Genomic DNA, 57,671 nt, shown 5'->3' with positions numbered 1-57,671 from the left:
AGTTTGCAGAGTTGGGCGGTCAGATAACGACAGACGCTACTCACTTGGCATTAGCCAAGTCCGCCAGTGCGCTTCAGGAGGCCAATCAAATTTTACAAAATACGCTTCCCAAGCTGAGCAGTTTAGATCCACAAAAGCTGTCTCCCAAACATCATCAAGAAATGCAACGGCTCGCTTCGGAACTCAAGGAAAACATTCGTAAAATCTATGCCAATACCGAGCAGAAACTGCTGATTCAAGAACGCCAGCAACAACTTAGGCAACAGCTCTATTGGACACAAATCGATTTTGTCGATGAAGTCATTCCGCTTACGGAAGAAAGCCAGTTCAACCTCGGACTGTTAATGGACAAGCTCGAAAAGAGTCAGGTGTTGTCTAAATCGGAATTTGCCTCTCTTCAATTTGAGAGCAACAGTCAGAGCCAGCTTTTAAAGCTAGAAGCCGATGTAAACCTGGTGCTGGATCTGCTCCAGCGTGTCTCTCTATTTTCAAGCCAAACCGACATTTTGGCAGCGCAAAGCATGATCGATGAAACCATGGTCACCATTTATCAGCAAATCAGCGCACTCAAGCCACTTCCTAGTACGGTTACCATTCGTCAAATTGCGTCGCAGCTCAACGACCATGTTACTGGGAGTAATACCCCTATTCAGCGAGCACTCAGAGTATTATCTCTCGATGAAGGGAACCAAGAATTGCTTGCTCAAAACAGAGCACTCATTCAAAGCATTCGCCAGTTCATTTCAGAAGCCGTGCGCGAAGCCGAAGCACAGGCAACCAATACCGCAAGCAGTATTACCGAGATAGTGAACACCAGCCGAACTCAACTCAACGTCACCATTGGCACTATTGCCATACTGACGATATTTGTTGCTTTGTACCTTAAAAACCAGCTCCTCAGCCGATTAGCCACCGTACTTCGAAGCATGCGACATTTGGCGCAAGGCGAGTTGCAAACACCGTTAAAAATAGCGGGGCAAGATGAAGTGGCCTCGTTGGCGCACGCCACCAATGTATTTAACCAAACCGCAAGGCAATTGAGGCAACGTACCAGTGCTCTAGAAGAAAAAAACCACCAGCTTTTAGATGAAATAGAGCAGCGCCAGCAAGCAGAAAACAATTTAAAAGAAACCCAAGAAGAATTGGTTCAAGCCGCCAAACTGGCCGTGCTCGGGCAACTAACCTCAGGCATCGTGCATGAATTTAGCCAACCATTAGCCGCCATTCGTTCGAACAGCTATCTCGCCTCTCAGTACTTAAGTAAACAGCAACCAGAGCAAGCGCAAGAAAAATTGGACCGAATAGATCGCATCACCGACAGAGCGACAAAACTCTGTCAACACCTTAAATCCTTTGCTCGCAAAACAGACGACGTAACCCAAAGAACCTACGTATCCAAAGCGGTGGTCAACGCCATAGATTTATTCACAGAAAGCTTGCCAGAGGATTGGGTCACCATCGATATTCCAGCCGATTTATGCGTTCGTGCCAACGAAATACGGCTAGAGCAGGTTTTGGTCAACGCCATCAGCAATAGCTTAGATGCCATTCAGCAGAGACTAGGAGACGATGAATTTCATCCCTCTATTTCCATTTCAGCCCATCAATCGACCGACTGGATCAACCTGTGCATCACCGATAATGGGTGTGGTATGACTCAAGAACAAATCGACCAAATCTTTGAACCTTTCTTCACCACAAAAGAGGTGGGCAGCGGCTTAGGGCTCGGGATGTCGATAACACATAACATAATTCAAGATTTCGGCGGCACGATCTTTGTGCAGTCTGAAATGAACAAGGGAACGGAGGTCATGGTATGTCTCAAACCCATGTAGTACTGGTGGAAGACGATAAAGAACTCAGAGAAAGCCTGAACGAGATCCTAGAACTGAATGACATGATCGTCACGGCATTTGCCTCTGCCGACAAGGCACTTCCTTGCATTCAATATAACGCCAATAGCATTGTCATTTCAGACATCAGAATGCCCAACATGGATGGCATGACGTTCTTACAACACCTACAGCAACTCGACGCGGAGCTGCCCGTGATTCTGATTTCAGGTCATGCGGACATCGAAACCGCGTTGCAATGTATTAAACAAGGTGCCTTTGATTTTGTCGAAAAACCGCTCAGACCAGAGCACCTTATCGGGCTCGCAACCAAAGCCATTCAGCATCGCGCCCTCACGCTCGAGAACCGAAGGCTGAAACAAAGGAATCCTCGTAACATCACATTGGATGAACTGCTCATTGGCGAATCCGATTCCATGCAGAAACTCAAAAGCCGGTTAATGACCCTCGCTAATGCCGACGTCAACATTGTGATCAACGGAGAAACGGGCACAGGCAAAGAGAAAATCGCCCGTACCTTACACAGCCAGTCTGAACGCAGCGATAAGCCATTTGTCGCCATTAATTGCGGCGCTATGCCAGAAAATCTGATTGAATCGGAGCTGTTTGGTCATGAAGCAGGCAGCTTTACCGGAGCCAGTAAAAAACGGATCGGCAAAATAGAGTACGCTTCTGGCGGAACCTTATTTCTCGATGAAATAGAAAGCATGCCGTTGTCCGCTCAAATCCGTTTACTGCGAGTCATTCAAGAAGGTGAGCTAGAACGAGTGGGCAGTAATCAAGTCGTTAAGGTTGATTTGAAAGTTCTTTCCGCTTCAAAAGACGACTTATTCGACCTATCACAACGAGGCGTTTTCAGACAAGATTTGTACTACCGCCTAAACGTCGCCAACCTAGACATCCCACCACTGCGAGACCGTAAGTCCGATATCCCGATGCTATTAGGGTATTTCATTCACGGCGCCGAAAAACGCCTTGGGCAGAAAGCCCCCACCCTAACGCCGATGCATTTCCAGCATCTCATGTCTCACGACTGGCCAGGGAATGTGCGCGAACTGATGAACGAAGCAGATCGGATCGTTTTGGGCATATCGGATCTTATCTTCACCAGTAACCAGCAAGAATGTCACAGTTTGGCGCATCAGATGACACAATTTGAGTTTTCTGTCCTTCACCATACCTTGATTCAATTTGATGGCCATATTGGCGCAACAGCAGAACATTTAGATATCCCACGTAAGAATCTGTACTTAAGAATGAAAAAGTATGGCTTGAAAAAAGAAGATTACGTTTTGCCAGAAGAGTAGGTCATCGGTGACCTACTCATAGATCACATTCGTCGTCATTTGACACACTGCAAGAAGTCGAAAAACCATAAACCACTAAAATTAAAGGAATTAATTTAAATTTAACATTGGCATAACATTTGAACTATTAACGATAGGTTATCGCGCAAATCGCTGGTAACCCGCACATGGATAACCCTACGTTGATAAAAATGGAGTGCACAATGAAACATGGAATCAAACTGCTGACACTAACCAGCGCAATGATGCTCGCAATGGGCAGCGCATCCGCTTGGGCAATGTCGGACAAAGACTTGGTGATCGTCACCTCGTTTTCCAATGACGTGACCGACGTTTATAAAAAAGCGTTTGAAAAAAAATACCCCAACGTAAAAGTCGAAATCTTAAAGAAAAAAACCACATCCGGTATCAAGTATCTGCAAGAAACGGCTTCTCGTAACAACTCCGATATTTTCTGGGCTTCAGCCCCCGATGCTTTTGAAGTGCTAAAAGACAACGACTTACTGGCACAGTACCAATCCTCAGTAACCGGTATTCCCGAGAAAGTAGGATCATTTCCTATTAATGACCCAGACGGTTACTACAAAGGGTTTGCGCTGTCGGGCTACGGCATGATGTGGAACGAACGCTACATGAAAGCCAAAAAGCTGCCTATTCCCAATGAATGGGAAGATTTGGCGGACCCCATTTACCACAAACACGTGGGAATGTCGGCACCTTCACGCTCAGGAACCACTCACCTAACGGTAGAAGCGATCCTTCAAGGTAAGAGCTGGGAAGATGGTTGGGCAACGCTAAAAGCCATTTCAGGTAACTTCCGTGTAGTCACCGAGCGAAGTTTTGGTGTGCCAGATGGCGTAAACAGTGGCTCATTTGGTGTGGGTATTGTGATTGACTTCTTTGGTCTGTCGTCGAAAGCAACAGGTTTTCCGGTCGACTTCCACTATCCGACAGTGACGGCACTTGTTCCCGCTAACGTTGGTAAAGTCAAAAATGCACCGAACCAAGAAGCGGCAGGCGCTTTTATCGATTTCCTACTCTCTGACGAAGGGCAAGAACTCCTTCTCGATGAAGGGATTCAGCGCTTACCCGTCAACCCAAATGTATACAGCAAAACACCTGAAGGTTTCCCAAACCCATTTACAGGTGAAAAACTTGGAACGGTGGATTTCGATCTCAACCTATCCAAATCTCGCTACAACGTCGTCAATAGCTTGTTTGACGTCATGATCACCTACCGTATGGGAGAGTTGCGCAGTGCAACGAAAGCCATTCAAGAGGCTGAATCCAAAGCGAAATCTCAAAACAATGCCAAAGCGCTAGAGCTGGTTGCTCAAGCTAAAGCATTAATCAATCAAATGCCTATCACGGCACAAGAAGCCAGTGACCCTGATTTTGCCGGTATCTTCACCAAAAAGCGTAAGAAGAAAACCGACAAAGTCGGCGCTCGTCAGGCTGAAATTGAGCAAGCTTGGGATAAAAAAGTCGTCGCTAACTACGACAAAGCGAAAGCGCTTGCCGAACAAGCTATGGATATGCTGTAAGCCTTTTCCGTTCTACAACATCTGATTCCCCCACTTGTAGGTCAGCACCACGTAATTGCGTGGTGCTGGGGGGAATTTTTATCTCAAGAACATGGAGTTTCTTATGAGTAGTGTCTCTCTTCCACAGTCAAAAGACGACACAGGACAAAAAGGCCGTGGTTTGCTGAAAAAAATTCGTGAAGATTGGGGATTATATTTATCCGCCATCATCATCGCCTTGTTCATCATCGTTTTTCTTTTTGTGCCCGTGTTAAAGGTCATTTTTGTTGCTTTCCAAGATCAAGAAGGCAGCTTTTCACTGGTTAACTTTCAAGATTTTTTTGGTTCTTCTTTGTTCCAAGAATCTTTCTTTAACTCTTTCTACGTTGCCTTCATGTCGGTGGTGGTGGCGTCTATTATTGCCATGCCTTTGGCGTATTTCACCAGCCGATTCCAGTTTAAAGGTACGGTGCTGATTCAAACCTTAGGTATTGTGCCTCTTATCATGCCGCCCTTTATTGGCGCCGTCGCGATGCAATTGCTGTTTGGTGAAAACGGAACAATGAATTTGCTTTTGGACGAATATTTCGGTTTCACAATCCCGGTTATGGAGGGGTTGAATGGCGTTATCTTTGTTCAAAGCGTTCACTATTTCCCATTCATCCTGATTAACTTATCTGCCGCATTACAAAACATTGATCGCTCAATGGAAGAATCGGCGCAATCACTGGGTTCTTCAGGCTTAAAATTGTTTAGAAGAATCGTGTTCCCACTTGCTATGCCTGGCTATGTTGCGGGGGCGTCGCTGGTGTTTGTGAAAGTGTTTGATGATTTAGGTACACCACTTTTACTCAACGTAAACAACATGCTGGCTCCACAAGCGTATTTGCGCATTTCATCGGTAGGTATTTCTGATCCGATGGGATACGTTATTTCGGTTATTCTCGTGGCGTTTTCTGTGTTTGCACTTTGGGTTTCTTTCCAAGCGTTAAAAGGAAAAGACTACTCCACCACGCAAAAAGGTGGTGGCGGTTTATCCAAGCGTGAGCTTCGTCCTATGGAAATGGTGGGTTGCTATGCGGTGATTGCCCTGATCCTCATGCTGGTTCTGGCTCCGCACTTTGCTTTGTTACTGCTTTCATTTGGTACGATCTGGAGCTTTAGCCCACTTCCAGACGGCTTCACGATAGATCACTACACCACTGCGATCACTCAAGCTTCTGACTTCATCACCAATACTCTGCTTTACGCTGGTTTAGCGGGCATTATCGATGTCATTTTGGGCACCGCGATCGCTTACCTTGTCTGGCGCACGAAAATGGTGGGACGAAAATGGCTAGATTTTGGTGCCATGGCTGCTCTCGCGGTACCGGGTGTTGTTCTCGGCATTGGCTATTTGCGCACCTTCTATGATGTTGAACTACCGATTGTTGGCACATCGATGGCAACGTGGTGGGGAATCATTGTGATTGCGTTGTCTGTGCGGCGCTTACCTTATGCGCTTCGCTCCTGCGTGGCCGCGTTACAGCAGGTTAGCCCTTCACTTGAAGAAGCATCTGAAAACCTAGGAGCAACCCGATCTCGAACCATCCGGCGCATTGTCGTGCCACTAATGGCCGCAGGTATTTTAGCAGGGTTTGTCACCGCATTTGCCACTGCCGCAGTTGAGCTTTCCGCCACCATTATGCTCGTTGCACAAGAATCGGATGCCCCATTGGCTTACGGCTTGTACATCTTCATGCAAAGCGCTGCTGGGCGTGGCCCCGGTGCCGCGCTGGGTGTGATTGCCGTAGTGATAGTTGGGTTAGCGACGTACTTGTCGCACACCATTGTTGAACGTACTCGCCAAGCTCACGGCGAAAAGAGTCATTAAGAAAAAAGGAATTTCCCATGAGTTTAGAAAACAGCCAACAAGTCGGCATTACCATTAAGGACCTCACGTTAGCATTTGGGGAAACCGAGGTGCTAAAAGGGGTGAATTTAGACATCCAGCCCGGAGAGTTTTTCGCCTTTCTTGGTCCTTCCGGTTCAGGTAAATCTACCCTGCTCCGCGCGATCGCAGGGTTTGGTCCCGTCCCTAATGGACAAATATTGTTGGGTGATGAAAACGTCATCGAACAGCCACCGTGGAAGCGCAACGTAGGCATGGTGTTCCAAAGCTACGCGTTATGGCCGCATATGACGGTGCGCCAGAATGTGGCGTATGGCTTAGAAGAACGCAAAGTGCCGAAACCGGAAATCAAAAAGCGGGTGGATGAAGCGCTCAGCCTCGTCGGGCTTTTTCATTTAGCCGAGCGCCGACCTTCGCAACTTTCTGGTGGTCAGCAACAAAGGGTCGCCATTGCACGAACGGTAGTCGTTGAACCACGCGTGTTGCTTCTGGATGAACCCTTATCGAATCTGGATGCGAATTTGCGTGAACAAATGCGACGTGATCTTCTTGATCTACAACGTCAATTAGGGTTAACCACGATCTTTGTTACTCACGATCAGGAAGAAGCCAACACCATTTCAGATCGCATTGCGGTTTTGGATCAAGGCGTGATTCAACAGATCGGAGAACCCATTGAACTCTACGATAACCCTGCCAATAAGTTTGTTGCCGATTTCTTAGGTACTGCGAACGTATTGAATGGGCAAATCACTGAATCTGGTGGAAGCAGTGTGTTCCAATCAGAATCAGGAATTCACTTCCCTTATCAAACCAAAGAGCGAGGCGATATTTCGTTGGTATTCAGACCTCAAAGCTTAGAAATTTGCCATTCTTCATCCAATTCAAATGCTATAAAACTGGAAGGAAGAGTGACACATAGAGAGTTTTTGGGTCACTTAGTGCGTTACGGCATTGATATTGGTGGTCAAATGTTAATGGTGGATGATCCTCACTTAAGAGGTTCAACCCATATAAGAAATGGATCGCCGATTTTACTGCAACTTAACCCTGATGAAATCGTTGCGTTAAGCTAAGTTACTGACACTAATATCAATTATTGAAGGACCGGTCTATCTTAGTCTGGTTCTTTCACATTTTCAGAAGAAAAATCAGAGAATAAGCGCATATTAGTTGTTGTATTCTGGAGACGGTGATAATAATTAAATTAACTGTCTGTTAAAGAGTGCTTAACGTCATGGACTCGACCTACACCATCCTCATCGCCGATGATCACCCACTGTTCCGTAATGCTTTATTTCAGTCGGTACATATGGCGATCAGTGGAGCCAATCTGCTTGAAGCCGATTCTTTAGAAGCTTTGCTTTCCCTTTTAGAGAAAGAGCAAGAACCCGATCTTCTGTTGTTAGACTTGAAGATGCCCGGCGCCAATGGAATGTCTGGTTTGATCCAACTACGCGCCGAATACCCAGATCTCCCAATTGTCGTTATTTCTGCAAGTGAAGAATCCAGCGTCGTCACTCAAGTTAAAAGCCATGGTGCGTTTGGCTTTATTCCAAAATCAAGCGACATGAGAGAACTGGTGGCGGCACTCAATCAGGTACTCAATGGAGAACCTTTCTTCCCTGAAGGGATGATCACCAATAATGCTGCATGCAATGAGCTAAGTGAAAAGATCGCCGCGTTAACCCCTCAACAATACCGTGTACTTGGTATGTTGTCTGACGGATTATTGAACAAGCAGATTGCTTACGAACTCAACGTTTCAGAAGCGACCATCAAAGCACACATGACCGCCATTTTTCGCAAGCTCGGTGTCAAAAACCGAACTCAAGCCGTCATTCTTCTTCAACAAATGGAGCCAGAGTCTTAGACCTTCGGCTAAGTTAACAACGTGTTAACATCTCACTTTTTGGAACACTTCTCTTTAAGCCCCCGTTTTTAGGGGGCTTTTTCATTTTATCGCCCAGACTAAAGTAGAAAAGAGTTCTTGATTTCATCTTGCTATTGTAAATCCTGATACAAATCGTTAACAACGAGCTGTTCATGTAATGAAGAGCATTCAATATCGTAAGGAGACGGCAATGGCGTTCGAGAACAAAGAACGGGCAAAGGCCTACTGGGACAAAAACGTAAGACTCATGATTTCCTTAATGGCAATCTGGTTTGTAGTGTCATTCGGTTGTGGCATTTTGTTTGTTGATGCACTAAATCAAATCCAACTTGGCGGATATAAGCTCGGTTTCTGGTTTGCGCAGCAAGGCTCAATTTACTGCTTCCTGGCAATCATTTTCTACTACGCGTGGAAGATGCGTCAGTTAGACCGCGAATTTGACGTGGACGAGTAAGGAGTCGTTAAGATGGATCTTAAAACAATTACATATTTAGTCGTCGGTGCCACCTTTGTACTTTACATCGGTATCGCCATTTGGGCCCGCGCTGGCTCGACTAAAGAATTCTATGTTGCGGGCGGTGGTGTAAACCCTATCGCAAACGGCATGGCAACAGCAGCAGACTGGATGTCGGCAGCATCGTTTATTTCGATGGCTGGCTTGATTGCCTTTATGGGTTACGGTGGTTCTGTATTCCTTATGGGTTGGACCGGCGGTTACGTATTACTTGCTCTGCTTCTTGCTCCTTACCTTCGTAAGTTTGGTAAGTTCACGGTGCCAGAATTCGTTGGTGAGCGCTTTTATTCCAACACTGCCCGCGTTGTAGCGGTAGCGTGTTTGATCATCGCATCGGTGACATACGTTATCGGCCAGATGAAAGGGGTGGGCGTTGCGTTTGGTCGTTTCCTTGAAGTGGACTACTCGACAGGTCTAATGATTGGTATGTGTATCGTATTCATTTACGCTGTAATGGGCGGAATGAAAGGCATTACTTACACACAGATCGCTCAGTATTGCGTACTCATTTTAGCTTACACTATTCCCGCAATCTTCATTTCACTTCAGCTTACAGGTAACCCTCTACCTCAAATTGGTTTAGGTGGGACCATGGTCGGAACCGATGTCTACTTGCTCGATCGGCTTGATCAAGTCGTCACAGAGCTCGGATTCACCGAATACACCACCGCCGTCCGGGGCGATACGCTGAACATGTTCGTTTACACTATGTCTCTGATGATTGGTACGGCGGGTTTGCCTCACGTAATCATCCGTTTCTTCACTGTACCAAAAGTACGTGATGCGCGAACGTCAGCAGGTTGGGCACTGTTCTTTATTGCGATCCTTTACACCACGGCTCCAGCTGTAGCAGCAATGGCTCGCCTGAACTTAATGGATACAGTAAACCCAGCTCAGAATGAATACTTGAAATACGACGAGCGTCCAGCTTGGTTCAAAAACTGGGAGAAAACAGGTCTTCTAGGATTTGACGATAAGAATGGCGACGGTGAAATTCAGTACACCTCTGACAAAGCAACAAACGAGTTAAAAGTGGACCGTGACATCATGGTTCTGGCAAACCCTGAAATTGCGAAGCTGCCTAACTGGGTCATCGCATTAGTAGCAGCGGGTGGCTTGGCGGCCGCACTCTCTACTGCTGCCGGCTTATTGCTCGCAATATCGTCGTCCATATCCCACGACTTAATAAAAGGGGTGATAAATCCGAACATATCCGAGAAGAAGGAGCTCCTCGCCAGTCGGATATCGATGGCGGTGGCAATTGCGGTGGCAGGCTATTTAGGCTTGAACCCACCCGGATTTGCCGCCGGTACAGTAGCCCTCGCCTTTGGCTTGGCCGCTTCGTCGATATTCCCCGCCTTGATGATGGGTATCTTCAGCAAGAACATCAACAAGGAAGGTGCAATCGCCGGTATGATCGCAGGTATCACGATTACTTTGTTCTACGTATTCCAACACAAAGGCATTTTGTTCATCGCCGATTGGAAATACCTAGAAAGCTGGGGCAACAACTGGTTCCTAGGCATTGAACCAAATGCATTTGGTGCTATCGGTGCAGCCTTCAACTTCGCAGTCGCATTTGCTGTTTCTAAAGTAACCGCAGATACACCACAAGAAGTGAAAGACTTGGTTGAGCACGTACGTGTTCCAGCCGGCGCAGGCGACGCTCAATCACACTAATTAAAACACACGCCACAAAAGCCCCGACAGGGGCTTTTTTTATCTCCTCATCTGAGGCATTTTAGATAAAAGTCAGCAGGAAGAAGCCCAAACATGTTTAAAAACAAACACTTTATTATTGCCATGCTCATCGCCCCTATTCTTGCCATTATTGCGTATTTCGGTACGGATGCAGCAATAAGCGAGACTCCGCATGCAGCCAAAGAAGGGGAATCTTATAAACTGGCAAGCAAATCCAATTGCCGCTACACCAGCGGATTATGCAATATGGAAAATGGAGATTTTAAAGTTCAGTTTCGCTCGGAAGGGATTAAAGATGGTCAATTAACGTTAACTTTAAAAGCGGATTTACCTTTAGAGGGCGCAAAGATCGCAATAGCAGACTCCCCTGACGATAAACGTATTCCATCAAAAATGCGTAAAATCGATGCGAAAAACTGGCACTTAACCGTTAATGCTCCTCAGAATGAAGAAAGCAAGTTGCTGATGGTGTTTCAATCTGGCGACACATTATATTACGGTGAAGCAAACACCCAATTCGTGGTTTACGAGACGCTGTTTACTGAAGACAAATAGCTTATTGAAGAGAAAAATTCACTCAAGAAACGACTTAATCTGAATTTTGCACGGTAGATCGATTAGCGAAATTCAGCCCTAAACAACATTAAAACTCCCCCAAAAACCGTCAATCTGACGGTTTTTCTATTTCAGCTCAATCAGGATAATCTCCTAGATATTATAAAATAGCCAACCATTAATAAATATTAACAATTTGTCCATTGATAACTATATGAATTAGAAATAATAATGCGCGCGAAAAAATAGATATATCAATCAGGAAATTATAAAAGTGAATAAAACAATTCTACTTAGCGCGCTATCTCTAGCTATCGCCCTTCCAGCACAAGCTCAAGAAGACAAAGCGCCAACGTCAGTAAAAACAGAAGGCTTTTACATTGGTTTGGATTTGGGGTTTTCCGGTAAATCGTCTGCTAAAGGCGACTCAGTCAGTAGTGATGACCTTCTAAACTCTGACCTAGATATTGCATCAGGTTTCAATCTTGGTTACGAATTCAATGCTAACGACAAAATTAATGTTGCTGCAGAACTAGAATATTACAATTGGGGTAACTACAAAACAGTTTCTAACTACGCAGCAGAAGCTTACTTCACAAGTACTGCGCTTAACTTCAAGCCAAAGTATTATGTTAGTGACAATATTTACATGGGCGCTACGCTTGGATACGGTTCATACACTCTAAACTTGGATCTAAACAGTAAGATTGCAGTTAAGTCTTCAAGCGAAAATGGGTTTGTTTATGGTATTGAAGGTGGCTACCAGCACCACAATGGTGTAACTGCTCGAGTAGGCTACAAGAGTACTAGCGCAGAATTTAACAATATAACGATAGACTTAAATTCCCTCTACGCAGGTATCGGCTACAAGTTCTAATTGTTAAAAGAGCGCCAAACGGCGCTCTTTTCAACTGACCCGATTCAACACCGCTCTTAACTTCAATGGCTTCACTGGTTTGGCGATAAAACTGAATCCATTGGATTGAATGGCGTCCAACATATCGTCGGTTCGATCGGCACTGATGATTACCCCTTCAAAGCTGTCACCCAATCTGAGTCGGCATTGCTGCAAAACTTCTAATCCCGTTCTGCCATGATCTAAGCGATAGTCGGAGAAAATCACTTCCGGTGCCCAATCGTTTTCGAGTGCTTTTAAGCTTTGCACCAGATCTTCTGCCACTTTCACGTCGCAGCCCCAACGCTCCAGTAGCTCTTGCATTCCGACTAAGATGTCCGCTTCGTTATCAACACAAAGAACCTTCATTCCAGCCACATCACTGGTATTGGCTGGCGCTGATATCACTGCTTGAGGTTCAATTTGAGCACTTCGGTTTAATGCCACTGAAAAAACGGTGCCTTGCCCATGCCAAGACCTTAGCGAGATCTCATGCCCAAGTACACGGGCGATGCCTTTTGCTATCGCAAGCCCTAGCCCCAAGCCTTGATCGCTGTGCCCCACCTCTACGCGCGTAAACTCTTCAAAAATAGCGGCTTGTTTATCTTCTGGAATACCTACGCCATTGTCCCAAACCTCTATTCGAACTTGCTTTCCCACTCGGCGAGCCCCCAGTAGTACCTTGCCTTTTGGGTTATAGCGGAAGGCGTTAGTGAGGAAGTTTTGCAGCACTCGGCGTAATAGCTTCGGGTCGGACTGCGCCAGCAAATTAGAAGGCACCATTTTAAAATCGATGCCTTGCTGTTTGGCTAACGCGCTGAACTCGGCATCCAAATTATCGAGCACGTCGTTTAAGGAAAATGCATGAACATTGGTTTCTAATTTCCCCGACTCCAATCGAGAAATATCCAACAAATCACCAATCAGCTCTTCCGCTGCGCCAAGTGCACTCTCGATGTGGTGAGAGAACTTTTTCGTATCGTCATCTTTGGCGGTTTCAGAAAGAGACGAAGCGAAGAGCCGCGCCGCATTCAACGGCTGCATCAAATCATGGCTGACCGCGGCTAAGAATCGGCTCTTGGAATGCGATTCAGACTCCGCGCTTTGAGTGGCGGAGACCAAGCGCTTATTCAACCGTTCTAGCTCAATGGTTCGCTCATGCACACGTGATTCCAGATTTTCGTTCGCTTCTTTCAACGCCTTTTCTGCTTCATGGAATACGGTGATATCCGTAAAACTCATCACAAAGCCACCGCCCGGCATTGGGTTACCTTGCACCTCTATAAAACGACCATCAGGCCGAATTCGAGAAGAAGTGTGCTTGGTTCCGCGTACGAGGTGCTCAACGCGTCGTTTTACGTGATCTTCAGGGTCGCCGGGGCCACATAGCCCTTGCTGAGCATTGTGACGAATCACATCGGCAATGGGGCGACCGACCTGAATAAGCCCCGTAGGAAAGTCGAATAGCTCTAAATACCGCTGATTCCACGCCACCAGCCTAAGCTGCTTATCCACCACGGTAATGCCTTGGCTAATATGTTCAATCGCACCTTGTAGTAACCCTCGGCTAAAGTCATACAGCTCAGAAGCTTCATCAACGATGGTCGCGACTTCTTCTAACTGCATATTTCTGCCTTGAAGCGCAGAAGTAAGGACTAACTTAGCGGAAGAAGCACCAAATACTCCAGCCAGAACCCGCTCAGTGTGGCGAATGAGGGCTGACGAAGCTTGCTGATTAGGTAACATGTCGCCACCTTGCTGATTCCAGAAATTTCGAAAGGCAGCACGGGCACGGCTTCGTCCAACGAATCGAGACGCCAGCATCTCTAATTCTGCCACGGTCACTCGGCTTTGATACAAGCTGACATTTTCACTTTCTGGTAACGGTGTTCCAACAAACGCTGCCGACTGTAAACGCTCACTTAGGCTAGAGCGGGTAAATAGAGATACTGCAATATAGAAGAAAGTGTTCAGCAACACACTCAGAAACATACCCCAGTCCGACATAGACAGCGATAGGTTCGACAGCACATCTGGTGGGGTAACGATCCACAGTAGAAAGTTACTGTCGGCACTGCCAGCCAGCATCTCCGTTTGACTCATTAGGGTGATAAGCCACACGGTAAAACCAGCAAATAACCCGACATATACCCCTTTCCGATTGCCTTCTCGCCAATACATGCCGCCTATCAATGACGGCGCAAATTGTGCGATAGCGGCAAACGAAAGCAACCCAATAACCGACAACGAACTGATGCTGCCAAGCACTTGGTAAAATGCCCATGCTCCTGCCAGCAGTAAGAGAATTAGCCCTCGGCGGATATTCAATAACATACCGGAGAAATGGGTATGAGTTCGCTCGGCAAGCTTCATTCTTCTTAGAATGAGCGGCAAAACCAAATCATTTGAGACCATGATGGCTAACGCGATCGTCGACACGATAACCATGCCCGATGCCGCAGAGGTGCCACCCAAGAAAGCCAGCAACGCTATGTTTTCTGCCCCCATAGAGAGAGGCAAGCTGATAACGTAAGAGTCAGGTGAAACGCCTGTCAATAAGCCCTGTCCTGCCCATGCAATTGGCAATACAAACAGCCCCATCAATACTAAGTAAACCGGAAACAGCCATCGCGCGGTGTAAAGATCTTTCGCTTTTTCGTTTTCTACTACCATGGTATGAAACTGTCGCGGCAAACAAATAATGGCAGCCATGGTTAATATGGTGTGAATCACGAGCGTTGGAACATTCGGTGATTCGTAGGTTTCGCTGGCAATCGCCATTAAGTCGAGCTCGGGCGTATGCAAAGCAACATAAGCAATAAAGCAGCCCACAGTTAGAAAAGCCACCAGCTTAACGATGGACTCAAATGCGACGGCCATCATCATGCCACGGTGGTGCTCGGTATTGTCTATGTGCCTTGTTCCAAAGAGCATGGTGAACATGGCCAACGCTAACACCACAAACCAAGAAATATTGGCGTCTTGATAGCCCAAGTCTTCGGTTAAATTGGGCGCAACCAGCTCAAGCCCCATGGTAATTCCACGGAGCTGAAGGGCGATATATGGCAGAATCCCCACCACAGCAATAATGGTGATCGTGACTGCCAAACCTTGCGATTTTCCGTATCGAGCAGCGATAAAATCGGCAATAGACGTAATGTGTTCGCGTTTAGCGATAAGAATCAACCGTGCGAGCAAGCGCCAGCCAACAGTGAAGACGAGAATCGGAGCGACATAGATGGGAATGAAAGACCAGGGGTTACTGCTTGCTTGCCCTACCGTTCCGTAGAAAGTCCATGAGGTACAGTACACCGCAATCGACAAACTGTAGATCCAAGGACGCCAGCGTGACAGCCATTTCACACGGCGATCGCCATACCAAGCAATAAAGAACAACAGACCGAGATAGGTCAATGAAACGGGGATGACAATCCAACCTTGCATCAATAACTTTCCTTGTAACGCAAAAAACCAGAGCTATATTCAATCTGCCTCAATATGGTGAATTCAGCGAGAATTACTTGGTTTTCAGGCAAGGCATCGATTTGAAGATCTAGTGGTTCTAAATCGAAGATCGATAACGCAGTATGAAAGCCAAGTAAACTCGCCTTGGGGAGCCTATCTTCTGTCCTATTTCATCGCCCAGAAGCGAAAAAATAGCGCTCGTCCCACCGCGTATGTGGCGACTAAAAATGAAACAGAAGATAGAGCTCTGAAACAAGCATCTTGAGGTGGCTTGAATATGTGCTCTGGTTTTCATTTAACGTTGTCTCATTTTTAATCTCAAACGGTTCGCTTTGAAATTGTGCTACTGCACTGATTTCTTCGAATCTACTCGTATAAAAATGGCAATGATACCCATAGCGGCCATCATCCAGAACACATTCGCACCCCACTTCTCATAACCCCAACCACTGAGAGTTGTCATTAATGCTATGAATGCACCAAGCGGAATCGCATTGTACAGCGCTTGCAAGGGCACCATTTTGTTTTGGCTCTGCTTTTGAATGAATTGAATCGCAGCAATATGTGCCATAGCAAACGTCACCCCATGGAGAAGTTGAACCATGATCAGTGCCCAAATATCCGTAGTGGATGCTGTTAGCCCCCACCGGACAAATACACCAACAGACGCCACAACAAATAACAGTCGAAGCGACCACCCCATGAACATGCGTTTACTGAACGCAAATACGGAAATTTCAGCAATTACCCCTAAACTCCACAGATAGCCAATGATATCTGCCGAAATCCCCGAGGACTTCCAATGCAGCGAACTAAAGGCATAGTAAGCGGCATGGCTACCCTGAATTAGCGACGCTAAAACCAGAAAGCGAACCACGGACGAGTCTTTCAAAATCGCCGTCAGTTTTGGTCTTTCCTTGCTTTCTTCCGTTTCCGAAACAGGCATCACATCAGGGTTACGCATCACTAGTAGCATCGAAGCCGCAAGCCCTGCCAACGCGGTATAAATAATGGCGCTCGCTCCGTATATCGCCACTAAATATCCTACGACTGTCGAACCCGCAACAAAAGCGATGGAGCCCCAAAGCCTTGTTCTGCCGTAATCCAGTAACTTAAGGCGGGCGTAATAGTTCGCCATTGCATCGGTCAATGGAACCACTGGGCCACAAGAGAGGTTAAATAGAATGGTTGCCCCAGCTAGAAGCCAAAAGTCGCCCCCAACAAATAGGTGCGCAACAATGGCGAGCATCGATGCCAATGTGAGCCAACGAAGGGCAGGTATTAAGTGCTCGACTTTATGCAACCGTGGGGTAATCACCAAATTGGCAAAACACCGAGAAGCCAGTCCAAGTCCGATCAGCACACCAATGTCAGACGCTGAAATATCTTGTGAAGCAAACCAAATTGCCCAAAAAGGCAAATGGACGCCATAAGAGAAAAAGAAGCCGACAAAATACTGAGATATCCAGCCATACGGGGTACTGCGGAGCATTAAACACCTAATTGAATAAGAAACGGGGCGACATTATCCCAACTTCGCATCAAACTAAAAGAGAAAAATTTGAGAGATTTTTCTTCCCTGTTTAACGGTTCACTCCTTACAAAAATGAAGCGCTTTATTATCAAATACCTATCATTTAAGCCACCCAAATAGACGCCATTAAAAATCTCCGATTTGGCATTCAGCTAAATCGTATTTCCTCCGATACAACTAAGTTCTCTGCACCCATTAGACCAAAGTCGTCTGGAGCTTATCCCACTTTTTACCAACACTATTGATAATGTCATTGTGTTAGAGCTGTTCAGCTATGCCGGATAAATTCAATATGAACGCCGCTCCTTTTGATCGGCTTTCAACGCACGAACAAGAACGACTAAGAGCTTCCTTAGATGTTGCGTATTACCGCGAAAATGAAACCATACTCAAGCCGGGCCAAACGGGGACAGCGTTACACATCCTCATTAAAGGTGGAGTAGAAGAACGCTCAGGGGACGATCAAGAAATCTTCGCACATTATGCGAACGATGATTTGTTTGACGTGCGCGCTCAGCTAGAAGGAACCGTTAAGCACAAGTACATCGCCTTAGAAGACACCTTAAGTTATTTGCTCCCAAGTGAAGTCTTTATCGAGCTGTACCAAACCAACCCGAAGTTTTCTGCCTATTTCGACTCCAACCTGTCTAAACGGCAAGAACTGGTCGAAGCGGCACAAAAGCAGCAAAATCTTGGGGAGTTCATTCTCACGAAAGTCGATGACAGCATTTATCATCCGGTACTGATTCTTGATCACGATGAGCCACTCAATGCCGTAACGAAACTCATGAAAGAGCACTCAATCGACAGTGCATTAGTGCGATTGGAAGAGCACGATCCGAGGCTTGCTGAATCTTCAACCCCTTACCCATTTGGCATTATTACGCGAACCAACATGCTGCATGCCGTCATGTTAAATGACCACCCACTGGATACGCCTGTAGGCACCATTGCAACCTTTCCTGTGTATTACATCGAAGATGGGGACTTCCTGTTTAACGCGATGATCACCATGACTCGTCAACGAATGAAGCGTGTTATGGTTTGCAATGGCAGTGAGCCCATTGGCATGTTAGACATGACACAAATACTGTCTAGCTTCTCTACACACTCACACGTTTTATCTCTCAGTATTGCCCGTGCTCAATCCATTGAAGAGCTCGCCCTTGCAGCAAATAGGCAGCGACATTTGGTTGAAAGCCTAATCAATAACGGCATTCGAACTCGCTTCATCATGGAGCTTATCTCCGCAGTCAACGAGCAAATTATAGAGAAGGCCTTCCACCTCATTGTTCCTACGCCTATGCACGATAAATGCTGCCTGATCGTATTGGGATCTGAAGGACGAGGTGAACAGGTGCTCAAAACCGACCAAGACAACGCACTGATCCTGCAAGATGACGTTGAGTGGCCGGAATGCCAAGAAGTCATGGAACGATTCACCCATACTCTACAACAACTCGGCTACCCTCTTTGCCCCGGTAAAGTCATGGTGAATAACCCCGATTGGGTTCATAGCCAAAGTGATTGGCAACGTACAGTGACTCGATGGATCACAAAGGGGACGGCAGAGAACGTAATGAAACTTGCCATCCTTACCGATGCCCACGCTGTTGCCGGAAATCAAGAGCTACTCGACCCAGTTGCACAGTATATCTCCGACAGCATGAAGAACAACATGCTCGTGCTGCTCGACTTTACGCGCCCAGCCTTGCAGTTTTCTTCGCCCCTAACTCTGTTTGGCAACGTAAAAAAAAGCAAAGATGGGCTCGATATAAAACGAGGTGGCATTTTCCCCATTGTGCACGGTATTCGTGCGCTTTCGTTGGAATACGCTTTAATTGAAAAGAACACCTTTGACCGCATAGAAGCACTGCAGAACAAACGGATTCTTGAGCCCGATACCGCAGACAACCTGACGGAAGCACTCAAATTATTCTTTAAATTACGTTTAGCGCAGCAGTTATCAGAGCACCACAGCAGTAACAATATAGAACTCAAATTACTGGACCGTTCAGAAAGGGATCTTCTCAGGCACAGCCTGCATGTGGTGAAAAAGTTCAAGCAATGGCTGGGCTATCATTATCAAATCCGTGACTAAGACAAAGAGGTCATATGAATAGAGTGTTTCGCTGGTGGTGGCGTAGAAAATTAAAGGGAAACCCGTATCAATCATTATTTGATGCGCCCCATAAAACGGAATTTGTTTCTCTCGACTGTGAAACCACCAGCCTAGATCCCAACCGAGCCGAACTGGTGACGATTGCTGCCACAAAAATCATTGGCAACCGCATCATTACCAGCCAACCATTCCATGTTCGTTTACGTGCACCTCAGTCTCTTAATGCAGATTCTGTTTGTGTGCATAAGATTCGCCATAGCGACCTTGCGGGGGGCATGAGCGAAAAAGACGCACTGGAGGCGTTAATCGCGTTTATTGGCAACCGCCCTGTTGTGGGTTATCACATCCGTTATGACAAAACGATTCTTGATCTAGCCTGTAAGCGCCATTTGGGCTTTCCACTCCCTAACCCCTTGTTGGAAGTCAGCCAGATCTATCACGAAAAGCTTGAGCGCCATCTACCTAACGCTTATTTTGATCTCAGTTTGGATGCCATCTGTAAGCACTTGGGGCTGCCTCCACAAGACAACAAACACGATGCTCTGCAAGATGCTATTTCGGCTGCATTAGTTTACGTTCGGCTCACTTATGGTGACTTACCTGCTCTGACCTCTGCTTATGTGCGTTAACTTGCTCTGCAATTAAAGTCCTGATCTACTTCTCAATTTTCTAAGTAACCCGCTGCTTATAAAGGCAAATGCCCCCTTATCATCCTAAAGTCTAATTGTAGAAAAACTGGGGGTAGCTGAGAGTTAATACCAACCGATTTCCATATCATTTCGGAAATAATGGAACTTGCTGAATTCACAAGGAGAGAGCAATGAGTGAAGCCCACGTTTATCCGGTCAAAGAAAATATTAAAGCTAAGACCCACGCTGATAACGACACTTATCTGGCGATGTACCAACAATCTGTCAGCGACCCAGAGGGCTTTTGGGGCGAACACGGAAAAATCGTAGATTGGATCAAACCTTACACCAACGTAAAACAGACCTCCTTCGATACTGGACACGTCGACATTCGCTGGTTTGAAGATGGAACACTGAACGTTTCAGCAAACTGTATCGACCGTCATCTCGCCGAGCGCGGAAATGAAGTTGCCATCATTTGGGAAGGGGATGACCCAGCCGATGATAAAACACTAACCTTTAATGAACTGCACAAAGAAGTCTGCCGCTTCTCTAACGCCCTGAAAGAGCAAGGTGTTAAGAAAGGTGATGTCGTTTGTTTATACATGCCAATGGTACCGGAAGCTGCCGTGGCAATGTTAGCTTGTACGCGTATTGGTGCTGTTCACACTGTCGTTTTTGGTGGTTTTTCTCCAGAAGCGCTAGCTGGTCGCATTGTGGATTCCAACGCAAAAGTCGTTGTTACAGCAGACGAAGGGGTTCGTGGTGGGCGCGCGGTTCCATTGAAGAAAAATGTCGACGATGCATTGGCTAACCCTGAAGTCGACAGCATTTCAAAAGTACTGGTTCTAAAACGCACTGGTGGCGATGTTGCTTGGGATGAGCAGCGTGATGTTTGGTGGCACGAAGCAACAGCTGCGGTATCCGATGATTGCCCGCCAGAAGAAATGAACGCAGAAGACCCACTTTTCATTCTTTACACTTCTGGCTCCACAGGTAAACCAAAAGGCGTTTTACACACCACAGGCGGTTACCTTGTCTACGCAACAATGACATTCAAGTACGTGTTCGATTACCAGCAAGGCGAAACCTTCTGGTGTACCGCCGACGTAGGTTGGATCACGGGTCACACTTACCTTATTTACGGGCCACTGGCTAACGGTGCCAAAACTATCTTGTTTGAAGGTGTGCCTAACTACCCGAAAACAAACCGCATGAGCGAAGTGGTCGACAAACACAACGTCAACATTCTTTACACTGCCCCAACGGCAATTCGCGCCTTAATGGCAAAAGGAAATGAGGCCGTTGAAGGCACGAAGCGCAGCAGTTTGCGCATCATGGGCTCTGTTGGTGAACCTATTAACCCAGAGGCGTGGGAGTGGTACTACAAAACCATTGGTGATGAAAAATCACCTATCGTGGATACGTGGTGGCAAACAGAAACAGGCGGCATCTTGATTTCACCGCTGCCTGGTGCAACCGCATTGAAGCCAGGCTCAGCGACACGCCCATTCTTTGGTGTACAACCAGCGCTTGTCGATAACGTAGGTAACATCATTGAAGGTGCCGCAGACGGTAATCTTGTGATTCTCGACTCTTGGCCAGGGCAAATGCGTACTGTTTATGGCGATCACGAGCGCTTTGAACAAACCTATTTCTCTACATTTAAAGGCATGTACTTCACCAGTGACGGTGCTCGCCGTGACGAAGATGGCTATTACTGGATCACAGGCCGAGTGGATGATGTACTAAACGTTTCTGGTCACCGTATGGGTACTGCAGAAATTGAATCGGCGTTGGTTGCTTTCGATAAGATTGCTGAAGCGGCTATCGTTGGTGTTCCTCACGACATCAAAGGTCAGGCGATTTATGCCTACATCACCTTGAATGACGGTGAAATACCAAGTGCAGAACTTCACAAAGAAGTGAAAAACTGGGTACGTAAAGAGATTGGACCTATCGCAACACCAGACGTATTGCACTGGACAGACTCTTTACCGAAAACGCGTTCGGGTAAAATCATGCGTCGAATTTTGCGTAAGATTGCCACAGGCGATACCAGCAACTTGGGCGATACATCAACGCTTGCCGATCCAAGCGTAGTGAATAAGCTCATCGAAGAAAATCAGAACCTGTCATAATCTGATTCAACTTAAATTCCACCTTTATTACTTCGCCAGGTCTTTTGACCTGGCTTTTTTATCTTAAATCTATGCCTAGGAAAATTTTTCTGTAAAACGTCATATTAGAAAATGCCTTTCTCTTTATGAGAAAAAGTCGTGCTACATTGAGAAATTATCGCTCCCGCTGTTTGCATAGAATAGACGCACTTTCTCTGTAATAGATTAAAGCAATGTCTAAACAATTACTGTGCACCATCACATTTGTATCCGTTTGTTTAATATGGGGTACAACATGGATGGCGATGGAAATAGCGGTTGAAACCATTCCCCCCATTACCGCTACAGGTCTGCGGTTCCTGATTTCTGCCCCTTTATTAATCGCTGTGACACTGTTGATGAAAAAAGCCTTACTTTTCCCAAAAGGCAAACGAAAATTCATGGTGGCTGTCGCCGTATTTTACTTCGCGATTCCCTTTACCTTGATGATATTAGGCGAGCAATACATCTCATCTGGGCTGGCTTCCATCATCTTCGCCAATATGCCAATTGCGGTCTTAGCCGTTTCTATGATCAGCTTGTCATTGCGTCTTGCTGCTCACCAACTATTTGGCTTAGGAATGGCCGTCATCGCGTTGTGTTTGATTTTATCGGGCGAACTAGAGATGGGTGACAGTAATGATAACGCAGGTATCCTAGCGCTTGTGAGCGCCGTACTGATCCATGCCGTCATGTATGTATTAACTCAAAAGTACGCCAAGGGGATCCATGTGCTCACTTATAACGCATTACCTTCTGGTATCGCGGCGTTATTGCTGTTGGTTGTTGGACTGTTTATGGAGCAACCAGACGCACTTTATTTCACTGTCGAATCGATTTATGCCGTCGTCTATCTTGGGCTTGTTGCGAGTGTCATTGGTATTGTGGCGTACTTCTCCCTCAACCAAATGACAGCTCCCTTCACGGCTTCACTCTGCTTTCTCATATTCCCAGTGGTTGCGCTGCTTCTCGACGCTTGGATAAACGATAACCACCTCTCAGAGCTGTCACAGCAACTGCTGCTGCCTTTGCTCATTGGTATCGTCATTGCCAAAGTCCCACAGCTTCCTACATGGCTGGCTTCTCGCTCAAGCAAATAAGTTTTCCGGGCTCGCCACTACTGTCTCCTTGAAGGCGGGTCCGGATTCTTTATCTTCCTCACAAATTTCCTTATCTTTGACACAAAATTGTCGAGGTTTGACCAGTATTTTGCTGCTAATTGCGCTGAATTGTCTATAATCGACAGTTAATTTGAGCTAGATGGTAATTTAGACCTCTAAATTTAATTATCAGCTCACAAAATTTGGAATGTCGAATTTTAACCTCTAGTTAAAGGAAGATAACCTCACGATGGCTACAAAATCACGCATTCTGGTTCTAAACGGCCCTAATCTTAACCTTTTGGGTCTCCGTGAACCGGCACATTATGGCTCTAAAACGCTCACTCAGATCATTGATGATTTAGAACACCAAGCGGTTTCACTTGATGTAGAGCTCCAGCATCTGCAATCCAATCGTGAGTACGAATTGATTGAAGCCATTCATGCTGCCATGGGAAATGTGGATTTCATTGTTATCAATCCAGCAGCGTTTACCCATACTAGTGTCGCTCTACGTGACGCGTTATTGGGCGTCGACATTCCGTTCATTGAAGTGCACCTATCTAACGTTCACGCACGTGAACCTTTCCGCCATCACTCTTACCTCTCGGATAAAGCCGTCGGGGTAATTTGTGGCTTGGGTGCACAAGGCTACCAATTCGCATTGGCTGCAGCGGTGAATCACCTGCAGTCAAATGGGTAATACCAGCAGTCAAATAAGTAATACATGACACAGAACACTCTCGATACTTGAGAGTCACCTAATTTGAGAAAGAGAAAATTAAGATGGATATTCGTAAAATTAAGAAGCTGATTGAGTTAGTGGAAGAGTCTGGCATCGCAGAGCTTGAAATCTCTGAAGGTGAAGAGTCAGTACGAATCAGTCGTTCCGGTCCTGCTCCTATCGCGGCACCAATTCAATACGCAGCAGCGCCTGTCGCTCCAGCGGCAGCAGCACCTGTAGCACCTGCGACACCAGCAGCAGCAGCGGAAGCACCGGCTGAAGTTGTACCAGCTGGACACCACGTTCTTTCTCCAATGGTTGGTACGTTCTACCGCTCTCCAAGCCCAGAATCAAAATCATTTATCGAAATAGGTCAAAGCGTTAAAGCTGGCGATACGCTTTGCATTGTTGAAGCAATGAAAATGATGAACCAAATCGAAGCGGACAAATCTGGCGTAGTTACAGCCATTCTAGTGGAAGACGGTCAACCTGTTGAGTTTGACCAACCACTCGTTATCATTGAATAACTGAGGCTGATTATATGCTAGATAAATTAGTCATCGCGAACCGAGGTGAAATAGCACTTCGTATCCTTCGCGCATGTAAAGAGCTGGGTATTAAAACGGTAGCTGTTCACTCAACCGCTGACCGTGATCTTAAACACGTGTTACTGGCAGACGAATCCATTTGTATTGGTCCTGCTCGTGGTATCGACAGCTACCTAAACATTCCAAGAATTATTTCTGCAGCCGAAGTAACAGGCGCTATTGCCATTCACCCTGGCTACGGTTTCCTATCTGAAAACGCTGACTTTGCAGAGCAAGTTGAACGCAGCGGCTTCATTTTCGTTGGTCCTAAAGCCGAAACCATCCGCATGATGGGTGACAAAGTATCCGCTATTACTGCGATGAAAAAAGCTGGCGTTCCATGCGTACCAGGTTCAGACGGTCCGCTAGATGACGACGGCAGCAAAAACAAAGCGCACGCGAAACGCATAGGCTACCCTGTGATCATCAAAGCCTCTGGCGGCGGCGGCGGTCGTGGTATGCGTGTGGTTCGTAGCGAAGAAGAATTGATTGAAGCAATTGCAATGACTCGCGCGGAAGCAAAAGCAGCGTTCAACAACGACATCGTTTACATGGAGAAATTCCTAGAAAACCCGCGTCACGTTGAAGTTCAGATCATCGCAGACGGTCAAGGTGGTGCAATCCACCTAGGCGAACGTGATTGCTCAATGCAGCGTCGTCACCAAAAAGTAGTGGAAGAAGCGCCAGCACCGGGTATCACTGCAGAAATGCGTAAATACATCGGTGAGCGTTGTACACGCGCTTGTTTGGAAATTGGCTATCGCGGTGCGGGTACATTTGAATTCCTATACGAAAACGGCGAATTCTACTTCATCGAAATGAACACTCGTATTCAGGTAGAGCACCCAGTAACCGAAATGGTAACAGGCGTAGACCTCATCAAAGAGCAACTTCGTGTTGCTGCTGGTCAACCGCTTTCTTACACTCAAGACGACATTAAGATCAGCGGTCATGCGGTTGAATGCCGAATCAATGCCGAAGATCCAGAGCGCTTCTTGCCTTCTCCAGGTAAGGTGGAACGTTTCCATGCACCTGGCGGTATGGGCGTGCGTTGGGAATCACACATCTACACGGGCTACACAGTACCTCCTCATTACGATTCAATGATTGGTAAACTAATCACCTTTGGTGAGAACCGTGATGTTGCGATTGCTCGTATGAAAAACGCATTGGGTGAAATGATCGTTGAAGGCATCAAAACCAATGTATCGCTGCAAGAAATGATCATGAATGATGAGAACTTCCAACACGGTGGCGCAAACATTCACTACCTTGAGAAGAAACTCGGTCTTCAGTAAGCGTTAACGCAAACAAAGACAAACAACACTCCCCGCGCTTGAGAAAGTGTCGGGGAGTGTCTTTTTTGTCCAAATCAGCTAGACTCCTCCACCAATTTCAATATGACAAAAAGGTGCACTCAATGCCCTGGATTCAAATCAAACTCAATGCGAGCGACAAAAACGCTGAACAAATTGGCGATATGCTGATGGAAAACACAGGCGCATTATCCGTTACCTTTTTAGATGCCAAAGATACCCCTGTGTTCGAACCTCTTCCGGGTGAAACTCGCTTATGGGGTGAAACGGACGTTGTCGCACTATACGACGCTGAAACCGATACCAAACAAGTCTTGAATCAAATTGAAGAAAGCGGTCTGTTAGAAGACAGTTTTGCGCACAAAGTCGAGCAACTTGAAGATAAAGACTGGGAACGCGAATGGATGGAAAACTTCCACCCAATGCAATTTGGCAAGCGTTTGTGGATTTGCCCAAGCTGGCGAGATATCCCTGATCCAAACGCCGTGAATGTTATGCTCGATCCAGGTTTAGCCTTCGGCACCGGTACGCACCCAACCACATCACTCTGCCTTGAATGGCTTGAAGGAATTGATCTTGAAGGAAAAACAGTGATCGATTTTGGTTGTGGCTCAGGTATTCTAGCGATCGCTGCGATAAAGCTAGGTGCAAGTAAAGTCATCGGGATTGATATCGATCCACAGGCTATTCAAGCGTCCAGAGCAAACGCTGAACGTAACGGCGTTGCGCAGCAACTAGAATTGTTCCTACCACAAGATCAGCCTGATAACCTTATTGCAGACGTTGTGGTTGCCAATATTCTTGCTGGACCACTGCGTGAGCTCTCTGGTGTCATCAAAGGGTTACTTAAACCTGAAGGTATGCTTGCGATGTCTGGAGTGTTAGATACACAAGCAGAAGACGTCGCAAACTACTACCGAGACGAGCTGAACATCGATCCGATTGTAGAACAATCAGAATGGTGTCGAATCTCGGGCAAGAAAAATGCCTAAAAGCAAGAGAAAGTAAGCGCCACTACTCTAATTGACTGAAATTTAGGCATTTTAAAAAACAAATTGTAAATGCTCAAAAATTAAGCTTTTCTCTTTGCGAAAAAATGCGTAAAATGCGCGCCCTTGCTGGTATAGAACTGTAATGCTGTTTTGAAGATCGGAAACCATCTACTTAAGAACAATCTTATCGTCGCTCCTATGGCAGGAGTTACCGATAGACCCTTTCGAGAGTTATGTCTCCGATACGGTGCGGGCTTGGCTGTCAGTGAAATGATGTCGTCAAACCCCAAAGTATGGAAAACAGCCAAATCCCAACAACGCATGGTACATGAAGGCGAATCGGGCATTCGCTCTGTACAGATTGCAGGGGCAGATCCCCAGCAGATGGCAGAAGCCGCTCAATATAATGTTGATAATGGTGCACAAATTATCGATATCAATATGGGTTGCCCTGCTAAGAAAGTAAACAAGAAGCTTGCCGGCTCGGCATTACTTCAGCATCCGGACATTGTCGAAAAGATACTGACCGCTGTCGTAAATGCCGTTGATGTTCCCGTGACATTGAAAACCCGTACAGGCTGGAATACAGACAATAAGAACTGTGTTCAAATTGCAAAAATGGCCGAAGACTGCGGCATACAAGCTCTTGCTCTACATGGGCGAACTCGGGCTTGTATGTACAAAGGCGAGGCGGAATATGAAAGCATCAAAGCGGCTAAACAGGCGGTTTCCATACCGGTTATTGCTAACGGTGATATCGATAGCCCGGAAAAAGCCAAATTCGTACTGGAATACACCGGTGCGGACGCTTTGATGATAGGTCGCCCTGCCCAGGGTCGGCCGTGGATTTTTCAGGAAATCCACCACTATTTGGAAAACGGCAGCACGATGGCTTCCCTTCCTGTATTGGAAGTGAAAGACATTATGCTTGGTCATGTAAAGGCACTCCATGAGTTTTATGGGGAGTTTTTAGGTCCTAGAATCGCGCGCAAGCACGTTGGCTGGTACTTAAAAGAACATGAGCAAGCAAGTGAGTTTCGCCGTACCTTCAACGCTATAGAAGCGGCTCCGCTGCAACTGGACGCACTAGAAGGTTATTTTGATAACGTTGCATCATAATTACAGAAAGAGCTAGACCGAATATGTTCGAACAAAATCTGACTTCCGAAGCATTGACAGTAACTACAGTGACCTCACAAGACCAGATCACTCAAAAGCCATTACGTGACTCAGTAAAAGCGTCTCTTAAAAACTACCTTGCTCAACTTAATGGCCAGGAAGTCAACGACCTGTACGAACTAGTATTGGCAGAAGTAGAGCAGCCACTACTAGACACCATCATGCAATACACTCGTGGTAACCAAACACGCGCAGCAACTATGATGGGTATCAACCGCGGTACGCTTCGTAAGAAACTTAAAAAATACGGTATGAACTAATCAAAGATTAGCTTTCTTCCGAATTTTAAAGCCCTGACCTCTTGGTCAGGGCTTTTTTATTGGAATCAAAATCTCACCCTCATTCATATAAAGCCCAAGCTCATTACTCAAAAGCTCATAAGGCATTTTTCTGTATAAGCAAATACTTAACCTATCGTCAAAAAAGCACGTATTTAGTTGTTTTGTGCGTCTTTGGTCGAATTTATCCATTCAGCTCACCTTTTTATAATCAGTTAAAGGTTAACTTAAATTTGGCACACGTTGGCAACGTGTTACGAACCCTGCGTAACCTTAACAATAAGAATAACGCTTCGCGAATGAGTCAATTAACAAAGGATTGTCGCTATGAATGGAATTAGCTTGCGCTCCGTATCCATCAAATCACGGCTGTACATTATGACGCTCACTATTGCGTTACTGATGCTCGCCCCACTTGCCTACATAAAATACGCTTACTACGGTGACCTGCTCACCGCTAAACAAGTAAAAACTCGTCATTTGGTCGAAACAGCACACAGTGTAATTAATCATTTTTACCAACTCGAAAAAAATGGAACGCTTTCTAAAGTAGAAGCACAGACCCAAGCTAAGTCCGCTTTAAATGGGCTGCGGTACGAGAAAAGTGACTACTTCTGGGTAAACGATACCCGCCCTTATATGGTTAACCACCCGATTAAACCTCAACTTAATGGTAAGGATTTGTCCGGTGTAAAAGATCCCACGGGAAAATCACTGTTCATTGAATTCGTTAACGAGGTTAAACGAAACAACGGCGGTGGATTCGTCAATTACATGTGGCCGAAACCGGGTTCGGAAGTAGACGTAGAAAAAGTGTCTTATGTAAAGCTCCATAAACCATGGGGGTGGATTGTCGGAAGTGGGGTATACATTGATGATGTAGACGCACTGTTTTGGGAGCGCGCTCAGTCAATCATTATGATTATCATAGCCTGCTTGATTACCATGGCGTTGATTGCCACTTGGTTTGGCTACAGCATTACCAAACCTTGCGTTGAAGCCGAAGAAGCACTTAACGATATCGCCGAAGGAGATGGTGATCTCACCAAAGATTTACCTTCTGATGGCAAGGATGAACTCAGCCACATTGCAGCGGCTTTTAATCTATTTACCAACAAAATACGCTCCATTGTCACCGACATGATTCCGGTAAGTGAAGGCATCACTAGCGCCGCAACACAGCTTAACCAAGTCGCGTCAGATGCTTCAATGAAGGCGGGTGAACAACATCAATCCGTCGATACGGTCGCCTCTGCGATGAATGAGCTTCACGCCAGCAATCAAGAAGTCGCTACGTCAGCCTCTTCTGCCGCAGATGCTGCGCAGCAAGCCGCACAATTAGGAGAGCAAGGGGTTAATGTGATCGACAGTGCAACGAGCCATATGAGTTCGCTGTCTGATCTACTGACAGAAACGGAAAAAAGTACCCTTCAACTCGCTCAAGATTCTGAAACGGTGAGCACGGTATTGGATGTTATTCGGGGTATTGCCGAACAGACTAACTTATTGGCGCTCAACGCTGCTATTGAAGCAGCTCGTGCGGGTGAGCAAGGACGAGGATTCGCGGTGGTTGCCGATGAAGTACGCACCTTAGCAACTCGGACGCAAGCAAGCACTGACGAGATAGAGCAAATTGTCGGCAACCTCCAAGCCAGAGCAAAAACCGTCACCTCTGCAATGGAGAAAACACAAGTCCAATCCAATGCCACCCACGAGCAAGCTAAGGAAGCACGAGAAACACTGGCCGATATTGGGCAGCAAATCAGCCATATCCTGGAACTTAATCAGCAAATTGCTGATTCCAGTGCCCAGCAAACTCTTGCTACCGAAGAAATCAGTAAAAATTTGGTCATCATTTCTGAAAACAGCGACCAATCGGCAGCCCAAGCAACGCAAGTTGCACAAGCAAGTGAAGTGTTGCTTGGCAATGGACAAAACCTCCAAAAAATTATCCACCATTTCAAGGTTTAAATAATTCAAATTGGGACTAGATACCCCCCTAAAGCGCCACATCAAGTGGCGTTTTTTTGTTGTCTATCACACACCGGAAACCGCATTTCATTTTCATCACCTTTCGTGACCAATATCAATTTAAATTCATATCATATAAATGAGAATGATTATCGAAAACATTTAGTCACTGATGGAGAATCCCATGAAAGCCGCTGTGGTGAATGAGTTTAAAGGACCACTGGTCATCAAAGATATTCCGCTGCCTAATGTAAAGGCACGCGATGTGTTAGTTAAGATCCACGCTTGTGGCGTATGCCACACCGATTTGCACGCCTGTCATGGCGATTGGCCCGTGAAACCTAAAATGCCACTTGTCCCCGGACATGAAGGCGTAGGTGAAGTCGTCGAAGTCGGCAGTGAGATCCATCATTTAAAAGTGGGGGATCGCGTTGGAATTCCGTGGTTGTATAGTGCTTGTGGGCATTGTGATTACTGCTTAGAAGGTCAAGAAACCCTTTGTCTCGATCAGCATAATGCAGGCTACTCTGTCGATGGCGGGTATGCTGAATACTGCCTCGCGAATGGCGAATATGCGATTAAAATCCCTGAAGGTCTCAATTACGTCGATGCCGCACCTTTATTCTGTGCTGGCGTAACCACCTACAAAGCCTTGAAAGTCACCAGTGTAAAGCCTGGGCAATGGGTCGCGATTATTGGTGCAGGTGGTTTAGGTCACTTGGCGATTCAATACGCAGTAGCTATGGGTATGAATGTCATCGCGGTGGATACCGGAGATGAGAAGCTGGCACTGGCAAAAGAACTAGGCGCAACTCATTGTATCGATTTCATGAAGCAAAAGCCTTCTGAAGTCATTCAGGAGCTAGTTGGAGGGGTACATGGTGTTGTCTGCACCGCAGTATCCAAACCTGCGTTCCAAGAAGCATACAGAGCCATCCGACGTGGCGGTTCATGCGTATTGGTTGGGTTGCCCCCTGAAGACATGCCTATCCCTATTTTTGATACCGTATTGAATGGTGTGAAGGTGATTGGTTCTATTGTAGGTACGCGAAAAGATCTGCAAGAATGTCTGCAATTTGCCGCTGATGGTAAAGTGAAAGCCATCACGGAAGTAAAGCAGCTTGAAGACATCAATGACATCTTTGCCGATATGGAAAAAGGTGAAATTACGGGTCGAATCGTGATGGAATTTGCGTAACCTTCCGTTACCAAACTCAGTAATCCTAAACTGCAGACACACAATGGGCAGCTCCATAGCTGCCCATTTTCATTCACAATTAAACCGAATAGCTATTTTAAGCGACGTGATTTATTGTCGCTCATCACAGCAAACTCCACGACCATGCACTTTTTCTCCTGCCAATGCCTCAAGAATTGAACAATGGCTAGCATCGTCATCGACGTGCCCACAGCACGCATCATTGATTTTCTTCAATGCTCGACGAATTCGTGTTAAGTCATGAATTTTTTCATCGATAAGAGTCAGTTTCGCTGACGTGATCGACTTAACTTCAGCGCAACTGTGTTCTGTCGCTTCTAACTTAATATCTAAAAGTTCACGAATTTCATCCAAACTCAACCCAAGAGATTTGGATTTGAGGATAAACTGAACCTGTTTTTGATTTTCTTCATCATAAAGCCGATAACCGGACTCACTTCGGCCAGCCGGCGATATCAGTTTATTCTTTTCGTAAAAGCGCAAGGTGTCAGTACTGACTTCGCACCTTTTGGCTAACTCACCAATCTGAAACATGTTTTTTTAACCTTATTGTTACGATTTTGGTGTCAAAAACGGATTTTCCTAATTATTTTTGTGACGCCAAACGATTGCGCGAGCTTTTTTGTAATAATTTAGTTAGAATACGCGCCATCAAATTTCGAGTTGAAATGAATACATCGACCAATCAAAGGTCTTTACCAAAACTGGCCAATATCTTTGCTCACATGCCTCTAATAATAATGGCATGACCTAAGGAATGATAATTCTATTTATCCTTAATGGGCGTAAGAACAAGTACATTTTTGGCAAATATCTTTAATCTAACTACTCTGTGAATTTGAGGAAGATGGAAGCAATGAATAACGCTCGTCCTATTCGCCGCGCTCTTATCAGCGTATCAGACAAAACTGGTATCGTTGAGTTTGCAAAATCTCTTGCTGACCGCGGTGTTGATATCCTGTCTACTGGTGGCACAGCCCGCCTTCTTGCCGAACAAGGCATCTCTGTAACCGAAGTATCCGATTACACCGGATTCCCTGAGATGATGGACGGTCGCGTTAAAACGCTTCATCCAAAAGTTCACGGTGGTGTTCTTGGTCGTCGCGGTCAAGACGATGCGATCATGGAAACACACGGCATCAACCCAATCGATATGGTTGTGGTTAACCTATACCCATTCGCAGAAACTGTAGCTAAAGAAGGTTGCACCCTTGCTGACGCTGTTGAGAACATCGATATCGGTGGTCCAACAATGGTTCGCTCTGCAGCGAAAAACCACAAAGACGTCACTATCGTTGTGAACGCACACGACTACGACCGTGTTGTGGCTGAAATGGACGCAAACGACAAATCTCTAACCCTAGAGACTCGCTTCGACCTAGCTATCGCTGCATTCGAGCACACAGCTTCTTACGACGGCATGATCGCTAACTACTTCGGCACTATGGTTCCTAGCTACGGCGAGAACAAAGAAGGTGATGAAGAAAGCAAGTTCCCTCGCACGTTCAACCAACAGTTCGAGAAAAAACAAGACATGCGCTACGGTGAGAACAGCCACCAAGCTGCAGCATTCTACGTTGAAGCAAACCCTGAAGAAGCATCAGTGTCTACTGCTCGCCAAATCCAAGGTAAAGCACTGTCTTACAACAACATCGCTGACACTGACGCAGCTCTTGAGTGTGTGAAAGAATTCGACGAGCCAGCATGTGTGATCGTTAAGCACGCTAACCCATGTGGCGTAGCACTAGGTGAAAACATCCTAGAAGCTTACGACCGCGCATTCAAAACGGATCCAACGTCTGCATTTGGCGGTATCATCGCATTCAACCGTGAACTAGACGCTGCAACAGCAACGGCTATCACCGAACGTCAATTCGTTGAAGTTATCATTGCCCCTTCTGTTTCAGCTGAAGCAGTAGAAATCGTAGCGGCTAAGAAAAACCTTCGCCTACTTGAGTGTGGCGAGTGGACAACTAAGACAACTGGCTTTGACGTAAAACGCGTTAACGGTGGACTGTTAGTTCAAGATCGTGACCAAGGTATGGTTGAAGCGTCTGACCTTAAAGTGGTTTCTAAACGCCAACCAACAGAAGAAGAGCTAAAAGACGCGCTATTCTGTTGGAAAGTTGCGAAGTACGTGAAATCCAACGCGATCGTTTATTCGAAAGGCGACATGACTATTGGTGTGGGCGCTGGTCAAATGAGCCGCGTTTACTCAGCGAAAATCGCTGGTATCAAAGCCGCAGACGAAGGTCTTCAAGTTGAGGGCTGTGTTATGGCCTCTGACGCATTCTTCCCATTCCGCGATGGTATCGATGCCGCTGCAGAAGCGGGCATCAAGTGCGTGATTCAACCAGGTGGATCCATGCGTGATGACGAAGTTATTGCAGCTGCAGATGAACACGGCATGGCGATGATCTTTACTGGCATGCGTCACTTCCGCCACTAATTTCCTCATCGTATTTGGCACTGTGGCGTCGTCAGCTACTTTCACCCACCCCGGTCACATAGCTGGCTATGCTCCCGGGGATGGGCTCAATTGTTGCCTAGCCACATCACCAACTACTTTAAGCAAAACTTATAATTTTGTTTTTTTAAATATTCCGATATTTGAAATACGTAGAGCAAGTCAGTGACTTTAGTTCAAGGAAAACACGCGGAGCTTATGACCATAAGTGAGCATGTTTGACACAGAAATAAAGGCTCTGGCGCAGCTATAAGGATTTTAAAACATGAATGTACTTATTATTGGTGCCGGCGGTCGTGAACATGCACTAGGCTGGAAAGCGGCACAGAATCCAAATGTTGAAACTGTTTTCGTTGCACCTGGCAACGCAGGGACAGCGCTTGAGCCTAAACTCGAAAACGTCGCTATCGGTGTAGAAGACATTGAAGCACTTGTCGCATTTGCCAAAGAAAACGCCATTGAGCTGACCATTGTAGGCCCTGAAGCGCCGTTAGTTATCGGTGTCGTCGATGCCTTCCGTGCAGCTGGCTTACCTATATTTGGTCCAACAGAAGCTGCAGCTCAGCTTGAAGGCTCTAAAGCGTTCACAAAAGATTTCTTAGCACGTCACGCCATTCCTACAGGGGCTTACGCTAACTTTACAGAAATTGAACCTGCGTTAGCTTACGTTCGTGAACAAGGCGCACCAATTGTTGTTAAAGCAGATGGTCTTGCGGCTGGTAAAGGCGTAATCGTTGCGGTGACATTGCAAGAAGCGGAAGATGCCATTAAAGATATGTTGGCTGGCAATGCATTCGGTGAAGCAGGCAGTCGAGTGGTTATTGAAGAATTCCTAGACGGCGAAGAAGCGAGCTTCATCGTGATGGTCGACGGTAAAAACGTTCTACCAATGGCTACCAGCCAAGACCACAAGCGTGTGGGCGATAAAGATACAGGTCCTAACACCGGCGGTATGGGGGCATACTCTCCAGCTCCTGTCGTCACTCAAGAAATCCACAACCGCATCATGGAAGAAGTTATTTACCCTACCGTGAATGGCATGGCTTCTGAAGGCCACCCATACACAGGTTTCCTATACGCAGGTCTGATGATCGACAAAGACGGCACGCCAAAAGTGATTGAGTACAACTGCCGCTTTGGTGACCCTGAAACTCAGCCTATCATGATGCGTATGGAATCCGATCTTGTAGAACTGTGTTTAGCTGCAATTGACGAAAAGCTAGATCAAGCAGAATCTAAATGGGATTCACGTGCGTCTATCGGTATTGTATTGGCAGCGGGTGGTTATCCTGCAGCTTACAATAAAGGCGATGTGATCTCAGGTCTTCCTCAGCAGGAAACCGCAGGCGAGAAAGTATTCCACGCAGGTACAGCAAACAAAGATGGCGATATTGTAACAAACGGTGGCCGCGTTCTTTGTGCAACCGCTCTGGGCAATAGCGTATCGGAAGCACAGCAACGTGCTTACGAGCTTGCAAAACAGATTCGTTGGGAAGGTGTATTCCACCGCAGCGACATTGGTTACCGAGCGATTGCTCGTGAGCAAGAAAAATAACGTTTCACGCGTTTAAAAATAACAAAGGCACTCAGTGAGTGCCTTTTTTATATCTATTATTAGCAGATAGTTTTTAGCGGTTAGTTTTGAGTTTATTTGTAGCTTAGTTCTGCTCGATAAACGACGGGCGCTTAATACAATCCTGATTATCCTCTGACAGCATCAGCAAATCATTCACAGAAAGCGTTTTAAGCTCTTTTTGACCGATAAACGCTACATAGCTATCTACTGTAGATAAACGATTAACCACGAAGCTTGGGAGTGTCTGATTAAAGGCTAACTTTTCGTACTCCCTGTCATCACAGGTTTCAAATGTTTCGCCATCCCAATACCCTTGGACAAGCTCTAGATTATCTTTGTCTTGGGCTTCCGTTGTTTCAACAACAAAGTTTGCTTCTTGCTGATAACGTTCGATTTGCTTCTCAGGAATAGGCAGAACTTTACCATCTAACCTTAACTGTTGATAAACAGCCTCACCAGAAGCACTAAATCGTAAATGGACACGATAAGGCACGAGCTCTTGCTCGTCATTGGTTCGATAACCTTCTCGAATCAACTCACGCAGTACGTCCCCTTGCCAAGCATAATCGGTCCGGTAGTAACCGTAATCTCCAGACGTCACATAGTCAGCAGCCGAATAGGCACTGCCTAGCCTTTTGGTAAACCAATAAAAGCTTGTGGAATCCCCAATAGACTGCCCACCAGAATAATAAGAATACTGGTTAGCTTGAGGTACGTTAGAACTTGAAGAACAGCCAACTAGCGTGGCGAGTAACAGAGGTGCGTAAAAGTATCGCTTCATAAAATAACTACGCCGAGTAAAAACTCGGCGTAGTATAGATTAGTTCACTGATTCTTTCAGCGCTTTACCAGCGACAAATGCCGGAACATTCGCTGCTGCAATTTGAATCTCGTCGCCAGTCTTAGGATTGCGACCAGTACGAGCTGCACGATGGTTTACTTTGAATGTACCAAAACCGATAAGTTGAACCTGGTCACCCTCTTTAAGAGCTTCAGTCACTCCACCAAGAGTCGCTTCAAGAGCTGCTTTTGCTTGTGCTTTAGATAGATCAGCTTTTTCTGCGATGAAGTCGATGAGTTGGGTCTTGTTCATTAGGTTTCCCTTCTTGTATGTTTTTCGAAATCTAATTCACTGTAATCCATAAATGCCTGTTGTGGCAAAGGTTTGTCACCTCACTTTCGCTCTTCTGCCGATTTTTTAGCCGGATTATGAGCTTTACCTCACAATTTGTTACGAGTTTTCTCACTCTTGAGCTTGTTTTTCTCCTGTTCAGAACCGATTTATAACTTAGTCGATAGTTAGTTTCCATTGGGATTCTATTGATATCGACGCTAACAATTGATTGTAGGAAACTATGTTACTGCTCGCTTTATATGTCTCCATTGCGATTGGAGTGTCATTTATCTGCTCAGTTTTAGAAGCGGTATTATTGAGTATTACCCCCAGCTATATTGCCCAGCTTCGACAACAAGGCCATCCGTCGGCTCAAAAATTGTATGAATTGAAGGAGGACATAGACAGACCACTTGCCTCCATCTTGACGCTCAATACGATTGCTCACACGATTGGCGCCGCCACAGCAGGTGCACAAGCTGCTGTTGTATTTGGTAGCCAATGGCTTGGCGTATTTTCCGCGGTACTTACGTTCGGTATTCTCGTCTTCTCTGAAATTGTTCCTAAGACCATAGGTGCAACATACTGGCGACAGCTTGCACCATCAGCGGCAACGACACTCCGTTGGATGGTATGGGCATTGACACCCTTTGTTTGGTTTTCAGAACAGATCACCAAACGTCTAGCGCATGGGCATCAAGCACCCAAAATGCGTGACGAACTGTCTGCCATGGCGATATTGGCGAAAGAATCAGGGGAATTTGCAGAAGGCGAATCTCGTATTTTGCATAACTTACTGAACATTCAAGATGTGCCTGTTACTCAGGTAATGACGCCACGCCCAGTTGTTTTTCGCGTCAATGCTGAGATGACGATCAATGAGTTCTTAGAAGACCATAAAGATACGCCTTTTTCTCGCCCATTGGTTTACAGCCAACAAACCGACAATATCCTTGGCTTTGTCCATCGATTGGAGCTATTTAGAATGCGTCAATCTGGCGAAGGTGAGAAACAGTTGGGGGCAGTGATGCGTCCTATCCACGTAATCTTAAACAATAAAGGGTTACCGAAAGCGTTTGACCAAATGATGGCGCAGCGCGTACAGCTCTCTTTAATTGTGGATGAATACGGCACGATTCAAGGTATCGTGACTCTTGAAGACATCTTCGAGTACTTACTCGGCGAAGAAATTGTCGATGAAGCAGACAAAACAAGCGACATGCAGTTCTTAGCCAACCAGCGCTGGGAAAAGTGGAAAGAAACGCATGGCGTAATTGAAAGTCGGGATGACGACGATGAAGCAGAACCGCCAATTGTCGAAAGCACCGATAAAAATCAATAACTCATCAAGGCTCCGATTGGAGCCTTTTTCATTTTGGTACTAACTAAACAGCGCGAGTTCTGAAGAGACATGCTGCGGTGTTAATACTTCAATAGCGATGGATTCAGGTTCGATTAGCATCATCAAATTCGCCAGCGAGCTCTTTTCTGCCATTAAATGGTTTGAGTTGTGTGCATCTTCCGCCGATTCCCAATAATAAAGTTGAAGCCAGTTTCCTTCTTCGCTCAACGACAATGTTTCATGGATAAACCCGGGTAAATCTTTCAAATCTACAAGCATGGATTCAACTGATTGAATCATCGCTTTATTTGTCACGTCTTCTTTTGCTTTCCAACTGACAGTTTCGATAACGTAGCGTGGAGTACTCATTAGGGGGCCTTATGTATGAAAAAACATCGACATTCTAGTTGTTGTCATTTTGGAAATAATCATCAAAAATGGAATGTATGTGTTTCTATAATGGAACGAAAAGGTGGCGAACTTTAAACACGCAGTACTATTTCGAAAAGTGGTTGAGTTAGGCTCGATGGCGAGTGCAGCCAAGGCTTTAAATGTGACTCCATCCGTTATCAGTAAACGTGTAGCGGAACTTGAGGATAGTTTAGGCGTACAGTTATTGATTCGAACAACTCGAAAACTTGAAGTGACTGAGGCGGGTGAATACTTTTACCAAACGTTTTGTCAAATAGATGGAGATTGGGAAGAACTGATAACGGAAGTGACAAGGTTGGGCGAACGTCCTGCTGGGCGACTAACCATTGCTGCGCCTGCACTCGTTCATTCTCGGGTATTAATGGGCTCGCTGAATTCGTTTTCGATGCTGTATCCAGATATTTTGTTCGATTTGAAAGGTGTGGATTACGAAGATATCCCAGTGAAGCACGCCGACATATCCCTTTCTAGAGATGTAGAGACATTGAACTCGGCAATGTTTGTTCGAGTACCACTGTACTCTTACTATAATCAACTCTTCGCATCTCCGGCTTATTTGGCAAAATATGGTAGTCCCAAAACGCTGGGCGATTTAGCACAGCACCAGTGCCTTGCTTATGGTCAGCACACTTCAACATCAACGTGGGTATTTAAAGAGGGGGAAAGCGTCAATTTTTCTCCGTACATGTGTTCCGATAATACGGAGATACTGATTCAGGCCGCTATAAATGGGCAGGGGATCATTTATGTACCCGAATTGATTCTAAAAAAAGAGTTAGCTCAGACCTGGCTAGTGCATCTCAATATTCAAGGCAGTGAAAGTAAGTTATTTGAATTTGTCGCCTACTACAGAAAACAGTCCCATCTTCCGCGAAAATGCCGAGTTTTCTTAGATTTTCTAAAGCGTCAAAATGGCAATGGGCAGTAGCGAACGCGCATCTACAAATCGCTCACATTAAAAAGGCTCCAATGAGGAGCCTTATTTTTTTAGTCGTGAGTGAGTTCTATCCCTATGTTACTGATAGGGTCATCGCGAAGTTCTTGACGCAAATCCTTTATCAGTTCGATGTCTCTCTCTTCCGTCTCTTTTAAAGGACGGAATATTGCCCACTGCACATCCCACTCTGCGCACACGGCTTCATTTTCTTTCTGGTTTTCGTTCGTTATTTCTTCACCAGTCTGAGCTTCTTCCAATTGTGCTACGGTATTAACAGACTGCTCGCTGACTTTAAGCATGGACTCAAACAACGTATCTCGGTCCAGCAAACCATGTAAAAGTGTTGATAAAGCGATGCAGGCATCAACCGCAGGGTAAACACCATAGAAATCAAACTCATCAGTAGATGGGATAAGTTCTTCTAGCTTTTCAAGTTGACGCTCAAAATTTACTTTCGCACTTTTAACCGTGAGCATCTCCCAAACACTGTCTAAAATATCTTTGTAGACACGTGATTCTGCAAACTCTGTATTCTGGCAAAAAGCCGCATAATTGGGGTACATACGCTCGCAAAGAGACGCCATAAACGTAATTTGCTGCCAAGGTTCAAACTTTTCTAGGCGAATCTGGAGTGGGTTCTGTAACATGGTGACTCAACGATTGTAGGAAAAGACAGCGGAAGTGTACTTGATTCGCCAGAGGGAAAAAAGCAAGCCTATGAATAATTTTACCAACAAATTGTACATCGCATCGAAAGATCATGCTGAATACACTTCAATGCTCAAGAACGCACAGCTAGACGACCTTGTCATTACTCAAGACAAAAGCCTCGCTAACATTGTATTGGCTGATCCCCCTTTGGTTGCCCAAGATTTAAACCAATTTTCTAAGATGGAATGGTTGCAATCTACCTTCGCTGGTGTGGATGCTTTGGTGGCAAGCGGTCTCAGACAAGATTACGATCTTACTAATGTAAAAGGCATTTTCGGTCAGCAAATTTCTGAGTATGTAGTTGGCCACACGATCAATTATTTCCGCCACCTATTTACGTATCAGCAACAACAATTGAAGTCTCAGTGGCAACCTCACCCTTATCAATCTCTAGACGACAAATCGATATTGATACTTGGAACAGGTGATATTGGGTGCCACCTTGCTAAAGTGTGTAACGCATTAGGCATGAAAACCGGTGGCGTCAATCGTACAGGGATCCCAGCAAAGGCTTCCCCTTTTAAATACACCTTTCACGTCGGTGAATTCCGGTCTGCCGTAAAAGATGCCGATATCATCGTTAGTACCCTCCCTTCAACAGAAGATACGCGTGGTTACTTGAACTCCGCTAGGCTAGCGCATGCCGATAACGCATTACTCTTTAACGTAGGGCGTGGAGATGTGCTTGTGGAAGACGATTTAATTCCGGCTATTGAAAATGGTAACATCGCTCATGCGTTCCTCGATGTATTTGAGCAAGAGCCTTTGGCAAAGTCTTCCCCATTTTGGCTACACGATAAAATCACCGTTACGCCTCATATTGCAGCCGTTAGTTTTCCTCATCAAGTTTTCGATCAATTCAAAGAAAACTACTTAAGATGGTATGACGGGTTTAAACTGCAAAACTTAGTAGACTTCAAAAAAGGTTACTGATCGATGAGTGAGCTCACTGCGCTTCTCAACGATATTCGACAATGTAAATTATGTGAGCCCGAACTGCCTCTTGGCGCTAATCCAATTATTCAAGCCTCTGAAAGTGCGCGCTTACTCATTATTGGTCAAGCTCCTGGCACAAAAGTGCATCATTCTTCCATCCCTTGGAATGACCCCAGTGGCGATAGGTTAAGAAAGTGGTTAAACATAGACAAGGATGTGTTCTACGACGCATCTAAGATTGCCATCATGCCAATGGGGTTATGCTACCCAGGAAAGGGAAGGAGTGGCGATCTTCCACCAAGAAAAGAGTGCGCACCACGTTGGCATGCATCCGTTTTGGATAACCTTCCGAACATTGAAATGACACTTCTAATTGGGCAATACGCTCAACAGCACTACCTTCAAGATAGACCAAAGACGTTAACTGACACCGTTAAAGATTGGAAAACATGGGCACCTGAATATTTACCACTTCCCCACCCCTCACCAAGAAACACCTTGTGGCTCAAAAGAAACCCTTGGTTCGAAGCTGAAGTTGTCCCTTTCATACAGCAGACTGTTTTACAAGCTTTATACCCAAGTGGCCTCAAGATACAGGATTCAGAGCCTAATATTCTTTTTCAATTCAAGGAAAAGGACGCAGCGGAATGACGAATCCTTTCCAAGTTCTTTGACGATGAATTGGGACAGAATATAGGCTCCCAAGGGCGAGCTTAACTGGCTTTCATACTGCGTTACCGATTTTTGATTTAGAGTCACTAGATCTTCAAATCGGTGTCTTGTCTGAAAAGCCAGTTCATTCTCGCTGAACCAGCATCTTGAGGTTACTTGGGTATATAGCATTTGGATCATAATGATCTAAACACCCTAAAAGCTACACGTATTGATCCGACAGAAGAAAAAGCAGCCTTAACAGATTGAAATGAAATAACAAAATAAAGGTGTGCAGCTATTTTACTAATTGGTCTACCATGATCTAAATACTTTTATGCATGTACAAAAAAGCGCGCCTGCTAAGCAATGCGCGCTTGATACATATACTAGCTTGCTAAAAATAATACATAGTTACTTGTGGTAGGGCTTAGACAGCTCATGCACTGCTTCAACAAACACACCAGCGTTTTCTGGTGGCACGTCAAGGTGGATACCATGACCAAGGTTAAAGACATGACCAGTGTTGCCCTCGCCAAAGCCTTCCAGAATAGTCGCTACTTCTTGGCGTATTCGATCTGGCTGAGCGTACAGCATTGAAGGGTCCATATTTCCCTGAAGCGCAACTTTATCACCAACACGCTTTTTCGCGTCTGAGATATTGATGGTCCAATCAAGACCTACAGCATCACATCCCGTCGCTGCAATAGACTCTAACCACATGCCGCCGTTCTTAGTAAACAAAGTAACAGGAACACGTCGACCATCGTTTTCACGAATCAATCCATCCACAATCTTGTGCATGTAACGCAGTGAGAACTCGTTGTAATCACGAGGTGTCAATACACCGCCCCAAGTATCAAATACCATCACAGACTGAGCACCAGCCTTGATTTGAGCATTCAAGTACTCAACAACGCTATCAGCCAGCTTATCTAGCAGCAAATGAAGTGTTTGCGGTTCTGCGTACATCATCTTTTTAATTTTGGTGAAAGCTTTTGAACTTCCCCCTTCGACCATATACGTAGCCAGTGTCCATGGACTGCCAGAAAAGCCAATTAGAGGTACTTCACCTTGAAGATCTTTGCGAATTTGGCGCACAGCATTCATGACATACTGAAGCTCACCTTCAGGATCAGGGATGCCGATTTTATCGACATCGGCTTTGCATGTGATTGGGCTGCTAAACTTAGGACCTTCACCCGTTTCAAAATAAAGCCCGAGCCCCATTGCGTCCGGAATGGTTAGTATGTCAGAAAACAGAATGGCTGCATCAAGTGGGAAACGACGCAAAGGCTGGAGCGTCACTTCTGAAGCCAGCTCGGCATTCTTGCAAAGTGACATGAAATCCCCTGCTTCAGCGCGAGTAGCTTTGTATTCAGGAAGATAACGACCTGCTTGACGCATCATCCAGACAGGCGTGTAATCGACAGGCTCTTTTAGAAGAGCTCTCAAGTAGCGATCGTTTTTTAATTCAGTCATTCCGGCTTCTTAAATCTGTTGGAAAGTCGCTATTCTACCACTTATCTCCATTATGGAAATCTGGGCTTTGCAACCTGGATCATGTTATTAGCGATAAAAATCAATGTGAAATTGATTCATTAGAGAGCGCATGTTACAAATTTGATCGCTAGCGAAAACTATAATAACTGGGTATATGAATACTCAGTATCTCATAACGACATCTTACTTACCCCTCCGGTCTGACCGGAGGTTTTTTTTACTCTAAAGATCAAAAAATTATGTACTTTCAATCACCTGAGTGATTAACGCTTTGGCGATCGTGCCTTCAGGTGCAACCTCCGGTAGCTGATTAAAATCAAACCATTGAGCATCCACCAGCTCAGTTCGATCTATTTTGATTTCTCCACCAGCGTACTCAGCAGTAAATCCCATCATTAAACTGCTCGGAAATGCCCACGGCTGGCTACCAAAATATTTTATATTGGATACTGTAATCCCCGTCTCTTCTTCCACTTCCCGTGCTACACACTGCTCTAGTGTTTCTCCGACTTCAACAAACCCCGCTATCACCGTATACATACTACCTTTGTGACGATTATGCTGAGCAAGCAACAACTGGTCCCCTTTTCGAACCGCGACTATGATGCAGGGAAATATCCGCGGATAATGTAACGTCCTACAATCAGAACATTGCATGGCGAGTTGATTGCAATTTAAGTGATTCCGTCCCCCACACTGAGGGCAAAACCTCAAACTTTGGCTCATGTGACCAAATTGAATTGCTCGGCTTATCAGCAAAAAAAGTTCTTCCGGCAAATGAAGTAAAGATCGCAAAGAGATTAAATCAAGGGTTTGCTCTACATCTTGGTGGTTCAACCAAACCAATTTTTTCCCTTGATAGCATCCGATTTGATGAGCATTCTCAGCCTGTAAATTCAATGAGCTAGCACAGCCAAAAGGTAATTTTCCATCTTTCAACCAGACATCGCTACCTTCCACTACACACCAATATACTGACTCTTCATTTTTGAGCATGCCTAACCCTCTTTGCTTGAAGTTCAACCATTTTACTGGCAATCTAATTTCTTACCAGAGTTTGTAGCTCAGTAAGATCCGATCTATAAATTCTATATAGAGCAAGAGATTGCATTTTAAATGGACTCCTCTGGTTTCAGAGGCTTAGATTGCTGATTGGCTAGTAATCAGATCATGAGGACATGGTCATGCTGAATAAATTCAAACAAGTACAAGAACAGTGGGGTGGCTCCAGCGAAGTCATCGATCATTGGCTGGATACACGTCAATCGCTGGTGGTGGAATATTGTAAACTTGCAACTCCGCAAACTGCAAAGGGGACGGCTGTTTCTGGTCTGCCTTCTCCTGACGTTTTACAACACTTCTGCCAGCATCTGGTTGACTACATCTCTGAAGGTCATTTCAAAATTTACGATATGGTGATGGATCGCTGGAAATCGACCGGCTACTCACCCACTGATGATATCAACGACACTTACGGTAAGATCGTTCTCACTACCGATCCTTTACTGAATTTCACCGATAAATACGCAACGGTCAATGAAGATGATCCGTTAAAGGAATTAGAAAGTGAATTGTCATTGATTGGGGAAATTTTAGAAACGCGCTTTGAAGTTGAAGATCAGCTCATTCAGCTGATTGCTGACAGCCTAGCCGTACCTCCTGGTGCTTAGCTGTTCCTTGGTTAAGTACCTTGACTAGGTAACGTAGTTCCTTGGCTCGGTGTTAAGTAGCTCCTTGGTAGTTTAGTCTCTTAGGGCACTTGTGGCTATGATTGGGCATTGAGTTCACTGTATACCCATATCGCGGAGTGAATTCTTTCTCTTAAATATTTCAGACATAAAAAAGGCACCTTTCGGTGCCTTTTTCTTATCTTAGCGATGATTACTCTTCAGTAGAGAAACCTGCGTTTAGAAGCGCTGCTAGGTTGTCTGTCGCTTGCTCAGCTGAAGGACCTTGGTCTTCACGTTGCTTTTGACGCTCCTGATGGTAGGCGAAACCAGTACCAGCAGGGATTAGACGACCAACAATTACGTTCTCTTTCAGGCCACGAAGGTCATCACGCTTACCAGAAACCGCTGCTTCTGTTAGTACACGCGTTGTCTCCTGGAACGAAGCCGCAGAAATGAACGATTCTGTTGCCAAAGAAGCTTTGGTAATACCAAGAAGCTCACGCTCATAGCGAACCTGCTCTTTGCCTTCAGCTTCTAACTGACGGTTAGCAATCTTAACCTGAGAGTACTCAACCTGCTCACCAGGTAGGAACTCAGAGTCACCAGCGTGAGTTATTGTACACTTACGTAGCATTTGACGAACGATTGTCTCAATGTGCTTATCGTTAATCTTAACCCCTTGCAGACGGTATACTTCTTGAACTTCGTTCGCGATGTATTCTGTTACTGCACGGATACCACGTAGACGTAGAATATCATGCGGTGCTTCTGGACCGTCTGCGATAACATCACCACGTTCGATCTTCTCACCTTCAAACACGTTCAACTGGCGATGCTTAGGAATCATTTCTTCATAAGCTTCACCACCCTCACGAGTGATCACTAGGCGACGCTTACCTTTCGTCTCTTTACCAAAGCTCACAGTACCTGTGTGCTCAGCAAGGATTGCAGGTTCTTTTGGCTTACGTGCTTCAAACAGGTCAGCAACTCGTGGAAGACCACCAGTGATATCTTTGTTACCACTTGATTTCTGAGGAATACGTGAAAGTGTGTCACCCACACCCACTTCCGCACCGTCTTCTAGTTGTACGATTGCTTTACCAGGTAGGAAGTAGTGAGCTGGCATATCTGTACCAGGAATCATTACATCGTTACCTGCAGCGTCAATCAGCTTAACTGCTGGACGCATGTCTTTACCTGCAGAAGGACGAGCCGCTGCATCGGTTACTTCACTTGAAGAAAGACCTGTTAGATCATCAGTTTGACGAGAAACAGTCACGCCATCGATCATGTCCACAAACTGGATACGACCTGCCACTTCAGTGATGATTGGCATGGTGTGCGCTTCCCAGTTAGCAACAGTTTCGCCTGCATCTACCGGGTCGTTGTCTTTCTTACTTAGGATAGAACCGTAAGGCAGTTTGTGCTTCTCTTTTGTACGACCGAACTCATCAATGATGGTAAGTTCTGAAGCACGAGAAGTAATCACTAGCTTATCGTCTTTGTTGGTTACAAACTTCGCGTTGTGAAGCTTGATAGAACCTTTGTTCTTCGCTTGGATGCTGTTCTCAGCTGCTGCTGTCGAAGCCGCACCACCGATGTGGAACGTACGCATCGTAAGCTGTGTACCCGGCTCACCGATAGACTGAGCAGCGATAACACCAACTGCTTCACCTTGGTTCACTAGGTGACCACGTGCTAGGTCACGACCGTAACACTGTGCACAACAACCGAAATCAGAATCACAAGTTACTACAGAACGTACTTTCATCTTATCAACGGAGTTTTCGTCGATAATCTGACACCACTTCTCATCAATCAGAGTATTACGTGGAATCAATACGTCTTCTGTGCCTGGCTTCACGATGTCTTCAGCAACAACACGACCAAGCGCAAGCTCTGTCAATGCTACTTTAACGTCACCACCCTCGATGTGAGGCATCATGTCGATACCTTCGTGAGTGCCACAATCGTGTTCGTGAACAACCACATCCTGAGCAACGTCTACTAGACGACGCGTCAAGTAACCGGAGTTCGCTGTCTTAAGTGCGGTATCCGCAAGACCCTTACGAGCACCGTGAGTAGAGATAAAGTACTGAAGTACGTTCAGACCTTCTTTAAAGTTCGCGGTGATTGGTGTCTCGATGATTGAACCATCTGGACGTGCCATCAGACCACGCATACCGGCAAGCTGACGAATCTGCGCTGCAGAACCACGAGCACCGGAGTCGGCCATCATGTAGATACTGTTGAACGATTCTTGCTGCTCTTCTTCACCGTCACGGTTAATCACTGTTTCAGAAGACAGGTTATCCATCATTGCTTTCGCAACACGGTCGTTCGTAGACGCCCAAATATCGATAACTTTGTTGTATCGCTCACCCGCGGTAACAAGACCAGATTGGAACTGCTCCTGAATTTCGCGAACTTCTTCTTCTGCGTCAGAAATTTCAGTGTACTTCGCGTCAGGTACAACCATGTCGTCGATACCAACAGATACACCAGACATTGCCGCGTAAGCAAAACCTGTGTACATGATTTGGTCAGCGAAGATAACCGTGTCTTTCAATCCAAGCTTACGGTAAGCCTCGTTAAGAAGCGTTGAGATTTGCTTCTTACCAAGCTTTTGGTTTACTAGGCTGAATGGAAGACCTGATGGCACGATTTGCCAAAGCATTGCACGACCGATAGTAGTATCTACTAAACCAGTATTTGTTGTGCTGTTGCCGTCTTCATCAACAACGGTTTCAGTAATACGTACTTTTACACGAGTGTGAAGCTCAACAGAATCCGTGCGGTATGCTTTTTCAGCTTCCTCAGGACCAGCAAGGTACATGCCCTCGCCTTTTGCGTTGATCTTGTCACGAGTCATGTAGTAAAGACCCAATACAACATCCTGAGAAGGTACGATGATCGGATCACCTGACGCTGGCGACAGAATGTTATTCGTCGACATCATCAATGTACGTGCTTCAAGCTGCGCTTCCAGAGTTAGAGGTACGTGTACCGCCATCTGGTCACCATCAAAGTCGGCGTTGTATGCCGCACACACTAGTGGGTGAAGCTGAATCGCTTTACCTTCGATAAGTACTGGTTCAAACGCCTGGATACCAAGACGGTGAAGTGTTGGTGCACGGTTAAGCAGTACCGGGTGTTCGCGGATAACTTCGTCTAGGATATCCCAAACGATCGCTTCTTCGCGCTCTACCATCTTCTTAGCTGCTTTGATTGTCGTCGCCATGCCACGAGTTTCTAGCTTGCTGTAGATAAATGGTTTGAATAGCTCAAGTGCCATCTTCTTAGGAAGACCACACTGATGTAGGCGTAGGTATGGACCAACTGTGATTACAGAACGACCAGAGTAGTCTACACGTTTACCTAGAAGGTTCTGACGGAAACGACCTTGTTTACCCTTGATCATATCAGCAAGAGATTTCAAAGGACGCTTGTTAGAACCAGTGATCGCACGACCGCGACGACCGTTATCTAGAAGGGCATCAACAGACTCTTGCAGCATACGCTTTTCGTTACGTACGATGATGTCTGGAGCCGCTAGCTCTAGAAGGCGCTTCAAACGGTTATTACGGTTGATTACACGACGGTAAAGGTCGTTCAGATCAGACGTCGCAAAACGACCGCCATCTAGTGGAACTAGAGGACGTAGATCTGGCGGAAGCACAGGAAGAACCGTTAGGATCATCCACTCTGGGTTGTTACCCGATTGAATGAACGCTTCAACGATTTTCAGACGCTTAGTTACCTTCTTACGCTTGGTTTCAGAGTTAGTTGTTTCTAGCTCTTCGCGCATTTGCTCAGCTTCACGACCAAGATCCATTGTGCTTAGCAGATCTTTGATTGCTTCAGCACCCATCTTAGCGGTAAATTCATCGCCCCACTCTTCCAAGCGGTCTAGGTATTCTTCTTCTGTTAGCATCTGACCTTTTTCTAGATCAGTCATGCCTGGTTCTGTTACGACGTACATTTCAAAGTAAAGTACGCGTTCGATATCACGCAGTGGGATATCCATCAACAAACCGATACGAGACGGCAGTGATTTTAGGAACCAGATATGGGCAACAGGAGAAGCCAATTCGATGTGACCCATGCGATCACGGCGAACTTTAGTTTGTGTAACTTCAACGCCACACTTCTCACAGATTACACCACGGTGCTTCAGGCGCTTGTATTTACCACAAAGACATTCGTAGTCTTTAACTGGACCAAAAATACGCGCACAAAACAGACCATCGCGCTCAGGCTTGAACGTACGATAGTTGATCGTTTCAGGTTTTTTCACCTCACCAAAAGACCATGAACGAATCATGTCTGGTGAAGATAGACCGATTTTGATTGCATCAAATTCTTCGGTCTTATGCTGTGCTTTTAGAAAGTTTAATAAGTCTTTCACAATCAGCTCCTGTAAGGAGTTAAAAGGAGCTCACCCGCTAAAGTGAGCACCTTCTACCAAATAATCGCTTTTCTTAGCTCTTAATGATTCATTAAGAGGGAAAGAGATTACTCTTCGTCTTCTAGCTCGATGTTGATACCTAGCGAGCGAATCTCTTTCAACAATACGTTGAACGATTCTGGCATACCAGGTTCCATGCTGTGGTTGCCGTCTACGATGTTCTTATACATCTTAGTACGACCATTCACATCATCCGATTTCACCGTTAGCATTTCTTGTAGAGTGTAAGCAGCACCGTATGCTTCAAGTGCCCATACTTCCATCTCACCGAAACGCTGACCACCGAACTGAGCTTTACCACCAAGTGGTTGCTGAGTTACTAGGCTGTAAGAACCGGTTGAACGTGCGTGCATCTTGTCATCAACCAAGTGGTTCAGTTTCAGCATGTACATGTAACCGACAGTTACAGGACGCTCAAACTCATCACCAGTGCGACCATCAAACAGGCGCAGCTGACCAGATTCAGGCAAGTCACCCAACTTCAATAGCTCTTTGATTGATGCTTCTGGAGCACCATCGAAGATTGGAGTCGCGATTGGTAGACCACCACGAAGGTTCTGTATCAAAGTACGTACTTCTTCATCGCTTAATGCCGCAACATCGACTTTCTGACGCGTGTCACCCAGATCGTATACTTCTTGTAGGAAGTTACGGAACTTGTGCAGTTCTTGCTGTTCTTTCAGCATCTGGTTGATCTTGTCGCCAATACCTTTTGCAGCTAGACCCATATGAACTTCAAGGATCTGACCGATGTTCATACGTGACGGTACACCCAGTGGGTTAAGCACGATGTCTACCGGCTCGCCTCTTTCATCGTACGGCATGTCTTCAACAGGGTTGATCTTAGAGATAACACCCTTGTTACCGTGACGACCAGCCATCTTGTCACCAGGCTGAATACGGCGTTTAACTGCTAGGTAAACCTTAACAATCTTAAGAACACCAGGTGCTAGATCATCACCTTGGGTGATCTTACGACGCTTGGTTTCAAACTTCTTATCAAAGTCTGCTTTCAGCTCATCCCACTGCTCAGCAAGTTGCTCTAGCTGCGCTTGAAGATTTTCATCATCAAGGGACTGCTCAAGCCACTTCTTACGATCGATTGTGTCTAGCTTCGCTTCCGAGTAACCACCAGAAATCAATACTGCTTTAACACGAGCAAGAAGACCGCCTTCCAGAATCTGGAATTCTTCAGTCAAATCTTTCTTCGCTTCTTTAAGCTGCATTTGTTCGATTTCAAGCGCACGCTTGTCTTTTTCTACGCCATCGCGTGTAAAGACTTGAACGTCGATGATGGTACCGGAAACAGAGTTTGGTACACGCAGTGATGTATCTTTAACATCAGATGCTTTTTCACCGAAGATTGCTCGCAATAGCTTCTCTTCAGGTGTTAGCTGAGTTTCACCTTTAGGCGTTACTTTACCAACTAGGATGTCGCCACCCTTAACTTCAGCACCGATGTAAACGATACCTGACTCGTCCAGTTTAGACAGAGCAGATTCACCTACGTTTGGAATATCCGCTGTGATCTCTTCAGAGCCCAGCTTAGTGTCACGCGCCACACAAGAAAGTTCTTGGATGTGGATAGTCGTGAAACGGTCTTCCTGAACAACACGCTCAGAAACAAGGATGGAATCCTCAAAGTTGTAACCGTTCCAAGGCATAAACGCGATACGCATGTTCTGACCAAGCGCCAGCTCACCAAGATCCGTTGAAGGACCATCAGCAAGAACGTCACCACGTGCTACTGGCTCACCCGGTAGTACAGTTGGACGCTGGTTGATACATGTGTTCTGGTTAGAACGCGTGTACTTAGTCAGGTTGTAAATGTCGATACCTGCTTCACCAGGAACCAGTTCATCTTCATTTACTTTCACAACGATGCGTGATGCGTCAACCGACTGGATAACACCGCCGCGTTTAGCAACTGCTGTTACACCGGAGTCAACCGCTACGTTACGCTCGATACCAGTACCAACAAGAGGCTTATCAGCACGTAGAGTCGGAACAGCCTGACGTTGCATGTTCGCACCCATCAAGGCACGGTTTGCATCATCGTGCTCTAGGAATGGGATAAGCGATGCTGCCACAGATACAACCTGGTTTGTCGCAACGTCCATGTAATCAACTTGATCACGTGGGTGCAGACCAGATTCACCTTTTTGACGAGCTGTAACCAATTCTTCTACGAATGTGCCTTCCTCTGTTAGACCAGAGTTAGCCTGAGCGATGATGAATTGACCTTCTTGAATAGCAGATAGGTAATCTACTTCATCAGTAACAACCCCATCTACTACGCGACGGTATGGTGTTTCTAGGAAGCCATACTCATTACAACGCGCAAACGCAGATAAGGAGTTGATTAGACCGATGTTTGGACCTTCCGGCGTTTCAATAGGACATAGACGACCGTAGTGAGTTACGTGTACGTCTCGCACTTCGAAGCCAGCACGTTCACGAGTCAAACCACCAGGACCCAATGCAGAAATACGACGCTTGTGCGTGACTTCTGAAAGCGGGTTGTTCTGATCCATAAACTGTGAAAGTTGTGAAGAACCAAAGAATTCTTTAACTGCCGCAGAAATTGGCTTCGCGTTGATAAGGTCTTGAGGCATGATCGCATCAAGGTCGCCTAGACTTAAACGCTCTTTAACCGCACGCTCAACACGTACTAAACCAACACGGAATTGGTTTTCTGCCATTTCGCCTACGCTACGGATACGACGGTTGCCAAGGTGGTCGATATCGTCCACTTCGCCTTTACCGTTACGGATCGCGATAAGCTTCTTCATCACTTCGATGATATCAACTTCATCAAGTGTGCCTTGCTCTAGAGCGTCTTCGCGCTCAATAGAACTGTTGAACTTCATACGACCAACAGTAGATAGGTCGTAACGTTCCTCAGCGAAGAATAGGCTCTCGAATAGCGCTTCTGCTGCTTCTTTTGTCGGTGGCTCACCTGGGCGCATCATGCGGTAGATTTCTACCAATGCAGAGATGCGATCAGTTGTGCTGTCGATACGCAATGTATCTGACATGAACGGACCGTGGTCTAGGTCGTTTGTAAACAGCACTTCAAGCTTCTTGTGACCCGCTTGAGACAAGTTAGCCAATGCTTCTAGGCTAATCTCTTGGTTTGCACCAACAATAATTTCGCCAGTAGCTTCGTTGATGTAATCATTCGAAGATACTTTACCTACGATGTACTCGATAGGAACTTCAATGTAATCAACACCGTCTTTTTCTAGCTGACGAATGTGACGTGCAGTCACACGGCGACCAGTCTCGACGTAAGTCTTGCCGTTCGCTTCAATGTCAAATGACGCAGTTTCACCACGTAGACGATCAGGAACCAACTCCATAAGAAGAGTTTGGTCTTTCACTTCGAAATTCACTTTCTCGAAGAAGATATCTAGGATCTCTTCAGTCGTTTTACTCAGTGCACGAAGGATGATTGAAGCAGGTAGCTTACGACGACGGTCGATACGTACGTACAAGTTATCCTTAGGATCGAACTCAAAGTCTAACCATGAGCCACGGTAAGGAATAACACGTGCGTTGTATAAAACTTTACCTGATGAGTGGGTCTTACCCTTATCGCTGTCGAAGAACACGCCTGGGCTTCGGTGCAGCTGGGATACGATAACCCTCTCGGTACCATTAATTACGAAGGTACCATTGTCTGTCATGAGTGGAATTTCACCCATGTAGACTTCTTGTTCTTTAATGTCTTTTACAGTACCTGCTGGCGCATCTTTATCAAAAACAACTAGGCGCAGTTTTACACGTAGTGGCTTTGAGTAAGTGACGCCGCGAATTTGACATTCTTTAACATCAAAAACTGGCTCACCAAGACGGTAGCTAACGTATTGCAGCTCAGAATTGCCGTTGTAGCTCTGAATTGGAAACACAGAACGAAAAGCAGCTTCAAGACCGTATTGTCCTTCAGGATCCTGTTCGATAAATTTGTCGAACGAATCGAGCTGGATCGATAGCAGGTATGGAATGTCCAAAACTTGTGGACGAGTACCAAAGTCCTTACGGATGCGCTTTTTCTCGGTATAAGAGTAAACCATGGGGTTCCTCAGCTCGCTGATAAGTGACCCAAACTGTCCGCCCATTCCTAGTTACTTAAGGAGGGGTAAGGGACAGTGACTAAACAACTGTTTACTGTAGAACGAATTAGCAAGGTTGCTCATTCGTTTTTTTGCATGGATAAAGGCGCTTAAACAGCAGGAAAATTCGCCTATACCCTACAGCGCAAAAAGGCCGGTGGTCAATAAACCACCAGCCATTAGCCTGTCGGCTAAGAAATTAAGTAATAATTACTTAACTTCAACAGAAGCACCAGCTTCTTCTAGTTGTGCTTTAAGAGCATCAGCTTCGGCTTTGTCAATACCTTCTTTCAGAGGTGCTGGAGCGCCGTCAACTAGACCTTTAGCTTCTTTAAGACCTAGACCTGTAGCGCCACGTACTGCTTTGATTACAGCAACTTTGTTACCGCCAACAGCAGTTAGGATTACGTCAAATTCAGTTTGCTCAGCAGCAGCTTCGCCACCAGCAGCGCCACCAGCTACAACAGCAGCTGCAGCAGTAACGCCGAATTTTTCTTCCATAGCTTCGATAAGCTCAACAACTTGCATTACAGACATTTCTGCAACTGCGTCTAGGATTTGCTCGTTAGTAATAGACATAACAATTCTCTTTTAAGTCAACAATAAGTTTATTTTGCAACCAGTAAAAAGCAAGCCTTAAGCTGCTTCTTCTTTTTGATCGCGGATAGCAGCGATAGTACGTACCAGCTTGCCAGCTGAAGCTTCTTTCATGCACATCATTAGGCGTGCAATTGCTTCGTCGTAAGTTGGTAGTGTTGCTAGTACTTCAGCGTCAGTTACTGCGCCTTCAAATGCAGCAGCTTTAATCTCGAAGTCAGAGTTCTCTTTTGCGAAGTCTTTAAAAAGACGCGCCGCAGCACCTGGGTGCTCGTTAGAGAACGCGATTAGAGTAGGACCAGTGAAAGTGTCTACAAGACACTCATAGTCAGTACCCTGAACCGCACGACGTGCTAGCGTGTTACGCACGACTTTCATGTAAACACCCGCTTCACGAGCTTGTTTACGTAGAGAAGTCATTGCGCCAACGTTAACGCCACGAGAGTCAGCTACAACTGCAGAAAGTGCACCACTGGCAGCTTCGTTGACTTCAGCAACAATTGCTTGTTTGTCTTGAAGGTTTAAAGCCATCTTGGATTTACTCCTGGTTGTCGTTACACCACTCACATCAAAATGAAGTGAGAGTTAAAACGGTGCAGTTCCAGAAGAAAGGCTATCTATTAAAAAGTCAGCTTTCTTTAGGTTCGGACACCGTCTACGTAGGTTTGATTAAGTCTGCTAATGCAAACGCCTACGGTCTTGGACGGAGACTTAGTCTTCTCGAAAGAAAAACTTAGCCCCAACCACAAATATTAGGCGCGAAATTATACATAAATTTCACGCCTAATCAAATTTATTATGCTGTTTGAGTGTTCAGGCTAGCCTGATCAACTGAAACGCCAGCACCCATTGTAGTAGAGATGCTGATTTTCTTCAGGAAAGTACCTTTCGCTGAAGATGGCTTAGCTTTCTTAAGAGCAATAAGAAGAGACTCTAGGTTCTCTTGAAGTTGCTCAGCTGAGAAGTTAGCTTTACCGATAGTCGTGTGGATGATGCCGTTCTTGTCGTTACGGTAACGAACCTGACCAGCTTTAGCGTTTTTAACTGCTTCAGCAACGTTAGGAGTTACAGTACCAACTTTAGGGTTTGGCATTAGACCGCGAGGACCTAGGATAGTACCTAGTTGACCAACAACACGCATTGCATCCGGAGAAGCAACAACTACGTCGAAGTTCATTTCGCCTTTCTTCACTTGCTCAGCAAGATCTTCCATACCTACGATATCTGCGCCAGCTTCTTTAGCTGCTTCAGCGTTTGCACCTTGAGTGAACACTGCTACGCGGATTTCACGACCAGTACCGTGAGGTAGTACAGTTGCACCACGTACGTTCTGATCAGATTTACGAGCATCGATGCCTAGGTTAACAGCAACATCTACAGACTCAACAAATTTAGCAGTCGCTAGTTCTTGAAGAAGTGCAACAGCTTCGTTGATTTCGTATTCTTTAGTTACGTCAACTTTTTCGCGGATTACGCGCATACGCTTAGTAAGTTTTGCCATAATATTAACCCTCTACCACTAGGCCCATTGAACGAGCAGTACCTGCGATAGAACGCTTCATCGCTTCGATGTCAGCACCTGTCATGTCTGCAGCTTTAGTTTCTGCGATCTCTTGAAGTTGAGCGTCAGTAACTGTACCCACTTTTTCAGTGTTTGGACGACCAGAGCCCGACTTAACACCCGCTGCCTTCTTAAGAAGAACTGCTGCTGGTGGAGTCTTTGTTTCAAAAGTGAAAGAACGGTCGTTGTATACTGCGATAACAACTGGGATCGGTAGACCTTTTTCTACAGATTCTGTTTTTGCGTTAAACGCTTTACAGAATTCCATGATGTTCACACCATGCTGACCTAGTGCAGGACCAACCGGTGGACTTGGGTTTGCCATACCCGCTGCAACTTGCAGCTTGATATAAGCTTCAACTTTCTTAGCCATGATATTTCCTAAATTTTGGGTTCAGACGCCGACCTGTTGGTAAGCTCCCCGTTAGATACAAACCTTTCTACTTCCTTCGAAGTAAAAAGGCGCGAAATTATAATCATAATCCGCGCCTTTAACAACCCTATAATAGGTGTTTTTTTAGTCAAGCTTATCGACTTGACCAAACTCGAGTTCAACCGGTGTTGCACGACCAAAGATCGATACAGACACTTTAATACGGCTTTTCTCGTAATCCACTTCTTCAACCGTTCCGTTAAAGTCAGCAAATGGTCCTTCGTTAACACGAACCACTTCACCAGCCTCAAACATCGTCTTAGGACGAGGGGCTTCGCTTGCTTTCTCAAGACGATTTAGAATTGCATCCGCTTCTTTATCAGAAATTGGAGCAGGACGATCAGAGGTACCACCAATGAAGCCCATGACACGCGGCACGCTGCGCACTAAGTGCCATGATTCATCATTCATGATCATCTGAACTAGGACATAACCTGGGAAGAACTTACGCTCACTCTTACGGCGTTGACCTGCACGCATTTCCACAACTTCTTCTGTTGGAACAAGAACTTCACCAAAAAATTCTTCCATATCGTGCATCTTAATATGCTCGCGAAGAGATTGTGCAACACGACCTTCATATCCAGAGAAGGCTTGAACCACATACCAGCGTTTTTTAGGAGCTTCACTCATGTATTAAAACCCTCAAACTCCAGTCGCTAGAGCAACCAAACGAACCATAATGCCGTCGATTCCCCAAAGCGCTAAAGCCATAACTATACTAACTGCTAATACAATCAATGTTGTTTGCATGGTTTCTTGGCGAGTTGGCCAAACTACCTTGCGAACTTCAACTTTTGCTTCATTTGCAAAAGTGATTGCTGCTTTACCTTTACCCGTTGTAGCGATAACAGCCAATGCAGCACCGACGAGTGCTACTGCACCTGCTGCACGGAATACTACGTTCAGCTCATACAATGTAAACTCTTCACCACCACCAAGAAGAGCGTTTCCAACAACAGCAGCGGCAAGCAGAATAACAGCGACAATCCACTTTAATGTATCTGCTGCATTTGAGCTATCAGGAGTTTCAGCATTTGCTTTCATAAAACCAACCTGTGACAAGTCTTAAATATAGACGACAACAACCCCGCTGTTGCAGGGCACATTCCATCGCATTGGAACCCAACGCATACCATGAAAAAAATGAGATCTTTTTCACAAAATTCTTTGCTTTGAGCAGAAAATGACAAACCTTGTCATTCATCTCTTTTTATAGCGCAGAAAAAGGGCATCAAATGATGCCCTTTTTACTAGCTGTTCGTCAAATCTTATTCAAAGATTTTCGCAACAACACCAGCACCTACAGTACGACCACCTTCACGGATTGCGAAACGTAGACCTTCATCCATTGCGATTGGAGCAATTAGAGTTACTGTCATTTGCACGTTGTCGCCAGGCATTACCATTTCAACACCTTCAGGAAGAGTGATGTCGCCAGTTACGTCCGTAGTACGGAAGTAGAACTGTGGACGGTAGCCTTTGAAGAATGGCGTGTGACGACCACCTTCGTCTTTAGACAGAACGTATACTTCTGACTCAAACTTAGTATGTGGGTTGATTGAACCCGGTGCAGCCAGTACTTGACCACGTTCAACTTCGTCACGCTTAGTACCACGTAGAAGTGCACCAACGTTCTCGCCCGCACGACCTTCGTCTAGAAGCTTACGGAACATCTCAACACCAGTACATGTAGTTACTGTTGTTTCTTTAATACCAACGATTTCTACGTCGTTACCTACGTTTAGGA

47 protein-coding genes (1 of these 47 running past the window's edge) are annotated in these 57,671 nt (G+C 45.7%); 29 read left to right on the top strand and 18 right to left on the bottom strand.

Going from position 1 to position 57,671, the window contains the following annotated elements; all coding sequences use genetic code 11:
• The 10 genes from VPNCDNU1_RS10705 to VPNCDNU1_RS10660 all read left to right on the top strand — a co-directional run.
• Positions 1-1,835, top strand: the 3' portion of a protein-coding gene (locus VPNCDNU1_RS10705) for an ATP-binding protein (RefSeq protein WP_104400326.1). 166 nt of this gene lie to the left of the window's left edge; only the last 1,835 of its 2,001 coding nucleotides appear in the window; the start codon falls outside the window, past its left edge; it ends in the stop codon at positions 1,833-1,835.
• The gene (locus tag VPNCDNU1_RS10700; RefSeq protein ID WP_104400325.1) at positions 1,817-3,160 is read left to right on the top strand and encodes a sigma-54-dependent transcriptional regulator; all 1,344 of its coding nucleotides are present in this window, start codon (positions 1,817-1,819) and stop codon (positions 3,158-3,160) included. Before VPNCDNU1_RS10705 ends, VPNCDNU1_RS10700 begins: the two co-directional genes overlap by 19 nt.
• Positions 3,161-3,363: 203 nt before the next feature.
• The gene (locus tag VPNCDNU1_RS10695; protein ID WP_104400324.1) at positions 3,364-4,704 is read left to right on the top strand and encodes an ABC transporter substrate-binding protein; all 1,341 of its coding nucleotides are present in this window, start codon (positions 3,364-3,366) and stop codon (positions 4,702-4,704) included.
• Between the two features lie 103 nt (positions 4,705-4,807).
• Complete coding sequence (locus VPNCDNU1_RS10690; RefSeq protein WP_104400323.1) at positions 4,808-6,556, top strand: ABC transporter permease; 1,749 nt, start codon at positions 4,808-4,810, stop codon at positions 6,554-6,556.
• Between the two features lie 17 nt (positions 6,557-6,573).
• Positions 6,574-7,650 carry an ABC transporter ATP-binding protein gene (locus VPNCDNU1_RS10685; RefSeq protein WP_104400322.1) on the top strand — a complete coding sequence of 359 codons (1,077 nt, stop codon included), beginning with the start codon at positions 6,574-6,576 and terminating at the stop codon, positions 7,648-7,650.
• A 161-nt stretch (positions 7,651-7,811) separates the two neighbouring features.
• Positions 7,812-8,447: a response regulator gene (locus VPNCDNU1_RS10680; protein ID WP_104400321.1), complete on the top strand. Its 636-nt coding sequence runs from the start codon at positions 7,812-7,814 to the stop codon at positions 8,445-8,447.
• 211 nt (positions 8,448-8,658) lie between these two features.
• Entirely contained in the window at positions 8,659-8,922 is a 264-nt protein-coding gene (locus tag VPNCDNU1_RS10675; RefSeq protein WP_104400320.1) for a DUF4212 domain-containing protein, read from the top strand.
• A 12-nt stretch (positions 8,923-8,934) separates the two neighbouring features.
• The gene (locus VPNCDNU1_RS10670; RefSeq protein WP_104400319.1) at positions 8,935-10,662 is read left to right on the top strand and encodes a sodium:solute symporter family protein; all 1,728 of its coding nucleotides are present in this window, start codon (positions 8,935-8,937) and stop codon (positions 10,660-10,662) included.
• 93 nt (positions 10,663-10,755) lie between these two features.
• Positions 10,756-11,238: a hypothetical protein gene (locus VPNCDNU1_RS10665; RefSeq protein WP_104400318.1), complete on the top strand. Its 483-nt coding sequence runs from the start codon at positions 10,756-10,758 to the stop codon at positions 11,236-11,238.
• 274 nt (positions 11,239-11,512) lie between these two features.
• A complete protein-coding gene (locus tag VPNCDNU1_RS10660) occupies positions 11,513-12,115 on the top strand; it encodes a porin family protein (RefSeq protein ID WP_167404770.1) in 603 nt (200 codons plus the stop codon).
• Between the two features lie 30 nt (positions 12,116-12,145).
• Here the strand turns inward: VPNCDNU1_RS10660 and VPNCDNU1_RS10655 are convergent, their stop codons facing one another.
• Entirely contained in the window at positions 12,146-15,577 is a 3,432-nt protein-coding gene (locus VPNCDNU1_RS10655) for a hybrid sensor histidine kinase/response regulator (RefSeq protein WP_104400316.1), read from the bottom strand.
• A gap of 364 nt (positions 15,578-15,941) precedes the next feature.
• A complete protein-coding gene (locus VPNCDNU1_RS10650) occupies positions 15,942-17,090 on the bottom strand; it encodes a 3-phenylpropionate MFS transporter (RefSeq protein WP_104400315.1) in 1,149 nt (382 codons plus the stop codon).
• Positions 17,091-17,406: 316 nt separating this feature from the next.
• Between VPNCDNU1_RS10650 and VPNCDNU1_RS10645 the strand changes: the two genes are divergently transcribed.
• The 12 genes from VPNCDNU1_RS10645 to adhP all read left to right on the top strand — a co-directional run bounded on the left by VPNCDNU1_RS10645 (position 17,407) and on the right by adhP (position 31,387).
• On the top strand, positions 17,407-19,233 hold the full coding sequence (locus VPNCDNU1_RS10645; protein WP_104400314.1) for a DUF294 nucleotidyltransferase-like domain-containing protein: 1,827 nt from the start codon (positions 17,407-17,409) through the stop codon (positions 19,231-19,233).
• 14 nt (positions 19,234-19,247) lie between these two features.
• Positions 19,248-19,883 carry a 3'-5' exonuclease gene (locus VPNCDNU1_RS10640; protein ID WP_104400313.1) on the top strand — a complete coding sequence of 212 codons (636 nt, stop codon included), beginning with the start codon at positions 19,248-19,250 and terminating at the stop codon, positions 19,881-19,883.
• A gap of 191 nt (positions 19,884-20,074) precedes the next feature.
• Positions 20,075-22,024: an acetate--CoA ligase gene (gene acs, locus VPNCDNU1_RS10635; protein ID WP_104400312.1), complete on the top strand. Its 1,950-nt coding sequence runs from the start codon at positions 20,075-20,077 to the stop codon at positions 22,022-22,024.
• Positions 22,025-22,236: 212 nt separating this feature from the next.
• Complete coding sequence (locus VPNCDNU1_RS10630; protein WP_104400311.1) at positions 22,237-23,142, top strand: DMT family transporter; 906 nt, start codon at positions 22,237-22,239, stop codon at positions 23,140-23,142.
• 250 nt (positions 23,143-23,392) lie between these two features.
• Entirely contained in the window at positions 23,393-23,845 is a 453-nt protein-coding gene (gene aroQ / locus VPNCDNU1_RS10625) for a type II 3-dehydroquinate dehydratase (RefSeq protein ID WP_104400310.1), read from the top strand.
• A gap of 83 nt (positions 23,846-23,928) precedes the next feature.
• Complete coding sequence (gene accB / locus VPNCDNU1_RS10620; protein ID WP_104400309.1) at positions 23,929-24,393, top strand: acetyl-CoA carboxylase biotin carboxyl carrier protein; 465 nt, start codon at positions 23,929-23,931, stop codon at positions 24,391-24,393.
• A gap of 14 nt (positions 24,394-24,407) precedes the next feature.
• Positions 24,408-25,751: an acetyl-CoA carboxylase biotin carboxylase subunit gene (gene accC / locus VPNCDNU1_RS10615; RefSeq protein ID WP_104400308.1), complete on the top strand. Its 1,344-nt coding sequence runs from the start codon at positions 24,408-24,410 to the stop codon at positions 25,749-25,751.
• A gap of 122 nt (positions 25,752-25,873) precedes the next feature.
• Positions 25,874-26,761, top strand: coding sequence for a 50S ribosomal protein L11 methyltransferase (gene prmA / locus VPNCDNU1_RS10610; RefSeq protein ID WP_104400307.1), 888 nt, complete (start codon positions 25,874-25,876; stop codon positions 26,759-26,761).
• A 150-nt stretch (positions 26,762-26,911) separates the two neighbouring features.
• The gene (gene dusB / locus VPNCDNU1_RS10605; RefSeq protein ID WP_104400306.1) at positions 26,912-27,880 is read left to right on the top strand and encodes a tRNA dihydrouridine synthase DusB; all 969 of its coding nucleotides are present in this window, start codon (positions 26,912-26,914) and stop codon (positions 27,878-27,880) included.
• A gap of 23 nt (positions 27,881-27,903) precedes the next feature.
• Positions 27,904-28,200, top strand: coding sequence for a DNA-binding transcriptional regulator Fis (fis, locus tag VPNCDNU1_RS10600; protein WP_002542007.1), 297 nt, complete (start codon positions 27,904-27,906; stop codon positions 28,198-28,200).
• 345 nt (positions 28,201-28,545) lie between these two features.
• Complete coding sequence (locus VPNCDNU1_RS10595; RefSeq protein WP_104400305.1) at positions 28,546-30,189, top strand: methyl-accepting chemotaxis protein; 1,644 nt, start codon at positions 28,546-28,548, stop codon at positions 30,187-30,189.
• A gap of 184 nt (positions 30,190-30,373) precedes the next feature.
• Complete coding sequence (adhP, locus tag VPNCDNU1_RS10590; RefSeq protein ID WP_104400304.1) at positions 30,374-31,387, top strand: alcohol dehydrogenase AdhP; 1,014 nt, start codon at positions 30,374-30,376, stop codon at positions 31,385-31,387.
• Positions 31,388-31,498: 111 nt separating this feature from the next.
• Here the strand turns inward: adhP and zntR are convergent, their stop codons facing one another.
• Positions 31,499-31,942, bottom strand: coding sequence for a Zn(2+)-responsive transcriptional regulator (gene zntR, locus VPNCDNU1_RS10585; protein WP_101114234.1), 444 nt, complete (start codon positions 31,940-31,942; stop codon positions 31,499-31,501).
• Positions 31,943-32,264: 322 nt separating this feature from the next.
• On the opposite strand from zntR, the gene purH reads away from it, so the two are divergent.
• Positions 32,265-33,857 carry a bifunctional phosphoribosylaminoimidazolecarboxamide formyltransferase/IMP cyclohydrolase gene (gene purH / locus VPNCDNU1_RS10580; protein WP_104400387.1) on the top strand — a complete coding sequence of 531 codons (1,593 nt, stop codon included), beginning with the start codon at positions 32,265-32,267 and terminating at the stop codon, positions 33,855-33,857.
• A gap of 283 nt (positions 33,858-34,140) precedes the next feature.
• The gene (gene purD / locus VPNCDNU1_RS10575; RefSeq protein ID WP_104400303.1) at positions 34,141-35,430 is read left to right on the top strand and encodes a phosphoribosylamine--glycine ligase; all 1,290 of its coding nucleotides are present in this window, start codon (positions 34,141-34,143) and stop codon (positions 35,428-35,430) included.
• Between the two features lie 103 nt (positions 35,431-35,533).
• On the opposite strand, the gene VPNCDNU1_RS10570 is transcribed toward purD, so the two are convergent.
• Positions 35,534-36,232, bottom strand: a complete 699-nt coding sequence (locus VPNCDNU1_RS10570; protein ID WP_104400302.1) for a DUF1481 domain-containing protein — start codon at positions 36,230-36,232, stop codon at positions 35,534-35,536.
• Positions 36,233-36,271: 39 nt separating this feature from the next.
• Entirely contained in the window at positions 36,272-36,544 is a 273-nt protein-coding gene (gene hupA / locus VPNCDNU1_RS10565) for a nucleoid-associated protein HU-alpha (RefSeq protein ID WP_101114240.1), read from the bottom strand.
• Positions 36,545-36,806: 262 nt separating this feature from the next.
• Here hupA and VPNCDNU1_RS10560 point away from each other — a divergent pair, with 262 nt between their 5' ends.
• On the top strand, positions 36,807-37,907 hold the full coding sequence (locus VPNCDNU1_RS10560; protein ID WP_104400301.1) for a CNNM domain-containing protein: 1,101 nt from the start codon (positions 36,807-36,809) through the stop codon (positions 37,905-37,907).
• 39 nt (positions 37,908-37,946) lie between these two features.
• Here VPNCDNU1_RS10560 and VPNCDNU1_RS10555 read toward each other — a convergent pair whose 3' ends face one another.
• Complete coding sequence (locus VPNCDNU1_RS10555; RefSeq protein ID WP_104400300.1) at positions 37,947-38,276, bottom strand: hypothetical protein; 330 nt, start codon at positions 38,274-38,276, stop codon at positions 37,947-37,949.
• 103 nt (positions 38,277-38,379) lie between these two features.
• Here VPNCDNU1_RS10555 and VPNCDNU1_RS10550 point away from each other — a divergent pair, with 103 nt between their 5' ends.
• Positions 38,380-39,267 carry a LysR family transcriptional regulator gene (locus VPNCDNU1_RS10550; protein ID WP_104400299.1) on the top strand — a complete coding sequence of 296 codons (888 nt, stop codon included), beginning with the start codon at positions 38,380-38,382 and terminating at the stop codon, positions 39,265-39,267.
• A 59-nt stretch (positions 39,268-39,326) separates the two neighbouring features.
• Here the strand turns inward: VPNCDNU1_RS10550 and VPNCDNU1_RS10545 are convergent, their stop codons facing one another.
• Complete coding sequence (locus tag VPNCDNU1_RS10545; RefSeq protein WP_104400298.1) at positions 39,327-39,923, bottom strand: YjaG family protein; 597 nt, start codon at positions 39,921-39,923, stop codon at positions 39,327-39,329.
• Between the two features lie 70 nt (positions 39,924-39,993).
• Here VPNCDNU1_RS10545 and VPNCDNU1_RS10540 point away from each other — a divergent pair, with 70 nt between their 5' ends.
• Together VPNCDNU1_RS10540 and VPNCDNU1_RS10535 are read left to right on the top strand one after the other, a co-directional pair.
• The gene (locus tag VPNCDNU1_RS10540; protein WP_104400297.1) at positions 39,994-40,920 is read left to right on the top strand and encodes a D-2-hydroxyacid dehydrogenase; all 927 of its coding nucleotides are present in this window, start codon (positions 39,994-39,996) and stop codon (positions 40,918-40,920) included.
• A 3-nt stretch (positions 40,921-40,923) separates the two neighbouring features.
• On the top strand, positions 40,924-41,574 hold the full coding sequence (locus tag VPNCDNU1_RS10535) for a uracil-DNA glycosylase family protein (protein ID WP_104400296.1): 651 nt from the start codon (positions 40,924-40,926) through the stop codon (positions 41,572-41,574).
• 414 nt (positions 41,575-41,988) lie between these two features.
• Here VPNCDNU1_RS10535 and hemE read toward each other — a convergent pair whose 3' ends face one another.
• Positions 41,989-43,056 carry a uroporphyrinogen decarboxylase gene (gene hemE, locus VPNCDNU1_RS10530; protein WP_104400295.1) on the bottom strand — a complete coding sequence of 356 codons (1,068 nt, stop codon included), beginning with the start codon at positions 43,054-43,056 and terminating at the stop codon, positions 41,989-41,991.
• A 258-nt stretch (positions 43,057-43,314) separates the two neighbouring features.
• Positions 43,315-44,073 (bottom strand): NAD(+) diphosphatase, encoded by a 759-nt coding sequence (nudC, locus tag VPNCDNU1_RS10525; protein WP_104400294.1) that lies wholly within the window; start codon positions 44,071-44,073, stop codon positions 43,315-43,317.
• A gap of 182 nt (positions 44,074-44,255) precedes the next feature.
• Here nudC and rsd point away from each other — a divergent pair, with 182 nt between their 5' ends.
• Positions 44,256-44,747, top strand: coding sequence for a sigma D regulator (gene rsd, locus VPNCDNU1_RS10520; protein WP_174715136.1), 492 nt, complete (start codon positions 44,256-44,258; stop codon positions 44,745-44,747).
• Positions 44,748-44,958: 211 nt separating this feature from the next.
• On the opposite strand, the gene rpoC is transcribed toward rsd, so the two are convergent.
• From rpoC to VPNCDNU1_RS10475, 9 genes are all read right to left on the bottom strand, one after another.
• A complete protein-coding gene (gene rpoC / locus VPNCDNU1_RS10515; protein WP_104400292.1) occupies positions 44,959-49,155 on the bottom strand; it encodes a DNA-directed RNA polymerase subunit beta' in 4,197 nt (1,398 codons plus the stop codon).
• A gap of 107 nt (positions 49,156-49,262) precedes the next feature.
• Positions 49,263-53,291, bottom strand: a complete 4,029-nt coding sequence (gene rpoB, locus VPNCDNU1_RS10510; protein ID WP_104400291.1) for a DNA-directed RNA polymerase subunit beta — start codon at positions 53,289-53,291, stop codon at positions 49,263-49,265.
• 249 nt (positions 53,292-53,540) lie between these two features.
• On the bottom strand, positions 53,541-53,909 hold the full coding sequence (gene rplL / locus VPNCDNU1_RS10505) for a 50S ribosomal protein L7/L12 (protein ID WP_104400290.1): 369 nt from the start codon (positions 53,907-53,909) through the stop codon (positions 53,541-53,543).
• Between the two features lie 57 nt (positions 53,910-53,966).
• Positions 53,967-54,458: a 50S ribosomal protein L10 gene (gene rplJ / locus VPNCDNU1_RS10500; protein WP_101114258.1), complete on the bottom strand. Its 492-nt coding sequence runs from the start codon at positions 54,456-54,458 to the stop codon at positions 53,967-53,969.
• 265 nt (positions 54,459-54,723) lie between these two features.
• Entirely contained in the window at positions 54,724-55,428 is a 705-nt protein-coding gene (gene rplA, locus VPNCDNU1_RS10495) for a 50S ribosomal protein L1 (protein WP_101114259.1), read from the bottom strand.
• Positions 55,429-55,432: 4 nt separating this feature from the next.
• The gene (gene rplK / locus VPNCDNU1_RS10490; protein ID WP_101114260.1) at positions 55,433-55,861 is read right to left on the bottom strand and encodes a 50S ribosomal protein L11; all 429 of its coding nucleotides are present in this window, start codon (positions 55,859-55,861) and stop codon (positions 55,433-55,435) included.
• Between the two features lie 144 nt (positions 55,862-56,005).
• Complete coding sequence (gene nusG / locus VPNCDNU1_RS10485; RefSeq protein WP_104400289.1) at positions 56,006-56,554, bottom strand: transcription termination/antitermination protein NusG; 549 nt, start codon at positions 56,552-56,554, stop codon at positions 56,006-56,008.
• A gap of 12 nt (positions 56,555-56,566) precedes the next feature.
• Entirely contained in the window at positions 56,567-56,968 is a 402-nt protein-coding gene (gene secE / locus VPNCDNU1_RS10480) for a preprotein translocase subunit SecE (RefSeq protein WP_101114262.1), read from the bottom strand.
• A 224-nt stretch (positions 56,969-57,192) separates the two neighbouring features.
• On the bottom strand, positions 57,193-57,671 hold a 479-nt coding region (locus VPNCDNU1_RS10475), incomplete at its 5' end, for an EF-Tu/IF-2/RF-3 family GTPase (protein ID WP_272897573.1).

This window comes from Vibrio penaeicida, from assembly GCF_002933855.1.
Taxonomy (GTDB): Bacteria; Pseudomonadota; Gammaproteobacteria; order Enterobacterales; family Vibrionaceae; genus Vibrio; species Vibrio penaeicida_A.
The sequence above is the reverse complement of the archived record's forward strand: the minus strand, read 5'-3'. Positions and strand labels throughout refer to the sequence as shown.

Coding starts and splice junctions, on each gene's coding strand:
- VPNCDNU1_RS10700 (WP_104400325.1), top strand. CDS start 1,817: ATGTCTCAAACCCATGTAGTACTGGTGGAAGACGATAAAGAACTCAGA.
- VPNCDNU1_RS10695 (WP_104400324.1), top strand. CDS start 3,364: ATGAAACATGGAATCAAACTGCTGACACTAACCAGCGCAATGATGCTC.
- VPNCDNU1_RS10690 (WP_104400323.1), top strand. CDS start 4,808: ATGAGTAGTGTCTCTCTTCCACAGTCAAAAGACGACACAGGACAAAAA.
- VPNCDNU1_RS10685 (WP_104400322.1), top strand. CDS start 6,574: ATGAGTTTAGAAAACAGCCAACAAGTCGGCATTACCATTAAGGACCTC.
- VPNCDNU1_RS10680 (WP_104400321.1), top strand. CDS start 7,812: ATGGACTCGACCTACACCATCCTCATCGCCGATGATCACCCACTGTTC.
- VPNCDNU1_RS10675 (WP_104400320.1), top strand. CDS start 8,659: ATGGCGTTCGAGAACAAAGAACGGGCAAAGGCCTACTGGGACAAAAAC.
- VPNCDNU1_RS10670 (WP_104400319.1), top strand. CDS start 8,935: ATGGATCTTAAAACAATTACATATTTAGTCGTCGGTGCCACCTTTGTA.
- VPNCDNU1_RS10665 (WP_104400318.1), top strand. CDS start 10,756: ATGTTTAAAAACAAACACTTTATTATTGCCATGCTCATCGCCCCTATT.
- VPNCDNU1_RS10655 (WP_104400316.1), bottom strand. CDS start 15,577: ATGCAAGGTTGGATTGTCATCCCCGTTTCATTGACCTATCTCGGTCTG.
- VPNCDNU1_RS10650 (WP_104400315.1), bottom strand. CDS start 17,090: ATGCTCCGCAGTACCCCGTATGGCTGGATATCTCAGTATTTTGTCGGC.
- VPNCDNU1_RS10645 (WP_104400314.1), top strand. CDS start 17,407: ATGCCGGATAAATTCAATATGAACGCCGCTCCTTTTGATCGGCTTTCA.
- VPNCDNU1_RS10640 (WP_104400313.1), top strand. CDS start 19,248: ATGAATAGAGTGTTTCGCTGGTGGTGGCGTAGAAAATTAAAGGGAAAC.
- acs (WP_104400312.1), top strand. CDS start 20,075: ATGAGTGAAGCCCACGTTTATCCGGTCAAAGAAAATATTAAAGCTAAG.
- VPNCDNU1_RS10630 (WP_104400311.1), top strand. CDS start 22,237: ATGTCTAAACAATTACTGTGCACCATCACATTTGTATCCGTTTGTTTA.
- aroQ (WP_104400310.1), top strand. CDS start 23,393: ATGGCTACAAAATCACGCATTCTGGTTCTAAACGGCCCTAATCTTAAC.
- accB (WP_104400309.1), top strand. CDS start 23,929: ATGGATATTCGTAAAATTAAGAAGCTGATTGAGTTAGTGGAAGAGTCT.
- accC (WP_104400308.1), top strand. CDS start 24,408: ATGCTAGATAAATTAGTCATCGCGAACCGAGGTGAAATAGCACTTCGT.
- prmA (WP_104400307.1), top strand. CDS start 25,874: ATGCCCTGGATTCAAATCAAACTCAATGCGAGCGACAAAAACGCTGAA.
- fis (WP_002542007.1), top strand. CDS start 27,904: ATGTTCGAACAAAATCTGACTTCCGAAGCATTGACAGTAACTACAGTG.
- VPNCDNU1_RS10595 (WP_104400305.1), top strand. CDS start 28,546: ATGAATGGAATTAGCTTGCGCTCCGTATCCATCAAATCACGGCTGTAC.
- adhP (WP_104400304.1), top strand. CDS start 30,374: ATGAAAGCCGCTGTGGTGAATGAGTTTAAAGGACCACTGGTCATCAAA.
- zntR (WP_101114234.1), bottom strand. CDS start 31,942: ATGTTTCAGATTGGTGAGTTAGCCAAAAGGTGCGAAGTCAGTACTGAC.
- purH (WP_104400387.1), top strand. CDS start 32,265: ATGAATAACGCTCGTCCTATTCGCCGCGCTCTTATCAGCGTATCAGAC.
- purD (WP_104400303.1), top strand. CDS start 34,141: ATGAATGTACTTATTATTGGTGCCGGCGGTCGTGAACATGCACTAGGC.
- VPNCDNU1_RS10570 (WP_104400302.1), bottom strand. CDS start 36,232: ATGAAGCGATACTTTTACGCACCTCTGTTACTCGCCACGCTAGTTGGC.
- hupA (WP_101114240.1), bottom strand. CDS start 36,544: ATGAACAAGACCCAACTCATCGACTTCATCGCAGAAAAAGCTGATCTA.
- VPNCDNU1_RS10560 (WP_104400301.1), top strand. CDS start 36,807: ATGTTACTGCTCGCTTTATATGTCTCCATTGCGATTGGAGTGTCATTT.
- VPNCDNU1_RS10555 (WP_104400300.1), bottom strand. CDS start 38,276: ATGAGTACTCCACGCTACGTTATCGAAACTGTCAGTTGGAAAGCAAAA.
- VPNCDNU1_RS10545 (WP_104400298.1), bottom strand. CDS start 39,923: ATGTTACAGAACCCACTCCAGATTCGCCTAGAAAAGTTTGAACCTTGG.
- VPNCDNU1_RS10540 (WP_104400297.1), top strand. CDS start 39,994: ATGAATAATTTTACCAACAAATTGTACATCGCATCGAAAGATCATGCT.
- VPNCDNU1_RS10535 (WP_104400296.1), top strand. CDS start 40,924: ATGAGTGAGCTCACTGCGCTTCTCAACGATATTCGACAATGTAAATTA.
- hemE (WP_104400295.1), bottom strand. CDS start 43,056: ATGACTGAATTAAAAAACGATCGCTACTTGAGAGCTCTTCTAAAAGAG.
- nudC (WP_104400294.1), bottom strand. CDS start 44,073: ATGCTCAAAAATGAAGAGTCAGTATATTGGTGTGTAGTGGAAGGTAGC.
- rsd (WP_174715136.1), top strand. CDS start 44,256: ATGGTCATGCTGAATAAATTCAAACAAGTACAAGAACAGTGGGGTGGC.
- rpoB (WP_104400291.1), bottom strand. CDS start 53,291: ATGGTTTACTCTTATACCGAGAAAAAGCGCATCCGTAAGGACTTTGGT.
- rplL (WP_104400290.1), bottom strand. CDS start 53,909: ATGTCTATTACTAACGAGCAAATCCTAGACGCAGTTGCAGAAATGTCT.
- rplJ (WP_101114258.1), bottom strand. CDS start 54,458: ATGGCTTTAAACCTTCAAGACAAACAAGCAATTGTTGCTGAAGTCAAC.
- rplA (WP_101114259.1), bottom strand. CDS start 55,428: ATGGCAAAACTTACTAAGCGTATGCGCGTAATCCGCGAAAAAGTTGAC.
- rplK (WP_101114260.1), bottom strand. CDS start 55,861: ATGGCTAAGAAAGTTGAAGCTTATATCAAGCTGCAAGTTGCAGCGGGT.
- nusG (WP_104400289.1), bottom strand. CDS start 56,554: ATGAGTGAAGCTCCTAAAAAACGCTGGTATGTGGTTCAAGCCTTCTCT.
- secE (WP_101114262.1), bottom strand. CDS start 56,968: ATGAAAGCAAATGCTGAAACTCCTGATAGCTCAAATGCAGCAGATACA.